A 55,727-nucleotide genomic window follows, 5' to 3' on the forward strand; every position below is an offset into this window, starting at 1 on the left:
GGTGACCCGTCGCCGCGACGATCGCGCGATCGCCGTCTGGACCTACCGCAACCTGCTGCTCGACGCCTACTGCGTGGAGCCGACCGACTGCACGTTGCGGGCCTGGGAGCCGCGTGGCAACGCTCCGTTATGGACCGCCTTCCTGCCCGGCGTACACAGCGGTCTGCTCGCCGACAACCCGGAGCTGCGCGGCACCCGCCGGCTGGACGCGACCCGGATCGACGGCGAGGTGGCCGGGCCGGAGTCGGTCCCGCCGCTGCTGGGTTTCCCGGTCGACGGCCGGGTGCACGTGCTGGACACCGCGACCGGCCGGGTGCTCCAGAACGTCGAGCCCGGCCGCGACGAGCGGCTGTCCGTGGTCGGCGGCCGGCTGCTCCGGATCGCGGCGACCTCCCGCGACGGGAGCTGCTACTTCGTCATCACCGCCGTCGACCCGGCCACCGGCCAGCAGGTGTGGCGGCGGGCCGGGATCAACCTGCGCACCGCGGACTCCGCCGGCTGCGTGCAGCGGGAGGATCCGCAGGGCGCCCGCAATGTGCTCATCGGGGTGGCCCCGGACGGCCGCGAGGCGGTGCTCGACGGGTACGACGGACGGCCGCTCCAGGTCGGCGCGGAGGGTGAGAAGCTGCTCGCCGTCGACGACAGGTACGCGGTGGTGCGCGGCGCCGGCAAGGATTCGCTGCTCGGCCGTGAGCTGTCGGCCGACCGGACCCGGTGGACCCGTCCGGCGGGCAGCAGGAGTGGCGCGGCGCTCACCCCGTACGCGGTGGTGATCAGCGACGAGAAGCCGTCCCGGCTGGTCGCGGTCGAGCCCCGCGAGGGCCGGGTGCTGGTCGAGCTGCGTACCTCGGCGAACGCTCTGGCGGTCGGCCCGAACGGCATGATCATCGGCGAGGGGCGGGAGATCGGGTACGTCCGCTGGGGCGCCGCTGCCGCCGGGGTGTCCCGGCCGGACCAGGGCCCGGTGCCGGCGCCCGACCCGGCCGACACCGGTCGTCCCCCCAGCGACCAGGGCAGTTGCGGGCCGAAGCGGGAGCTCTGCGCCGACGGGAAGTGACGCGCGGTGAGATGGGCGTCCCACGACCCACCGGCGGGTGTCACCGATCGATCGCTCTGCCCTAGGCTTTTCGGTCATGAGCAGTGCCACCGCCTTCTCGTACGCGCCCCTGCTGCCGACCGGTCCGGACCAGACGGAATACCGCCTGGTCACCGACGAGGGCGTGGACGTCGTCAACGGCCCGGGTGGCCGCCGGTTCCTCACCGTCGAACCGGCCGCGCTCACCGCGTTGACCGCCGAGGCCATGCACGACATCGCCCACTTCCTGCGCCCGGCCCACCTGGCCCAGCTCCGGTCGATCATCGACGATCCGGCGGCCTCGCCGAATGACCGGTTCGTCGCGCTCGACCTGCTGCGTAACGCCAACATCGCGGCCGGCGGCGTGCTGCCGATGTGCCAGGACACCGGCACCGCGATCGTGATGGGCAAGCGCGGTCGGCACGTGCTCACCGACGGCGCCGACGCGGAGGCGATCTCGCGCGGCGTCTACCAGGCGTACACCCGGCTCAACCTGCGCTACTCCCAACTCGCGCCGTTGACCATGTGGGACGAGCGGAACACCGGCAGCAACCTGCCGGCGCAGGTGGAGCTGTACGCCGAGGACCCGGACGGGCACCCCGACGCGTACAAGTTCCTCTTCATGGCCAAGGGCGGCGGTTCGGCCAACAAGTCCTACCTCTACCAGGAGACCAAGGCGCTGTTGAATCCGACGCGGATGATGCAGCTCCTGGAGGAGAAGCTGCGGCTGATCGGCACCGCCGCCTGCCCGCCCTACCACCTGGCGATCGTCATCGGCGGCACCTCGGCGGAGTACGCCCTGAAGACCGCCAAGTACGCCTCGGCGAAATATCTGGACGCGCTGCCGACGCGGGGTTCGATGAGCGCGCACGGCTTCCGTGACCTGGAGTTGGAGGCCGAGGTGCTGGAGCTGACCCGCAACTTCGGCATCGGCGCGCAGTTCGGCGGTCGCTACTTCTGCCACGACGTGCGGGTGGTCCGGCTGCCCCGGCACGGCGCCTCCTGCCCGGTCGCCATCGCGGTCTCGTGTTCTGCCGACCGTCAGGCGGTTGCCAAGATCACCCCGTCGGGTGTGTGGCTGGAGCGACTCGAAACCGACCCGGCGCGCTTCCTGCCCGACGTCACCGACGAGACACTGGACACCGAGACCGTCGTCCGCGTCGACCTGAACCGGCCGATGGCCGAGATCCGGGCCGAGTTGTCGCAATACCCGGTGAAGACGCGCCTGTCGCTCACCGGCCCGCTCGTCGTCGCCCGTGACATCGCCCACGCGAAGATCGCCGAGCGGCTGGACGCCGGCGAGCCGATGCCGCACTATCTGCGCGACCACGCGGTCTACTACGCCGGCCCGGCCAAGACCCCGGAGGGCTACGCCTCCGGGTCGTTCGGACCCACCACGGCCGGCCGGATGGACGCCTATGTGGAGAGGTTCCAGGCGGCCGGCGGTTCGATGGTGATGCTGGCCAAGGGCAACCGGTCCGCTCAGGTGACCCGCTCCTGCCACGCCCACGGTGGGTTCTACCTCGGCTCGATCGGCGGTCCGGCCGCCCGGCTCGCCCAGGACTGCATCAAGCACGTCGAGGTGCTCGAATATGCCGAGCTGGGCATGGAGGCGGTCTGGAAGATCGAGGTGGAGGACTTCCCCGCCTTCATCATCGTGGACGACAAGGGCAACGACTTCTTCGCCGATGTGATGAGTCCTAAGAGTGTCCTTCGGATCGGTTCTCGACCCTGACAGGGCAGTCCGCCACGCAGACTTTCTAATATCGCTGGATGTTCCGACCGACGTACCCGATTCGTACTGCGCGGCTCACCTTGCGCCCGGTCACGCTGAATGATCTCGATGATGTGTATTCGTGGCAGCGCCGACCGGACGTCTTCCGCTGGATGCTCGGCGAGCCGCGTACTCGCGAGGAGTCGCGATCGTCGGTGATCGCCATGGCGGGTGAGGACGCGCTACGGGCTGAGGGCGATTGCTTGACGTTGGCCGTATCCACCGACGCCGGGGTCATCGGGACGGTGGAGCTGGTCTGGGGCAGCCAGACCGACCGCACGGCTGAACTCGGGTACGTCTTCCATCCGGATCATGGGGGTCGCGGACTGGCTACGGAAGCCGCTGCGGCATTGCTGCATTGGGGGTTCACCGAGTTCGGATTGCACCGGATCTACGCCCGGTGTCACGGCCGCAATGCTGCGTCTGCCCGCCTGATGGCCCGGCTCGGCATGCGTCAGGAGGCGCACCACGTCGAAAGCTACGTGTTCAATGGGGAGTGGGCCGACCAGCTCGTCTACGCCATCCTGGCCAGCGAGTGGAGCCGACGCCCGCTACGGGGCTATTGAAACTCCTGGTCACTTCTTCGCCGAGGTCACCAAGCCGGTGCTCACCGTCGGCCGCCGCTGACTTCGCCGCCGTACGCGAGGGGCGCCCGGGCCAGGCCCGCGCGCCCCTCGGCGCGTCCGCCGTGCATCGACATCGGTGCGCCTGACCAGCCTCGCGGCCGGGCAGGCGCACCGCCCCCGTCGGATGCCGTCACCGACAACCGGATTGAGTCTGGGCGCAGGCGCTGTCGATCCGCTATCACATCACTATCGCCTCCACGCGGCGTTCGGTGATCGTCGGGCTACGCTGCTGGAAGGTGCAACCGGGCGTACGGGGGTCGCAGATGCGGTTCGGGATCCTGGGCCCGCTGCGGGTGGGCGGCGGCGAAGCCACCGTCACCGCAGGTCGGGACCGGATCGTGCTCGCCATGCTGCTGTTGCGCGCCGGTCGGGTGGTGCCGACCGAGGAGCTTGTCGACGCCATCTGGGAGGAACGCCCGCCGGCCACCGCCCGCGCCCAGCTCCAGATCTGCGTGTCGCGACTGCGGCACCGGTTCGTGGTGCTGGGCCTGCCCGCCGACACCATCGTCACCGACCCCGCTGGTTACGGGATCCGGGTCGGGCCGGACGATCTGGACGCCGAGGTGTTCGCCCGCATCGTGGAGACCGCCCGCGCGGCGGTGAGCGCCGGTCGGGCGACCGAGGCGCGTGAGCACTACCGGGCCGCGCTGGCGCTGTGGCGCGGCCCCGCGCTGGCCGGCATTCCCGCCCGGAGCGTACGGCGGCGGGCGCAGACGCTCGACGAGCAGCGGCTCGCGATCCTGGAGGAGTGCGTCGACGTCGAGCTGCGGCTGCGCCGGGCGGCCGACCTGGTCGACGAGCTGGCCGAGAACGTCGAGCGACACCCGCTGCGGGAACGGCTGCGCGGGCAGTTGATGCAGGCGCTGTCCGCGCTGGGCCGGCAGGCGGACGCGCTCGCCGTCTACCGGGAGGGGCGACGGATCTACGCCGAGGAGTTGGGCATCGAACCCGGCTCGGCGCTCCAGGCGCTGCACCAGCGGCTGCTGGCCGGTGACGACGCCGGGAGCGGGCCGGCGGTCGCGCCCCGGGCCGTTCCGGTGCGCGCCCTGCCCCGGGCCATCAGCGACTTCACCGGGCGGCAGCAGACCATGGCCCGGCTGGTGAAGGAGATCGTGGCCGAGGGCGCCCGCCTGCACCTGATCGACGGGATGGCCGGGAGCGGTAAGACCACCCTCGCCGTGCAGGTCGCGACCGCCGTGCGGGAGCAGTTCCCGGACGCGCAGCTCTTCATCGACCTGCACGGTTACAGCGAGCGCACCCCGTTGACCGCCGCCGCCGCGGCCGGGACGTTGCTCCGGCAGCTCGGGGTGCCCCCCGAGCGGGTGCCGGTCGACCCGGAGGACCGGCTGGCCATGTGGCGCTCCGAACTCGCCGACCGGCGGGCCGCGGTGGTGCTCGACAATGCGGCGAGCGCCCGCCAGGCCGCCGCGTTGCTGCCCAGCGGCCCGGACAATCTGGTGCTGGTGACGAGCCGCCGCCGGCTGGTCGGTCTCGACGACGGGCGTCCCCACTCGCTGCCAGTCCTGGACCCGGACGAGGCGCTGGAACTGCTCGGCCGGGTGGTCGGCGTCGACCGGATCGGCGCGGAGCCGGCGGCGGCGGCCGAGGTGGTCAGGCGGTGCGGCTACCTGCCACTCGCCATCCGGCTGGCCGGCGCCCGCCTGGCGCACCGTCCGCTCTGGCGGGTCGCCGACCTGGCGCAGCGGCTGACCGAGGCACAGGATCCGCTGGCCGAGCTGGCGGCCGGCGAGCGTTCGGTGGGTCATGCCTTCGCCCTGTCGTACGCCCAGGTCTCGGCGCCGGCCCGGCGGTTGTTCCGGCTGCTCGGGCTGCACCCGGGGGTGCGGTTCGACAACCGGGTGGCGGCAGCGCTCATCGAGCTGCCGCTGCCCGAGACACAGGACCTGCTCGACGAGCTTGTCGACGCGCATCTGGCCGAGGAGGTGGAGCCGGGCCGTTACCGCCTCCACGACCTGCTGCGGGAGTACGCCCGCCGGCTGTTGGCCGAGTCCGAGCATGCGGAGGAACGACGGGCCGGTGTCGACCGGCTGATCGAATACCACCTTCAGGTGGCGGCAGCTCTCGCGATCCTCGCCGAGGCCAAGCCGAGCGGCATGGCGAACGTCGTGCTCCCACCGCCGCGTCGTCCCGACCTGGTGCTCACCCAGGAACGGCGGGGCCTGTCCTGGTTCGACGAGAACCGGGCCACGCTCACCGCGTTGGTTCGCCTCGCCGAGTCGGAGGGCCTGCTCGACCACTGCTGGCAGCTCACCCGGGCGTTCTGGTGGTCCAACTTCGTCGGTGGCCACCTCGACGAGCTGGTCGAGACGCACGACGTGGCCCTCCGGGCGGCGACCGTGTCGGGCAACGACGAGGCGGTGGCCATCACCATGAACTACCTCGCCTCGGCGAAGTTCCGGCTCGGCCGTTACGCCGAGTCGGTCCGGCTGATGGAGGCGGTCGTCGACCGCTACCGCCGGCTCGGCCTGCGTCAGGAACGGGTGCAGGCGCTCGGCAACCTCGCCGCCGCGTGTTTCGGCGGCGACGAGTACGAACGCTGCCTGGAGTGCTTGGACGAGGCCCACCGGACCGCCCGCTACCCGGAGGACGCCGGGCTGATGGCGACCCTGTTCAACATGCTCTCGATCGTGCTGCTCTTCCGGGGCCGGTACGACCTGGCCCTCCGGGCGGCCCGCCAGCACGTCCTGCTGGCCCGGGAGGGCGGTGAGTTCCGGCACACCGGGAACGCGATCGGCCACCTCGGCATGATCCGGCACCGCATGGGCGACCTGGGGCCGGCCCGCCGGCTGCTCCGGGCGGCGCTGCGGGTCAAGCGGTCCAGCGCCAACCGGTTCGGCGAGGGGGAGATCCTCAACGAGATCGGCCTGATGGAGCAGGAGGCGGGGCGTCCGGCCGAGGCCGAGGCCCGGCACCGCGCCGCGCTGCTGGCGATGACCGACGCCGGCGACCGGGTCGGGCAGTGCGCGTCCCGCAACCTGCTGGCGCGCGCCCTGCGCGCGCTCGGTGACGTGGACACCGCGCTCGACCTGCACCGGCGGGTGATGACCGACGCCACCCGGCTCGGCCTCCGCTACGAGCAGGGGCGGGCCCTCGACGGGCTGGCCCGCTGCCTGCGCGACACCGACCCGGCGCAGGCCCGCCGGTACGCCGCCCGGGCGCTTGTGCTGTTCCGCCAGGTCGAGTCGCCGGACCGGCGGGCGACCGAGGAGTTGCTGGCCGAGCTGGGTTGAGGGCGGCCCGCTTTCCCTGCACGTCGGCGGGTGGCGGGGCAGGATGGTACGGGTGACGACTCCAGAGGCGACCGGTTACCGGATCGAACGCGACTCGATGGGCGAGGTGGAGGTGCCCGCCGAGGCGCTGTGGCGGGCACAGACGCAGCGCGCGGTGCAGAACTTCCCGATCTCGGGGCGCGGGCTCGAACCGGCCCAGATCAAGGCGCTGGCGCAGATCAAGGGCGCGGCTGCCCAGGTCAACGGCGAGCTGGGGGTGATCGACGCGGACGTGGCCGAGGCCATCGCCACCGCCGCCGCCCATGTGGTCGCCGGCGGTTACGACGACCAGTTCCCGGTGGACGTGTTCCAGACCGGTTCCGGCACCTCGTCCAACATGAACACGAACGAGGTGATCGCGTCGCTGGCGAGCCGCGAGCTGGGCCGGGACGTCCACCCGAACGACCACGTCAACGCGTCGCAGTCCAGCAACGACGTGTTCCCCACCTCGATCCACCTGGCCGCCACCCAGTTCGTGGTGGAGGATCTGCTTCCCTCGTTGACCCAGCTCGCCATGGCGTTGGAGGCGAAGGCGGCCGAGTTCGAGACCGTGGTCAAGGCCGGCCGTACCCACCTGATGGACGCCACCCCGGTCACCCTGGGGCAGGAGTTCGGTGGGTACGCCGCACAGGTCCGCTACGGCGTCGAGCGGCTGGAGATGGCGCTGCCCCGGCTGGCCGAGCTGCCGCTCGGCGGCACCGCCGTGGGCACCGGCATCAACACCCCGCTGGGTTTCGCGGGCAAGGTGATCGGGCGCCTGCGGGACTCGACCGGCCTGCCGCTGTCCGAGGCGCGCAACCACTTCGAGGCGCAGGGCGCCCGGGACGCCCTGGTGGAGACGTCGGGCCAGCTCCGCACCGTCGCGGTCAGCCTCTACAAGATCGCCAACGACGTACGCTGGATGGGGTCCGGCCCTCGCGCCGGTCTGCGTGAGCTGCGCATCCCCGATCTCCAACCCGGATCGTCGATCATGCCCGGCAAGGTCAACCCGGTGGTGGCCGAGGCGATGCGCCAGGTCTGCGCCCAGGTGGTCGGCAACGACGCGGCGGTGGCGTTCGCCGGTTCGCAGGGCGACTTCGAGCTGAACGTGATGCTCCCGGTGATGGGCCGGAACCTCCTGGAGTCGATCAAGCTGATCGCCGCGTCGAGTCGACTCTTCGCGGAGCGCCTGGTGGCCGGCCTGGTCGCGGACGCCGAGGTCTGCCTGGCGTACGCGGAAGGGTCGCCGTCGATCGTCACCCCGCTCAACCGCCACCTCGGGTACGACGAGGCCGCCTCGATCGCCAAGGAGGCGCTGGCCAAGCAGGTCTCCATCCGCGAGGTGGTGATCTCGCGCGGCCACGTCGACTCGGGCAAGCTCACCGAGACCCAGCTCGACGAGGCGCTGGACCTGCTCCGGATGACCCACCCCTGATCAGGGCATCGCCCGACGGCGGGCCCAGCCGAGGAAGCGGTGGAACAGGACGGCCGGGTCGAGCCGGTCGTCCGGGTGCACCCGGTGCAGGTCGGCGGTCGCCTCGTAGAGCACGCCGCAGAGATACACGCTGAGCCCGACCGGGTCGGCGGCGTACTCGACGACCAGGGTGAGGCGTGCGGTGGCGCACGGCCAGGGCGTGCCGCAGGAGCGGCACAGCCAGAGCGGGCGCAGGGGCAGGTGCGGCAGGTCGGACGTGGGCATGCGCGGTCCCTTTCGAGCTGAGTCGGTGGTGACATCGCCGCCCCCGGCCGTGGTGGGACCGCCCGGCCGGGGGAGCGGGCGGTCCCACCGCGACGCCCTGCTCGGGGGAATTGAGCACGGGCGTCGCCTTCACAGTCTGCTGACAGGGCGACTACGCTCGGAAGACTTTGTGCGCGCTGCGCGAGGCATGCTGCGGCGGGTCGCCCAGCCGCTGGCGTGGCGTCGGAGTCGATCAGCGCGGCGCTGGAGGGCGGCTGGATGGCGGACGGGCAGATGACGGCGGCGGCCTTCCTGGTCGCCGAGCTGCGCCGGGCCCGGGTCCGACGTGGCTGGAGTCAGGAGGAGCTGGCCAAGGCGGTCAACTACTCGGCGTCTATGGTCAGCGCGGTGGAGCTGGGTCACCAGCCGCCCACCGCGAAGTACGTGGAGCTGGTCGACCAGGCGCTCGACACCGGCGGTCTCTTCGGTCGCATGCTCACCGGGCTGGTCAGCCTGGACCGCGCCCAGCCCTGGCTGCGTGGATGGCGGGCGATTCTGGCGGAGTCGTGGGCCATGCGGTGGTTCGACCCCCTGCATGTCCCGGGGCTGCTTCAGACCGAGGCATACGCTCGTGCGGTGTTCGAGTCCGACCCCTTGCTCGATCCGGACGAAGTGGAGCGCCGGCTCAGCGACCGGATGGACAGTCAGCAAGTGCTCTATGGCGTGCGTCCGCCCCGACTCATGGCTGTGGTCGATGAGGCCGTGCTGCTTCGGCGGGTCGGTGGACGCAAGGTGATGAGCGATCAGGCGCTACACCTCGCCCGTATCACATCCGAGCATCCGCACGTCCGGGTGCAGCTCGTGCCCAAAACGGCCGAGGAGTACCCGGGTTTGAACGGGCCCTTCATTCTTGCCAGCATCTCCAACGGCAGCGAGCTGGCATTTCTCGGGGGCCAGGTGGGCGGGCAGGAGCTGGATCGGCCCTCTGATCTGATGCGATTGCAGCGGACCTGGGAAGCTACCCTCGCCGTGGCGCTGCCGCCACCGGAGTCGCTGGAACGCTTGAGGGAATTGGCGGAGTCATGGAGTTGAGCCTGGCCTGCTGGCGTAAGAGTCGCCGGAGTGGTTCCAATGATCAGTGTGTTGAGGTCGCATTGAACCTTCCGGGCGCGGTCGGGGTGCGGGACAGCAAGGACCCGGCCGGACCGGTGCTCACCTTCGACCCGTACCCCTGGCGGGTTTTCGTCGCCGCGCCGCCGCGGCGGTAAATGCCTCGCTCGGCTGCCGGGGGTGGCGGGATGATCCGGCCGTGGGTGACGACGGGGTGCTGCTGGAGACCGCGCGGCTGACGCTGCGGCGGTTCACCGTGGACGACGTGGACCGGCTGGTCGCGCTGGACGCGGATCCGGAGGTCATGCGGTTCCTGACCAACGGCGTGCCGACACCGGCCGCGACGATTCGCGACGAGGTGCTGCCCCGGCTGCTGGCGCAGTACGACAGTCGTCCCGGCCTCGGCCGCTGGGCCGCGCTCGACCGGTTCACCGGTGAGTTCCTCGGCTGGTTGGCGCTCGACCCGTCCGACGACGGCGGCGAGGGGGAGCTGGGTTACCGGCTGCGCCGCGCCGCGTGGGGGCACGGGCTGGCCACCGAGGGCGCGCGGGCGCTGGTGCGGCACGGGTTCGACACGGTCGGCCTCCGCCGGGTGTGGGCGCAGACGATGGCGGTCAACGACCGGTCCCGCGCGGTGCTGGCCCGCGCGGGGTTGCGCTACGTCCGCACGTTCCACCTGACGTTCGACGATCCGATTCCGGGTACGGAGCACGGCGAGGTGGAGTACGAGCTGCGCCGGGAGGACTGGCCCGGGGCGCGTCAGGAGTGGGACGCCTTGCGCGCCCGGTAGGCGCTGACCGCGGCCCGGTTGCCGCAGCCGGCGTCGCAGAACCGGCGGGACCTGTTCTTCGACAGGTCGACGAGCACGTTGTCGCAGTCGGGGTGGTCGCACCGGCGCAGCCGGCTCAGCTCGCCCGCCCGAACCAGGTCGGCCAGGGCCATCGCGGCCTCGACCGCCATCCGGGTCGCCAGCGGCGCGTCGCGGGGCACGGCGTGCAGATGGTACGGCTCGCCGTCGTGCCGGATGAGCTGCGGCAGGGCGCGGGACTCGCGGAGCAGCAGGTTGACGATCTCCACCACCTCGTCGGTGTCGGCGTACCAGATCCGGCGCAGCCGGGGTCGTAGCGCGCGGACCTGGCGCAGCTCGGCGTCGGTGTGCTCGTGCCGGCCGCTCCACCCGTGCGCGGTGAAGAACTCGTCGAGCGCGGCCACGTCGGGCAGGCCCTCCCGGCCCGGGCCGGTGGTGTTCACAAGCGCGGCGGCGGCGGCCAACCCGCATTCGGTGTCATGAGCAAAAAGCAACTTGACTCCTGTCGTGGACCACCCCTAGCGTCATCAGCGTAGCGCTTTTCACTCATGACCAGGAGCTGCCGATGCGTGAACGGTCCGGTGCCGGGCTCGGCCTGGCCCTGCTCTCCGCGGTCACGTTCGCCACCTCGGGCACGTTCGCCCGCCCGCTGGTCACCGGCGAGTGGTCGGCGGTGGCCGTGGTGATCGCCCGGGTCGGCATCGCCGCGCTGGTGCTGGCCGTGCCCGCCCTGCTGGCGCTGCGCGGCCGGTGGCCGGTGCTACGCCGAACCGGGTTGACCGTGGTGCTGTTCGGGCTGCTCGGCGTGGCCATGGCCCAGGCGTGCTTCTTCAACGCGGTCCGCTACCTCCCGGTCGGTGTGGCGCTCCTGCTGGAATACCTCGGCATCGTGCTCGTGGTCGGGTGGATGTGGCTGGTCCACGGGCAGCGTCCCCGGCTGCTGACCGTGGCCGGATCGCTCACCGCCCTGGCCGGGCTGGTGCTGGTCCTCGACCTCACCGGCGCCGGCCGCCTCGACCCGGTGGGCGTGCTCTGGGGGCTCGGCGCCGGGATCGGGCTGGCCGGATACTTCGTCATCGCCGGTCGCATCGACGCCGACCTGCCCTCGGTGGTGATGGCGAGCGGCGGCATGGCCGTCGGCGCGGTGGCGCTGCTGCTGCTCGGCGCGGTCGGGATCCTCCCGCTGGCCGCCGGCACCGCCGAGGTCAGCTTCGCTGGGCACCGGATGAGCTGGCTGGTGCCGATCGCCGGGCTGTCGCTGATCGCCGCCGTGGTCGCGTACCTGACCGGGGTCGCCGCGGCGCGGCTGCTCGGTGCCCGCCTCGCCTCCTTCGTGGGGCTGACCGAGGTGATGTTCGCGGTGCTGATCGCCTGGCTGGTGCTGAACGAGCTGCCGAGCGCGATCCAGTTGGTCGGCGGCGTACTCATCGTCGGCGGCGTCGCCCTGGTGCGGGTGGACGAGCTGCGGGCCGGCCCCGGGACGGCGGCACCGGTCACGGCCGAGCCCGCGCTGGCCGGCGAGCGGTAGCGGCCCGACGTGTCGCACGCTCTTCCTGAGGGGGACCGGGGCACCGGACGCCGAGGTGTCCACGTCGGTCGACCTGCCCGACGTGGTGACTGCGTTGACGAGCGCGAATGCCTGATTGCGGACTATTACGGACGTGCATCTGGCGAAACCCGCGTCCATGTTGTGGGATGACTGCCACGTCCCTCAACGAGAGGATCTGATGTGGTGAGCAAGCGCTTCACCGCCGGCGCGGTCGCGGTCGCGGCCTCGCTGGCACTCACGGTGACCGGCCTGGGTGTCCCGGCGACCGCCGCGCCGTCCAGCACCCGGACCTTCACCGTGCTGGCGGAGAGCGGTGTGTCCACCGACGCCGCGATTGCCGCGATCAAGGCGGCCGGCGGCACGGTCGTCTCCCGCACCGACGACGTCGGTCTCTTCCAGGTCACCAGCGACCGGGCTGACTTCGCGAGCCGGGCCACCGCCGCCGGCGCGCTGCTCGGCGCCGCCGAGGAGAAGGCGATCGGCCGTAAGCCGAAGCTGGACCGGGTCGAGCAGGAACACCTGACGACCCCCGGCGCGCGCAAGGGCAAGGCCGCCAAGGGCAAGGCCAAGAAGATGGACCCGCTCGACGACAAGCTTTGGGGTCTGGACATGATCCAGGCCGACAAGGCCCGCAAGATCGAGCCCGGTGACCGCCGGGTGACCGTCGGCGTCCTGGACACCGGCCTCGACGCCAGCCAGCCCGACCTGGCACCCAACTTCAACTGGGCGCTGTCGCGCAACTTCGCGCCGGACATGCCCGACGTCGACGGACCGTGCGAGGTGGCGAGCTGCCTCGACCCGGTCGGCACCGACGACGGCGGGCACGGCACGCACGTGGCCGGCACCATCGGCGCCGCCGCCAACGGCTTCGGCCTCTCCGGCGTGGCCCCGAAGGTCTCCCTGGTCGAGCTGAAGGGTGGCCAGGACAGCGGCTACTTCTTCCTCAACCCGGTGGTCAACGCGCTGGTCCACGCCGGCCGTTCCGGGCTGGACGTGGTCAACATGTCCTTCTACGTCGACCCGTGGCTCTACAACTGCGCCGCCAACCCGGCCGACTCGCCGGAGGCGCAGGCCGAGCAGCGGACCATCATCGAGGCCATGAAGCGGGCGCTGACCTTCGCCCACCGCAAGGGCGTCACGCTCGTCGGCGCGCTCGGCAACAACCACGAGGACCTGGGCGCCCCCCGCACCGACGTGAGCAGCCCGGACTACGGCTCCGACCCGTACCCGCGGCCGATCGACAACGCGAGCTGCTGGGACCTGCCCACCGAGGGCCCGCACGTGATCAGCGTGTCGGCGGTCGGCCCGTCCGGTAAGAAGTCCGACTACTCGAACTACGGCACCGAGCAGACCGCGGTGGCGGCCCCGGGCGGCTGGTTCCGGGACGGCTTCGGCACCGACAGCTACCTCACCGACGCCAACATGATCCTCTCCACGTACCCGAAGAAGGTGCTGCAGGAGGAGGGGTCGGTCGACGAGAACGGCAACATCGTGGCCGGCTTCGAGGAGTCGGTGTTCAAGCAGTGCACCGCCAAGGGCGAGTGTGGCTACTACACCTACCTCCAGGGCACCTCGATGGCGTCGCCGCACGCCGCGGGCGTGGCCGCGCTGATCGTCAGCCGGTTCGGCAAGAAGCAGGGCCGGGACGGCTTCGGCATGGCGCCGGACCAGGTCGAACAGCACCTCTACCGGACGGCGGCCGAGCACGCCTGCCCGGAGCCGCGGCTGCAGACCTACACCAACGAGGGCCGCAGCGCCGAGTTCGACGCGTACTGCGCGGGATCGCTGAACTTCAACGGCTTCTACGGCTACGGCATCGTCGACGCCTACGCCGCGGTGAAGACCCCGCTGAAGCCCAACGCGCGGCCGTAACAGCAATCGGGTACGGAGGAGCCCGGGCGGCGCTGGCCGCCCGGGCTCCTCCGTGCCGTGCCGCCGAACGCGCACGATGGCCCTCCACCGGTGGCCGCCCGGCGTGAAGTTTGTGCAGCCGCCCGCAGCTCCCGGCGACAGCGGACGGGCCCGGTCCATCACACCCGTCACGGACGCCAACCCCGAGCCACGAGGGCGGCGCGAATCTCACGGACCAGGGGCGGAAACTCGCTACGCAGGCGGCGGCCGGTCACGTGCAGCACCAGCCAACCGGCCTCGACGAGCTGGTTGAGTCGGCGGCGGTCCCGGTGCATCCGGTCGGCATCGAGGTGCCACCTACCGTTGTACTCCACGGCCACCCGGAACTCCGGCCAGGCCAGATCGGGATGCAGGACGACGCCTGTCGACACGCGCACCGGATGCTGCGCCACCGGCTGCGGCAGGCCGGCGAACATCAGGCGCACCCGCAGATGAGACTCGGGTGGCGACTGGGCGCACCCGTCGGTCAGGCTGAACACCCAGGACGCCCGGCGGCCACCCGGCCGGCCCGTGTTCCGGGCCGCCTCGGTGGCCAACCCGGACTGACTGACCGCGCCGAGCCGCAACAGCCCGTCGATGATGCCGACCGCCCGCACGGGGTCGGCCCAGACCGCCGTCTCCCAGGCGCAGACCGCGGGCGCGGTGCGGGGCGGGGGACCGTTCGGGTCTGGCGGCTTGGTTCGGTCTGGTGGTCCGCTCTGGTTTGGTGGCTTGGTTCGGTCTGGTGGTCCGCTCTGGTTTTGTCGCCTGATCCGGTCCGTGGGCCTGTTTCGGTCCGGTGGCGTGGCCTGGATCGGTGGCATGGTCGGGTCCGGTGGCCGGTCACGGGGCAGGCCGCGACCGGTTGGCGCGGCGCCGGCGGGGACCAACAGGCCGCTGCATGTGCTGATCATCGGGGCGTGGTGCACCCGGACGCCCGGATGAGAATCGGCCCGGACCATGGCCGGCAGGAGGACGTGCACGTCGTCAGTGAAATCGGCGGCATGTTCGACGCCGTGCAGGTAGGCCGCCGACGGGCCGGCGATCAGGGTGCCGGGCGGCATGCGGAGCAGGACGGCCCGGCAGGCCAGGGCGTGGTCGCGGTCCAGGCGGGCATCGGCGTAGACGTCCTGCCGGAGCCGGACCCAGGACGCGCCCCGGAGATGGTGGCGGGACAGCAGCCCGCGCCGGACCGCGTCCGAGCCTCGGAAGACCTGCCATGCCAACTGCGGCGGTCTATGTGGATGAGGTGGCATGCGACAAGCGTGAGGGCGGGCCGGCACCCACCGACACCCCTGTGGACAAACGCGCCTCGCCTCGGTCGCCGCCCCTGTGGACAACCCACCAACCGGCCGCTGAATGTGCTAGGGCTCCGCGCCCCGCCCGCGTCGTCATTGGAAGATCGACTCCATTTCGCCGAGGTGGCGTGATCGGGCTGCTTTCGACAGCGCCACTTCGCCGAGCTGGCGGGTGGTGGTCGGTCCGCAGGTCGTCCCGTGAGCCGGATGACCTACGGAGGAGGACACGGGCGTGTGAGCGAGCAAACGTGGCGTCGCCTCGCGTGCTCGGGTGGTTCGCTGCCCGGCGCTGCCCGGCGCTGCCCGGCGCTGCCCGGCGCTGCCCGGCGCTGCCCGGCGCTGCCCGGCGCTGCCCGGCGCTGCCCGGCATGGCAATGCGGGCACTGCCCGGCGCGGCACTGCCTTGCACTGCACTGCACTGCAAGGCACTGCACTGCACTGCAAGGCACTGCACTGCTCGGCACTGCACTGCACTCCACTGCTCGGCTCGGCTCGGCTCGGCTCGGCTCGGCTCGGCTCGGCACGGCGCTGCGCGGCCGGCACGGCCTGGCCGGAGCAGGGCGACGGCGATGATCAACTCCATTTCGCCGAGGTGGGGCCATCCGACCGTGCGGATGCCGCCACTTCGCCGATGTGGTGCCGGACCCGTCGGATCGGTCGGGTCGGTCGGGTCGGTCGGGTTGGTTGGGTCGGTCGGGTTGGATGGGTGCGGGGGGGCACTGGCTCGGATGGATCGGGGCGGCCTGACGCAAAGCCTGCCGAACGGGGTGCATCGAGATGATCAACTCCATCTCGCCGAGGTGGCGGTATCCACCCGGCCCCGATAGCGCCACTTCACCGAGCTGGCGCCCGAGTACCCGAGTGCGGAAGTGCCCGAGTGCTGGAGTACTGGAGTGCTGAAGTGCTGGAGTGCTGAAGTGCCCGAGTGTGGGAGCGGGACCTCGCGGCCGTGGTGGCTGGGCGGCGGGCAGCAAATGACTCTCGCGCCTCCGCGGGCGAGGTCAGGAGAGGGCGGCGGCGACCGCCTCGGCGGCGGCCGTGACCTGGGCGCCGACCTCGGTCACGTCCAGCGGGGTCAGCGACACCACGCCGACGCTGCCCTCCAGCCCGGGCACCCCCAGCACCGGCGCGGCCACCCCGTACGCCCCGGACTGGAGCTCCCCACTGGTGCTGACCGGCCCGGGGTCGCCGGCCCGGCCGGCCAGCACCGCCCGACCTGCCGCGCCCCGCTCCAGCGGGTGCCGGGAGCCGGTCCGGTACGCCACGTGGAACGCGGTCCAGCTCGGCTCGACCACGGCCAGCGCGACCCCTTCGCCGCCCTCGACCACGGTCAGGTGCGCGGTGGCTCCGGTCCGCTCGGCGAGCCGGCGCAGCGCGGGCAACGCCCCCTCGGCGAGCAGAGGCTGGGCGCGTCGAGCCAGGTGCAGCACGCCGACACCCAGCCGGAGCCGGCCCGCGCCGTCGCGCCGGAGCATGCCGTGCCCGGTCAGCGCGCCGACCAGCCGGTAGACCGCCGCCCGCCCGATGCCCAGCCGGTGCGCCGCCTCGGTGACGGTCAGCCCGCCCGGTGCGTCCGCGACGAGGTGCAGCAGCCGCAGACCCCGGTCCAGGGTCTGTGCGGTCTCTCCCGGGCGTGCCTGCGCGTCCACAGCACGCAGCGTACGACCCGGCTCCGGCCAACCGGGAAATGTGCGGACGGCTACCCTTGTGAGGTGACGCTACGCCTGTATGACACCGCCACCCGATCGGTGCGGGACTTCGTCCCGCGGGAAGCCGGCAAGGTGGGGGTCTACCTGTGTGGTCTCACGCTCCAGGCGCCTCCGCACATCGGCCACCTTCGCTCCGGCGTCAACTACGACGTGCTGCGTCGCTGGCTGCTGAGCACGGGTTTCGAGGTCACCTTCATCCGCAACGTGACCGACATCGACGACAAGGTCCTGGCCAAGGCCATGGAGCAGGACCGGCCGTTCTGGTCCATCGCGTACGCGAACGAGCAGATCCTCACCGCCTCCTACCGGGCGCTGAACGTGCTCCCGCCGACGTACGAGCCGCGGGCCACCGGGCACATCCCGGAGATGCACGAGCTGATCGCCCGCCTGATCGACACCGGGCACGCCTACCCGGCCACCGACGGCTCCGGCGACGTCTACTTCGACGTGGCCTCCTGGCCGGCGTACGGCTCGCTGTCCGGGCAGTCCCCGGCGGACATGCAGCCCGCCGGGGACGCCCCCGACCGGGGCAAGCGGGACCCGCGTGACTTCGCGCTCTGGAAGGGCGTCAAGCCGGGCGAACCGGCCGACGCCGCCTGGCCGTCCCCGTGGGGTCGCGGCCGGCCCGGCTGGCACATCGAGTGCTCGGCGATGTGCTGGCGCTACCTGGGCGCCGAGTTCGACATCCACGGCGGCGGGCTCGACCTCACGTTCCCGCACCACGAGAACGAGATCGCCCAGTCGCAGGCCGCCGACCTGCCGTTCGCCCGCTACTGGGTGCACCACGGTCTGCTCGGCATCGGCGGCACCAAGATGGGCAAGTCGCTCGGCAACACGCTCGACCTCGACTACGTGGCGTCGCTCGGGGTGCGCCCGGTGGAGCTGCGCTACTACTACGCCGCCGCGCACTACCGGTCCCGCATCGACTACTCCGAGGACGCGCTGCGGGAGGCCGCGGTCGCGTACCGGCGGATCGAAGGTTTCGTGCAGCGGGCGGCCGAACGGGTCGGCGCGGGCCGACCCGGTGGGCTGCCGGCGGGTTTCGTGGTGGCGATGGACGACGACCTCAACACCTCGGCGGCGCTCGCCGTGCTGCACGAGGTGGTCCGGGACGGCAACACGGCGTTGAGTGGCGGCGACGATGTGACCGTCCGCACCACGCTGGCCGCCACCCGGGCGATGCTGGATATCCTCGGCGTCGACCCCCTGGATCCGGCCTGGACCGGCGGCGACCGCGCGGGTGACCTGCGCGGTGTGGTGGACTCGCTTGTCGCGCTGGCCCTGGAACAGCGCGCCCAGGCCCGCGACCGCAAGGACTGGGCCGCCGCCGACGCCGTCCGCGACCAGCTCAAGCAGGCCGGCGTGGCGGTCGAGGACACCCCCCAGGGCCCGCGTTGGACTATTGGAGAGCAGGACTGATGGCCGGCAACTCACAGCGCCGTGGCCGGCGACTGACGCCGAAGGCAGGCGCCCCGAAGGGCACCGGTGGCAAGAACAAGGACGCCCTCGCCGGCCGGGGTCGCACCCTGCCGGCCGACGAGCGGCCCTGGCACAAGGCCTACTCCGGCACCGAGAAGCTGCCCCAGCGCACCGCCTGGAAGCAGGACAAGGAGCGCCGTGCCGCCGCCGAGGAAGGGCGCGCGCCCAAGATCGGCCAACCCGGCAGCAAGGACACCACCTGGGGCAAGGGCGGCGGTCGGGGCGTACCCACCGTCAAGGGCCGCAGCGGCGGCGGGAAGCCCGCCGGTCGGTCCGGTGGGCCCCGGGTCGCCCCGGGCCGCAAGTCGAACCCGGCGAAGGACAGCCCGGAGTTGCTCGTCGGGCGCAACCCGGTGCTGGAGTCGCTGCGCACCCAGGTGCCGGCGACCGCGCTCTACACCGCGCAGGGCATCGACGTCGACGACCGGGTCAAGGAGATCGTCCGCACCGCCGCCGACCGGGGCATCGCGATCCTCGAGGTCGGCCGCGCCGAGCTGGACCGGATGACCGGTGGGGTGCTGCACCAGGGCGTCGGCCTCCAGGTGCCGCCGTTCGCCTACGAGCCGTTCGACGACCTGGTCGCCGCCGCGCTGGAGCAGGCCGCCCCGCTGCTCGTCGCGCTGGACGGCGTCACCGACCCGCGCAACCTCGGCGCGGTGATCCGGTCGGCCGCCGCGTTCGGCGCGCAGGGTGTCTTCGTACCCGAGCGACGTGCCGCCGGGATCACCGCGACCGCCTGGCGGACCAGCGCCGGCGCGGCCGCGCGCGTGCCGGTCGCCCAGGTCACCAACCTGACCCGGTCGCTCAAGGCGTGCAAGGAGGCCGGCTTCGTCGTGGTCGGCCTCGACGCCGACGGGCAGACCGACCTCTACGACCTGGAGGCCGCGGCCGGCCCGCTCGTCGTCGTGGTCGGCTCGGAGGGGCGCGGGCTGTCCCGCCTGGTCGGCGAGACCTGCGACCTGACCGTCAGCATCCCGATGGTCTCCGACGTCGAGTCGCTCAACGCCAGCGTCGCCGCCGCGGTCACCCTCGCCGAGGTCGCCCGCCGCCGGGCCGCCGAAGCCTGACACCGCAGACGAAAAGGGGCGGTCCGCCGTGACGGACCGCCCCTTTTTTCGCGTACGTCAGATCCGCTTGCCGGTGGCGGCGTTGAAGACGTGGTTGCGGCCGGCACGCGGCTTGACGAACACGGTGTCGCCCATGTTCGGCATGCTGCGCCGGTCGGTGCGGACCACGAACCGCTCGTTGTGGCCCTCGAGCGCGGCGTGGCCGTAGATGTTGGCGTCGGAGCCCAGGTCCTCGACCAGCTCGACCACGACCGGCATGCCGCCCTCGGACGGGCTGACCAGGTCGCAGTCCTCCGGCCGGAAGCCGACGGTGACCTTGCCGTCGCCGCCCTCGGCGCGGGCCGCCGCGATCTGCTCGCGGCTCAGCGGAATGGTCATCTCGGCGAACGCGCCGCCCTGCTCGGTCAGCGGCACCGTCTTGATGTTCATGGCCGGGGAGCCCATGAAACCGGCGACGAAGACGTTGGCCGGGGTGTCGTAGAGCGCCCGCGGCGTGTCCACCTGCTGGAGCACACCGTCAAGCATGACCGCCACCCGGTGGCCCATGGTCATGGCCTCGACCTGGTCGTGGGTGACGTAGACCGTGGTGACGCCGAGCTTCGCCTGGAGCGAGGCGATCTGCGTACGGGTCTGCACCCGGAGCTTGGCGTCGAGGTTCGACAGCGGCTCGTCCATGAGGAAGACCTGCGGCTCGCGGACGATCGCGCGGCCCATGGCGACACGCTGGCGCTGACCGCCGGAGAGTGCCTTCGGCTTGCGGCTGAGGAACTCCTCCAACTGGAGGAGGTTGGCCGCCTCCTTGACCCGCCGGTCGATCTCCGCCTTCGAGGTCTTGCGCAGCTTCAGGGCGAACGCCATGTTCTCGTACACCGTCATGTGCGGGTAGAGGGCGTAGTTCTGGAAGACCATCGCGATGTCGCGGGCCTTCGGCGGGAGGTGGGTGACGTCCCGGTCGTCGATGTAGATCGCGCCGTCGTCGACGTCCTCCAGACCGGCGAGCATCCGCAGGCTGGTGGACTTTCCGCAGCCGGACGGGCCGACCAGGACGAGGAATTCCCCGTCACCGATCTGGAGGTCGAGCTGGTTGACGGCGGGGCGCTCGGTGCCCGGATAGATCCGGGACGCCTTCGCGTAGGTGACCGTAGCCATGATGGAGCGCTTCCTTTCACCGGCAGGAACGTGCCGGACGATCCGAGTGGAAGGAGCGACCGGCACCCAGGGTGCCGGCCCGACGGCGCGTCACCCGGGCAGCCGGAGCCGGCCCGGAGTGTCGTCCGTGTCACTGCACCGTAAACGGCTTTCGCGTTTGTGCCAAGGCGAGGAGCAGCGGGTGGGACAGCAGGGACGGACATTTCGGTCAGCGAGGCACGGCGAGGCATCAATCTCCCGGTTTTCGAAGCGATTCGACGACGATCCATCGGCCGATCCCGGTCGGGAAGGTGACGTTTTCCGTGGTCGGGAGCACTGCCGGGCGGGATTTCCGGTGGCCAGTCGCTATGCTGAGCCCGTCACACGCGCCCCTGTAGCTCAGCTGGCCAGAGCACTCGCCTTGTAAGCGAGATGTCGCCGGTTCGATCCCGGCCGGGGGCTCCAATTCCACAAGGCGTTCCCGGCCGATGGCCGTCGACGGTCAGACGGCCGTGTCCTGGGCGGCGCGGTCGTCGGCGGCGACGCCTGCGGTGACCGGCGCGGGCCGGAGACCCTTGACGAGCAGATAGACGCCGAGCGAGAACTCCCACACCGCGATGGGCAGGGCCGCGACCGCGGTCACCGGCGACAGCCGGTCCCACAGGTCGAACAGGACGCCGAGGTCGGCGGCCACGAGCAGGGGCGCCCCGGCGAGTCCGAGCAGCGGAAGAATGCGCGGGACCAGGCGCGACTTGTACAGCAGGGAACCCAGCAACAACGCGTTCACGGCCGGGATGAGGCTCTGGCTGAGCAGGAACATCGAGTCGTAGAGCGCGACCAGCGCCTGCCCGGTGACAAGCGCGTCCGCGCCGGCTCCGGCCCGCCGCAGGGCCACCACCGTGAGGAGGCTCGCGACGCCGACGAAGATGCCGGCGGCCTCCAGCACCCGAGCGGCGACGAAGCCCAGCGCCCGGGCCTCGCCGTACCGTTTGAGCACCGGGAACAGCGCGACGGCGGTGCCGATACAGGCGAGCGCGACGATCGTCTCGAGCAGGCCGCCGAGGGCGACCGGGGTCTCCGACCCGCTGCCGAGGAGGTAGTCCGCTTCGCGTACCGGGGCGTACAGCGTGAGGGTCGGTATCGAGACGAAGGTGAGCACGTAGCTTCCGCCCGCCACCAGCGAGGTCTTCCGCAGCGAGTCCATCCGGGCTCCTCCCGTGACTGTCGATCAATCGACGGTGATGATGCGGTTACCCTCCTGCGCATCGGGGTGTCGGCGAATCGGCCGCTCGGACAGTCCTCGGCGACGACGGCACCGGGCAGAACTGGGAGGCGTGACGTGGGCGCGCGAGGTGACGGGGTGTTAAACGGGGGCCCTTCCTATACCGAATGCGTTAACAAGGGCCCCCTCCTTACATGAGTCGGGGGGTGGAGGAGTCGAACCGGGCCATGTTGCGGGCCCGGGACGCGATGGACCGGGCGTACGCGCACCCGCTGGACATTCCGGCGCTGGCCCGGATCGCGCACGTGTCGCAGGCGCACTTCATCCGGACCTTCCGGGCCACGTTCGGCGAGACCCCGCACCGCTACCTGCAACGCCGTCGGGTCGAGCGGGCCATGTCGATGCTGCTGGAGACCGACCGGGACGTCACAGACATCTGCCTCGCCGTGGGCTTCGCCAGCCTCGGCACGTTCAGCCGGACGTTCCGGCAGGTCGTCGGCGAGTCGCCGAGCGACTTCCGGCGGCACCGGTCCGCCGCGGCGAACGTGCCGAGCTGCTTCGCGAAATCCTGGACCAGACCGAGCAGTTTTGGATAAGCAGCAGGTCAGGGGCTTGCTCTAGCGTTCGTGGCATGACGATGACTTCGATTTCCCGCTCCCAGATCTACGTGCTCGACCAGGACGAGGCGCTCGACTTCTATGTCGGCAAGCTGGGCATGGAGGTGAACACCGACCAGGATCTCGGCTTCATGCGCTGGTTGACGGTGAACGTGCCGGGCGACCCCGCGCGGGAGATCCTGCTGGAGAAGCCCGGCCCGCCGGCGCTGGACCCGAAGACCGCCGAGCAGGTGCGGGAGCTGCTCACCAAGGGCGCCGCCGGCGGCTTCCTGTTCCTCACCACCGACGACGCGCACAAGGCGTACGCGGATCTGGTCGCCAAGGGCGTGGACGTGACCGACGAGCCGACCGACCGGCCGTACGGGATCGACTTCGGCATCCGCGACCCGTTCGGCAACCGGATCCGGATCGGCCAGATGCACCCGCGGGAGCAGTGGGCGAACGGCTGACCGCGGGGCAGCGGGCATCGGGAGGGGCGACTAGGGTCGGCCCTCCCGATCCATGGTGAGGTGACAGATGCCCAGCCGGCTGCTGTTCCTGGCCCGACACGGCGAGCAGGACGGGGCCGAGGTGGAGGGGAACACCGGCCTCTCCGCGCGGGGCCGGCGGCAGGCGGCCCTCCTCGGCGAGCGGCTGAGCGGGGCGCGGATCGACGCGGTGCACCACGGGCCGCTGCTGCGGGCCGCGGAGACCGCCGAGTTGGTCGTCGCCGCGCTTCCCGGCGTACCCGTGCACTGCTCCGACAGCGTGGGTGACCACCTGCCCCACGACACGGATCCGGCCGGCCTGCCGGCGGCGTACGCCCGGATGTTGGCCGGCTACGACGCGGCCGAGCGGGCCGACGGGCCGCGCCGGACGGCGGAGGCCGTGGCGCGTTTCGCGGCCGTGCCGGCCGAGGGTGACGTACGCGAGCTGGTGGTGACGCACAGCTTCCTGATCGCCTGGTTGGTGCGGCACGCCCTGGACGCGCCGGAGCGGCGTTGGCTCGGCCTGGGCCTGCACAACGCGGGGTTGACCGTGATCCGCTTCAGTGCCGGCGGCCCACCGAACCTGATCGCGGTCAACGACGTCGCGCACCTGCCGCCGGAGCTGCGCGGCACCGGCATGCCGCCGGACTTCGTCTTCTAGCCGGTCGCGCGGGTGAGCAGGCCGACCACCTCGGCGGTGGCGGCCGGCGGGGTGGCCTGCGGCGGGCAGTCCACGTACGAACTCGTGGTCGAGCCGATGGTGAGCCGGTAGTTGAAAGCGTCGGCGCACATGGTCGCCGGCACGGTGACGGCGGCCTCGGCGGTCAGCCGGGGGTCGGCGGTGAGCTGCCGCAGCCGGTCGAGTTCGGCCTCGGTGAGTTGGCCGTCGCGGGCGGTGCCGGACCGGTCGGTCCTGGTCCAGCTCCCGTCGGGCCGCACGGTGATGGTGTCGGTGAGCCCGACGATGCCACCGGATTTCACGAGCGTCACGTTGACGCCGGGCGCGGGGGCGGGCGTGGCGACCGGGCCGACGGGCGCCGGTGTGTCGGCACGGGCGCAGCCGGCGAGCGGGGTGAGGATGACGGCGACGGCGGCCGCCATGGCGGGGGCTGCTCTCATACCGATCGGACGCGCGACGGGGCCACCTGGTTCCCACCCACCGCGCCTCCCTCATCCGTTCGGTCAGTGTCTCGGACGGGAAACCGCCGATCTCTTTCACGCCCTTCGATGTCTCAGCTATATCTACATCAGTGACTACCCCCGTCACAACTTCCTTCCAGGAGGGCCCGTGAAAAGAACCGTCGCCGCCGCCAGCGCAGCGCTGCTCACCAGCAGCGTGCTGGCCTGCGTCACCACCACGGCGCACGCGGCAGCACCTAGCGCCGCAAACCCCGAGCCCGCCGCCGCGGCCCGGGCCGACAGCCTGCTCCGTGCCAACCCCGGTGCCGTCCAGGGCGCCAGCGGGGAGGCGTACCAGGCCGTCCGCACCAAGGTCGACCCCTCCGGGGCGGCCCACACCCGATACTCCCGCACCTACCACGGCCTGCGGGTCTACGGCGGTGACTTCGTCGTCCACACCGCCCCGAACGGCACCATGGCCGGCACCTCGGTCGGCCTGTCCGCCCCGCTCACCCTGGGCACCACCGCAAAGGTCGGCGCGGCGGCGGCCAAGGCCAGCGCACGCAAGGCGTTCACCGGCAGCCTCACCTCCGTCGGCGCGCCCGAACTCTTCGTCGACGCCACGAGCGGCAAGGGCCGGCTGGCCTGGGAAACCGTCGCCACCGGGTGGAAGGCGGACAAGCAGACGCCGTCGAAGCTGCACGTCGTCACCGACGCCACCACCGGCAAGGTCATCGGCTCGTACGACGAGATCGAGTCGGTGCTCGGCAGCGGCCAGGGCATCTACACCGGCTCGGTGAGCATCGACACGACGCTCTCCGGCAGCACCTACCAGATGATCGACCCGTCGCACGGCAACGGCCGCACCTGCGACATGAACAACGGCACCTCGAGCTGCACCACGTTCACCGACGCCGACAACGTGTGGGGCAACGGCGCCAACTCCAACCGGCAGTCCGCCGCCGTGGACGCCCACTTCGGCGCCGCGAAGACGTTCGACTACTTCAAGAACGTCCACGGGCGCAACGGCATCTTCGGCAACGGCCAGGGCGTGCCGAGCCGGGTGCACTACGGCAACAACTACGTCAACGCGTTCTGGGACGGCGCCCAGATGACCTACGGCGACGGGTCGGGCAACTCCCGCCCGCTGGTCTCGCTCGACGTGGCCGGGCACGAGATGAGCCACGGCGTCACCGAGGCGCTGTCCGGCCTGAACTACTCCGGTGAGGCCGGTGGCCTCAACGAGTCGACGAGCGACATCTTCGGCAACATGATGGAGTTCTACGCCGCCGCGCCGAGCGACCCGGGCGACTACCAGGTCGGCGAGAAGATCAACATCAACGGCAACGGTACGCCGCTGCGCTACATGTACAACCCGTCGCTGGACGGCTCGTCCGACTCCTGCTGGTCCACCAGCACGAAGAACAAGGACGTGCACTACTCCTCCGGCGTCGGCAACCACTTCTACTTCAACCTGGCCGAGGGCACCGGCTCGACCGCGTACGGCACGTCGCCGGTCTGCGGTTCGGCACCGGCGGTCACCGGGATCGGCCGCGCCAAGGCGGAGAAGATCTGGTACCGGGCGCTCGACGTGTACTTCACCTCGAACACCACGTACGTGAACAACACCACCCCGTCGAACACCGCCCGCGCGTACACCCTGCGGGCGGCGACCGACCTGTACGGCAACTGCTCCACCGAGTACAAGACCGTGCAGGCGGCGTGGACCGCGGTGAACGTCGCCGGCAGCGACGCGCCGTGCAGCTCCACCGGCAACGACTTCTCCGTCTCGCTCTCCCCGACCGCCGGGTCGGTGACCGCGGGCGGTTCCGTCTCCGCCACCGTCGCCACGGCCACCACCAGCGGGTCCGCGCAGACCGTGACGTTCTCCGCGTCCGGCCTGCCGAGCGGCGCCACCGCGTCGTTCAGCCCCGCCTCGGTGACCTCCGGCGGCTCGTCCACCCTCACCATCGCCACCAGCTCGGGCACCCCGTCCGGCACCTACTCGGTGACGGTCACCGGCAGCGCCACGTCGGGCACGAAGACCGCCACGTACTCGCTCACCGTCAGCGGCGGCAGCGGCGGCTGCACCGGCGCGGGCCAGAAGCTCGGCAACCCGGGCTTCGAGACCGGCACCAGCCCGTGGACCGGCACCACCGGCACGATCGGCTCCTACAGCGGTCAGTCGGCGCACAGCGGCACCCGGTTCTCCTGGCTGAACGGCTACGGCTACCGCAGCAACGAGAACATCGCGCAGTCGGTGAGCCTGCCGTCGGGCTGCTCGACCTATAACTTCAGCTTCTGGCTGCACGTCGACTCGGCGGAGAGCACGACGAGCGTGCAGTACGACAAGCTGACCGTGCAGGTGCTCAGCTCCTCCGGCTCCGTGCTGGCGACGCTGGCGACCTACTCGAACCTGAACAAGGCCACCGGCTACAGCCAGAAGTCCTTCTCCCTGGCCTCCTACGCCGGGCAGACGGTCACGCTGAAGTTCACCGGCACCGAGGACGTCTCGCTGCAAACCTCGTTCGTCATCGACGACACCGCGGTCGACGTCTCCTGACCTGACCGCCCGACCCCGGGGCCCGGCAGCCACCCCACGCGGATGGTCGCCGGGCCCCGCCCGTTACGGTCGGAGTCATGTCCGACGCGGAGCTGACCGTCACCGTGACCGGCCCGGTGGCGACCGTGGTGATCCGCAACCCGGCCCGCCGCAACGCCATGACCCCGGCCATGTGGCGGCACCTCCCGGTGCTGCTCGACGGCCTGGAGGCCGACCCGACGGTACGGGCGCTCGTGCTCACCGGCGCGGACGGCACGTTCTGCGCCGGTGCCGACCTCGGTGACCTGGACGAGCTGCTGGACGCCGGTGACGGCAGCATCGCGGTGGCCGCCGAGGAACGGCTCGCCGCGTTCGGCCGCCCCACCGTGGCCGCGATCGAGGGCGCCTGCGTCGGCGGCGGCTGCCAGCTCGCCGTCGCCTGCGACCTGCGCCTCGCCGCGGCGGACGCCCGCTTCGGCGTACCCCCGGCCCGGCTCGGCCTGGTCTATCCCGCGCCGACCACCCGCCGGCTGGCCGGCCTGGTCGGGCCGGCCGCGGCCAAGCACCTGCTCTTCACCGGCGACCTGGTCGACGCCGAGCGGGCGCTGCGGATCGGCCTGGTCGACGAGGTGCTGCCGGCCGGCGCGCTCGCCGGCCGGGTGGCGGCGTTGACCGCCACCATCGCCGGGCGGTCCCGGCTCACCGTGACCGCCGCGAAGGAGATCGTCGACGGCCGCGCCGACGCCGACCGGATCGCCTGGTGGCACGCCCAGGTGCGGGCCAGCGGCGAGGCCCGCGAGGGGGTGGCGGCGGCAAACGAGCGCCGCCCCCCGCGCTTCCGCTGGACCCCGCCGGGTTGATCGTCGCCCGCCCCCGGACGCCCGCCCGGCCGGGCCGTAGCGGTGGGTGGAACGGCATGGACGTCAAATGCCTGCCGGTCCGTCGTCGTCATCGGGCCCGCCTTGTCGAGCCGAGATCGTGGCATCCGAGCTTCGGGGGGAGTGCGCGGCACGGCTCTCGCTGACGTGTGACAGCAACTCGTCGACCGACCACTGGTCGTAGGCGTGCTCGCCGTGTTTCACGGCGAGCACCCGGCCGTCGGGGGCGATCAGGAAGTCGGCCGGCAGCCCGAGTCGCCCGCCGTGCGGTGTGCGGGACGGCAGGCGCTCCCGGCCACGCAGGACGTGCCAGGTGCCGCTCGCCACGGCGCGCAGGATCGCTGCCCAGGCGCGTGGGTCGAGCAGCGATCGTCGCGCGGACTCCACCCCGAACTCCCGGTAGAGCCGTCGGTCGGGGTCCGCCACCACGGCGAACGGCAGGTCGGCGACGTGCTCGCGCAACTCGTCGGCGGGGGAGTGAAAGAGCACCACCTCGCGTACGCCGGCCGCCTCGATCTCGGCGTGCCGGCGCGCGATCGACCGCAGGTGGAGGTTGCAGACCGGACAGCCGGCGAAGCGGCGGAACTGGAGATGGACCAGGCGGTCGGCGTCCGGCAGGGCGATCTCCTCGCCGGTGACGCTGGTCAGGTGGCGTGCGGTGACGACGTCCATGCGCGCTCCCGTTGTAGGCGTACGACGTACTCCTACAACCGTAGGCGTATCTTGTACGCTGTCAAGGCCATGCCCCGTCCTCGTTCGCTGACCCCGGTCCAACTCGCCGACGCGGCGCTCGCGGTGCTCGACCGGGACGGTCTCGCCGGCCTCACCATGCGGGCGGTCGGCGCGCAGCTCGGCACTAGCACGATGGGTCTCTACCGCTACGTCGCCGACCGCGACGAGCTGGAGGCGCTGGTCGTCGAGCGGATCCTCGACCGGGTCGACATGCGCCCACCGGTCGACGTTCCGTGGCCGGACGGCATCCGGGATCTGGTCGACCGGGTGCGCTCCGCGGTCGGGGCCCACCCGGCCGTCGTGCCGTTGCTCCCCGCCCACCGGCACCACTCGCCCGGGATCCTGCGCTGGGGCGAGGCGGTGCTCGCGGTGCTGACCCGGGCCGGCCTCGCCGGCACCCGCCGGGTGGTCGCGTTCCGGGCCCTGCTCGGCTATGTGATCGGGGCGATCCAGATGGAGCACCTCGGCGCACTGGCCGGCCCCGCCACGGCGGTCATCGCGGCGCTGCCCCGTGACGAGTTCCCCCTGCTGGCCGAAACCGCGCGCGCGGCCGGCGCGGTCGGCCCGGACGACGAATTCGGCGGCGGGCTGGACCTCCTGCTCGACGGGATCGCCCGCCACCTCGACCGGTGACGGGCGCCGCGCCGAGGCGCGGAGGGTGAGGGCCGGCGGGCGCCGCGCCGGAGGCGTACCCCCGGCACCGCCCCCTGTGCCCGCCGGCCGTCCGTCACCGCGCCAGCGCGACCCAACTCGGGGTCGCCGGCTCCCGCCGCAGCGGCATGCCCGCCTCGGCTGGGGTCCGGTCGCCCTTGCGCTGGTTGCACGGGTAGCAGGCGGCGGTGGTGTTCCCCCAGGTGTTCCGGCCACCGCGCGAGCGGGGCAGGACGTGGTCGATCGTGGTGGCCGGGCCGTCGCAGAAGGCGCACCGGCGGCCGTCCCGGGCCAGCACCCCGGCGCGGGACCAGGCCGGGCCGGCGCGGAACCGCCAGCGGGTCACCACGTACCGGACGAGGCGGACCACCCGGGGCAGCGGGAAGACGCCGATCAGCCGGTCCGGCTCGGCCTCGTGGATCTCGGCGACCCGGCGGCAGAGCATCCGGATGGCGTGCTTGACGGTGACCCGGTGCAGCGGGCCGAGGTCGGCATTGATGACGAGGACGGCGTCCACCGGGCACTCCCTTCCCGATCGGTGGTACGAAAAAGCCGCCCGGTCCATGGGGACCGGGCGGCGACGACGTGGGCGCGTGACGCGCGTCAGTCGAGCCTTCCGGACCATGAGCAGCCGGAGCTGAACAGCCACGACGGCATCGTGGTGGCGTATCGCAGCGCCATGGACGGCTCCCGGAACGGTGGTTGACCTTGCGCGCTCACGGTAGATCGACGCCGGAGACGCCTGCAACGTATTTCGATTCGCGGTCGGAGGGTGGCTGCCGTCCGACCCGACGCGCGGCGGTGCTCACCGTTCGACGTCGCCGCCTACCGACGAATCATCGGGAACGGCCGGCCAGCAGGCCACGCGGGCGGACCGAGCGGACCGGTTCGGCCGCCGCCCCCTCGGCGCGCAGGATGTGGTTCGCCGCGATGATCCCGGTCGCCGCCGAACGCTCCATCAACGCGCTCGGGAACTCGGTGCGGATCCCGTCCCCGGCCAGATACAGCCCCGCCGCGTCGGTGCGTACCCCCGGACGGCCGGCGTGGCTACCAGGCGTGAACGCCGGCGCCTGCGCCTCGACCCGGGCGCGCAGTTCGCGTACCCGCAGGTCGGCCACCTCCGGCCAGAGCCCGGTCAGCTCCCGCAGCATCCGCGCGGCCAGCTCGTCGGTGGGCACGTCCGGCTCGCAGGCGTACGCGTGCAACTCCACCACCGAGCCGCCGGTGCGCTCCGCCCAGCGGCGCGGCTCCGCCTCCAACCGGTGGTAGAGCGTCACCGAGTCCAGTGTCGGCTGACGCGACACGCCGCTGAACACCGCCCGGTCCGCGCGGACGTCTCCGTCCATCCAGTAGCGCGCCACCGCGTACGGCGGGCCGGGCCGACCGAACGCGGGCATCCGCGCCACCAGCTCGGGTGCCGCCGCGCCCAGGCCGGGGGAGGCCGCGACAAGCGCGGCGAGCGCCGGCGGGTCGACCGCGAGCACCACGTGCCCGGCCATCCAGGAGTCACCGTCCGCGCCGGTCACCCGCCAGCCGTCCGGGGTACGGTCCAGCCGGGCGGCCGGCGAGCCGGTCAGCACCCGGCCGCCGTGCTGCTCCACGTGCCGGGTCAACGGCCCCCAGATCGCCGTCAAGTAGTCCTCGTCCGGGCAGTCGAAGGCCAGCCCTTCCGGGTTGCCGAGCAGATAGAAGTGGAACTGGGCGATCATCTCGGCGGCCGACATCTCCGCCTCGTGGTTGAAGAACGAGTGCGAGAAGACCTCGAACAGCATCGCCCGGGCCCGGTCCGGCAGCCGCAGCGAGGCGAGCAACTCGTCCGCGGTCCGCTCGTCGAACTCCGCGTAGGTGCGCACCGGGTCGTAGGTGAGCAGCGGGAGCGCCGCGTCCCGGTCCATCGCGCGCAGGTCCGCCAGGCGCACGCTCGGGCTGCGCAGCAGCAGCGCCAGCAGGTTGGCCGGCGGGGCGGGAGGCAGCTTGCCGAACTCCTCCGTCGGCCACCGCGCCGACAGGATCGGATAGCCCTTCACCGGCTTGAGGAACCCCAACGTCGGATCGACCCGGCGCAGGATCGACCGCCAGTTCCAGTACTGCCGGAAGAACGCGTGGAACCCGTGCTCGTTGCGCTGCACGCCGTCCGGCAGCGCCTCCGGCCAGGCCCCGAGCCGGCCGCCGAGGTGCGGCGCGGCCTCCAGCACGGTCACCGCCACCCCGCGCTCGGCCAGCACCACCGCCGCCGACATGCCGGCGATGCCACCACCCACCACGAGCGCCGACACCGGTCGCGGCACCCGGGCCGCGCCACCGCCGCCCGGGTCCACCACATGCTCACGTACGCCGATGAGCCGGCCGACCTGTTGCGACAGCCCCACGCCCCACCCTCCGCTCCCCAGGCCCCCATCCTGCCCCCGCCTTTCACGGGAGGCAGGGGCGGGGGCGGTCGGAGGGGGGCCAGACGTAGTCCAGGTCGGGTGGGGTGTCGGGAGGGAAGAGCGGGGTGTAGTGGATGGGGTCCTTGCGCAGCAGGGACGAACGGTGGCTGCGGTGCAGGTCGTCACGGCCCAGCCAGGGCGGAAGGTCACCGGCGGCGGCCAGCTCGTCCTGGGTCCGGATCGTCGTGACGCCGCAGGCGGCGGCGAGATCGGTGGCGAGCGTGCCGGCGCAGGTGTCGGCCCGGCCCGGCTCGCACCACACCGCGCACATGTCCAGCCCGTAGCGGGTCAGCGCCTCCTCGTACCCGGCCCACATCTTCACGGCGGGATGGTTGCGCCAGCCGTAGTCCGGCCGGGTCAGCCCGCGCAGCACCTGGATGGCCTCCACCCGCTGCTTGCCCAGCCGCTTCTGGTCCAGCGTCCGGGCGCTGGCCAGGAAGTCCGGATACGGCAGGAACGTCTGCATGGCGCTGCTCTACCCGCGCCCGGCCGTGACATGCGTTCAAGATCGGGGGCTGCGCCGGCCGCGAGCGGCTGGCTACGATCCGGGCATGGCCGAGCCCCTGCGCGACCGCGCGCGCCGCGCGACCGGGTGGCGGTTCCGGCCGAACGGGGACGAGCTGCCGCACTACGTGGTCTGCGGCTCCGACCCGCTTGCCTACTGGGTGGTGCGGGCGCTGCTCGCCACCGATCCGACCGCCGGTCAGGTCCGGGTCACGCTCGTGGTGCCGGAACGCCGCCGCTCCGACGGCCCCGACGGGCGGGATGTGCCGGGGGTACGCGTGGTGACGGCGGACCGGCTGGACGAGGCCACGTTCCGGCGGGCCGGGCTGGCCGACGCGGACGGGCTGGCCCTGCTGTACCAGGACGACGTGGGCAACATGCACGCCGCGCTCTGCGCCCAGGCGGTCGAGCCCCGGCTGCGCCTGGTGGTGCGGATGTACAACACCAATCTGGCCGACGGGCTGCGTCAGCTCTTTCCCGATTCGGCGGTCATCTCCGACGCCTCGATGGCCGCTCCCGCATTCGTCGCCGCCGCGCTCGGCGAGTTGGCGCCGACCCACTTCCGGCACGCCGGTCGCACGCTCTACGTGGCCCGTCGCGCCGACGTACGCCCGCAGGACGTGGTCTGCGGCCTGGCCGTCACGACCGACCCGGAGCTGGTCCGGGTGTTGCCGGCCGACGAGGTCGCGGCCGACGTGGTGCTGGCCGAGGCGACCGGCCGCCCGGCGGGCACCGAGCTGGCCGCCCGCCGGCTGGTGCGGGCCCGGCGGCGCCGCCAGCCGGTGGCGGTGGTGCTCCGGGCGGCCCGCAGCTTCGCCACCCGCAAGATCGGCATCGCGGTGCTGGTGCTGCTGGGGGTGATCGCGGTACTCGGCTGGTTGAACGCCCGGGCGGCGGGCGTCACCTGGGGCGAGGCGCTCTACCTCACGCTGGTCACCACGCTCAGCGGCCAGGATCCGGACGTCACCAAGCCGGCCGCCGCCCAGGTGATGCAGGTGGTTCTCAACCTGGCCGGGCTGGCGCTGATCCCGCTGATCACCGCCGCCGTGGTCGACGGCATCGTCAACGCCCGGCTGGCCCTGCACTCCGGCCGGATCCAACCCGACCGCTCCGGGCACGTGGTGGTGGTCGGGTTGGGCAACATCGGCACCCGGGTGATGGCCCAGCTGCACGACTTCGGCGTCGAGGTGGTGGCGATCGACAAGGACCCCGACGCGCGGGGCGCCGCGCTTGCGCACCGGCTGGGGGTGCCGGTGATCGTCGCCGACGCCGGCCTGGAGGAGACGCTCCGCGCCGCCTCGGTCGACACCAGCCAGGCGCTCGTGGTGGTCTCCACCGACGACGGGGCGAACCTGCGTGCCGCGCTCATCGCCCGTTCCCTCGACCCGGATCTGCGGGTGGTGCTGCGGTTGTTCGACGGCGACTTCGCCGAGCGGATCCAGCAGGCGTTCGGGATCGGCATCTCGCGCAGCGTGTCCTACCTGGCCGCGCCGTCGTTCGCGGCGGCCCTGCTGGATCGCGCGGTGATCGCCACCATCCCGGTCGACCGGCACGCGCTGCTGGTCACCGAGGTGCCGGTGGTGGCCGACTCGCCGCTTGACGGTCGTCCGCTCGGCGCGGTCGCCCGTCCGGGCGAGGTGCGCCTGCTCGCGCACACCCGCACCGGGCAGAAGGCCGACTGGTCGGTCGACCCGCGGGTGGTGCTGCGCGCCGGCGACCGGTTGACGGTGGTGGCCCGCCGGGCCGGGCTGACCGCCCTGCTGCGGGAGACCACACCCGGACCGCTCGCCGCGCCGTTTCCCCGCCAACCTGATGAGTAACCTACGGCGCTAGTTCCAAGGTAGTGTGGAAGTCATGGGTGCGGTCTATGAAGAGCTTCCCTTCAGCGAATTCCTCCATCATCCGGCCGCCACGGCGGACCGGCTGGAGAAGGTGCGCGCCCTGCGGTTGCGCCGTCGGGGTGCCGGTGACCTGGCGTTGACCCGCGCCGACCAGTTGGAACGGGACGCGGTCGTCGTCGATTTCACCGCCCGACTACTGGCCGGCATGGTTCGTACCGGGCCGTTGGCGGCCGTCCGTCGAGTGTTGGGCGAGGCCCTGCCCTGGGTCGCCTTCCTGCCCGACGAGGACGTCGACCAGTTGCTCGCTGAGCTGACCACGGTCGCGCAGGGCGCCGCCTCACTGGAGAATCTGTCGCCCGTCGCGGTCCTGCTGACCCAGTGGCGGCACACTGCCGAGGTGCACGCCGATCCCGTCCTGCTCGAGCACGTCGGCGGGGAGCCCAGCGGAGACTTCGGTCCGGTGCCTGCGCCGGACGCGCAGCCGTGAGCCCGAAACGGGGCGATCGGGCGGCGCCGCCGGCCGTCGCGGGCGAGTACGAACTGCGCTTCGCCGACTCGGCCGCTGCAGAGGGCTGGGAGCATCTGGCCCGCCAGGTGCCGACGAACCTGCGCCGGGCGTTCGAAGCGCTGCGGGCGGACCCGCGATCCATGGCGAACCCCGACCGTCATCACCGACTCAAGGGCTTGTTGGCGACCAGCCACTGGAAGGGCCAGGCCCTGGAACGCTGGCAGTACGAGGTGACCGGCGGCGGCCGGATCTGGTATCTGATCGACGACGAGCGCCGCACGGTCTGGCTCACCTATGCGGGCACCGGCCATCCACGCGCGACCGAGTGAGCAGGGTCAGGTCGCGCGGGCGGTGTGGCGGACGGCGTACCAGGCGGCGCCGAGGGCGAGCACGCCGAAGCCGGCGAGGACGCTTGGCAGCGGCAGGCTGGCCGCGAGCACCAGGCACCCGACCAGTCCCAGCGCGGCGAGCAGCGACGGGCCGAGCGTCAACGCCGAGGCGTTGGTGATCGCGTAGTAGACGAGCACGGTGAAACTGGAGAAGCCGATCGCGCCCCGGACGTCGGCAAGCGCCACCACGACGATCACCACGGCGGCCACGGCCAGCTCGGCGCGGTGCGGCACCCGGTGGCGCGGGTGCACGGCGGCCAGCGCGCCCGGCAGGTCCCGGCGGCGGGCCATCGCCAGCGTGGTTCGCCCGATGCCGGCGAGCAGGGAGAGCAGCACCCCGGTCACCGCGACCGTAGCCCCGGCCCGCACCAGCCAGGCCAGTCCGGGCCGGCCGGCCGCGGTCACCACGTCGACGAGCGGGGCCGTCGAGGCGGCGAGCCGGCCGGGGCCGAGCACGCCGAGCGCGACCACGGCGAGCGTCAGGTAGATCGCCAGCACCGCGCCGAGCGCCAGCGGCACCGCGCGTCCGATGGTGCGTTCCGGGTCGCGGACCTCCTCGCCGAGCGTGGCGATCCGCGCGTAGCCGGCGAAGGCGAAGAAGAGCAGGCCGGCGGCGGTGAGCACGCCGTGCGTCCCGACGTCGGCGACGCCGGTGAGCCGGTCGGTCGCGACCTGCGGCGCGCCGGTCACCGCCACCACGGACAGCACGGTGAGCACCACCGCGACGAGCACCCGGGTGGCGGTCGCGGTCTTGCCGATGCCGCGCAGGTTCACCGCGGTCACCGCCACGACCGCGCCGACCGCGACCAGCCGGGCCTGGCCGGGCCAGAGGTACGCGCCGACGGTCAGCGCCATCGCCGCGCAGCTCGCCGTCTTGCCGACCACGAACCCCCATCCGGCGACGAAACCGGCGAACGGGTGCAGCCGCTCCCGGCCGTAGACGTAGGTGCCGCCGGACTCCGGGTAACGGGCGGCGAGCCGCGCCGAGCTGATGGCGTTGCAGAACGCGATGAAGCCGGCGAGCGCGAGCGCGACAAGCAGGCCGGCGCCGCCGGCCGCCGAGGCGGCCGGAGCGAAGACCACGAAGACGCCCGCGCCGAGCATCGAGCCCAGACCGATGACCACCGCATCGGGTACGCCGAGCCGCCGCGCCAGCCGTTCCACAGAGGCAGCCTAGGGGCGCGCGGTGAACAGCGGGTGCCGTCCTCGGTCGGCGGACCGATCCGAGCCGGTCGGCCGCCTTACGAAGTCGGCGCGGACGAGCCGGTCGGCCGCCTTACGAGCCGGGGCGGCGCCGGGTCGGTCGGCCGCTGCTCAGTCCGGGGCGGACCAGACCACCGGCCGCGCCCACTCGCCGAGCCGCCGGGGCAGCGGCAGATCGTCCCAGGGCACCCGGCGCAGCAGCCGGTCCAGCAGCAGCCCGAGCAGCAGCCCGGCGACCGAGTCGGTGAGCCAGTGCCAGCCCAGGTAGACGGTGGTGCAGAAGACGATCGCCGGGGGCGCCACCCGGACCACGGTGATCAGCCGGGGCGGGACGGCGCGGCCGACCGTGCGCAGCAGCGGGGCCAGCAGCAGGGCGAGCACGCCGTACCAGACGATCGCGTTGGCCACGTGCCCGGACGGGTACGACTGGGCGAAGCGCACCGGCAGTTCGTGCTGGAACAGCGGCAGCGTCTGCTCGGGTGGCAGGAACGGCTCCTTCACGCTGGCGCTCGGCGCCGGTCGTGCGGTCCACACCTTCAGCGGACCGATCGTGCAGAACGTCAGCACGAACGCCGCCACCGGCGGAAGCACCGCCCGCACCGCCCGCAGCCGCAGCGCCAGCAGCACGCCCAGCCCGGCCGCCAGCAGCGTCAGCGGGGTGCCCTGGCCGAGCAGGTTGAACGCCATCGCGATCCAGCGGGCGACGGTCGGCCGGTGCGCGGCGGACCAGTCGGCGACGGCCCGGTCGAGCCCGAACAGGTGCCCTGCGGCAAGTGTCACGGTCAGCGCCACGAGCGCGGCGAGCAGCAGCCCGTCGCACCACCACCCGGCCGGTCGGACGGGCCGCAGCCGCAGGTCGCGGCGTACCCCTGAGGTCTGACGCACGCGCACACGCTACCGGCCGCCGACGGCGGCCGGGGCAGCGGCGGTTGTGTGCCGAGCCACGAAGGGAGGCGTTCCCCGGCGGTCACCGGTCACACTGGTGGCCGTGCGGATCACTTCGGCCCTCGTCGACCCGGCGCTGCTCGACCTTCCCTGGTCGACCCCGCTGGCCGAGTGGCCTGCCGAGCATCTGGTGGCGCTACCCCAGGGCATCTCCCGGCACATCGTCCGGTTCGTCCGGCTCGGCGGCTTCGTCTACGCGGTGAAGGAGACCGGGGAGCGGGTCGCCGAGCGCGAGTACGACCTGCTGCGGGCGCTTGAGCGGATCGACTTCCCGTCGGTCGAGGCGATCGCGATCGTGGCGGACCGGCAGACCGACGACGGCGAGCCGCTCGACCCGGTGCTGATCACCCGGCACCTCCAGTTCTCCCTGCCCTACCGGGCGCTGTTCTCCAACACGCTGCGCCCGGAGACGATGAACCGGCTGCTGGACGCGCTGGCCGCGCTGATCGTCCGGATGCACCTGACCGGTTTCTTCTGGGGTGACTGCTCGCTGTCGAACACGCTGTTCCGGCGGGACGCGGGCGCGTTCGCCGCCTACCTGGTGGACGCCGAGACCGGGGCGTTGCACCCGTCACTCTCCAACGGCCAGCGCGGGGAGGACCTGGAGATCGCCCGGGTGAACATCTTCGGCGAGGCGCTCGACCTCCAGGCCGCCGGCCTGCTGCACGAGTCGATCGACCCGGAGGTGGTCTGCGAGGAGGTGGTGCGGCGCTACGAGCAGCTCTGGCACGAGATCACCTACGAGCAGCAGGTCGAGCGCGCCGCCCGGCACGACATCGAGGGCCGCATCCGTCGCCTCAACGAGCTGGGCTTCGACGTGGCCGAGGTGGCGCTGTCGACCGTCGACAACGGGCGCTACCTGGTGCGGCCCAAGGTGGTCGACGCCGGCTACCACACCCGGCGGCTGCTGCGGCTGACCGGTCTGGACGCCGAGGAGAACCAGGCCCGCAAGCTCCTCAACGACCTGGACGCCTACCGGGTGGAGAGCGACCTGACCGACGAGCAGCAGGCGGCGCACCGCTGGCTCACCGAGGTGTTCGAGCCGGTGGTCCGGGCGGTGCCCGCGCACCTGCGCCGCAAGCTGGAGCCGCAGGAGCTGTTCGCCCAGATCATCGAGCACAAATGGCTGCTCTCCGAGCAGGCCGGCCGGGACGTGGGGATGCGCCGGGCGGTGCACTCCTATCTGGCCGACGTCCTGGTGCACCGCCCGGACGAGCAGGCCGTGCTCGGCGTCGAGGTGCCCACCGCCTGACTCACTCCACCCACTCGCCGGCGCGCATCACCCGGACCACGTTCAGTTCGTCGTCGAGCACCACCAGGTCGGCGCGCAGGCCGGCCTGGAGCGCGCCCACCCGGTCGCCGAGGCCGAGCGCGCGGGCCGGGGTGGTGGCGGCCATCCGGACGGCGTCGGGCAGCGCGACGCCCGCGCCGACCGCGTGCCGCAGCGCGGCGTCCATGGTGAGCGTGCTGCCGGCGATCGCGCCGTCCCGGCTGAGCCGGGCCTCGCCACCGGCCACGGTGACCGCCTGGCCGCCCAGCTCGTACTCGCCGTCGGGCATGCCGGCGGCGGCCATCGCGTCGGTGACCAGGGCGGCCCGGTCCGGGCCGGCGACCGAGGTGGCGAAGCCGAGCATGCCGTCGTGCAGGTGTACGCCGTCGGCGACCAGCTCGCACACCACGTTCGGGGCCTCCAGCAGCGCCACCACCGGGCCGGGCTCGCGGTGGTGCACCGGACGCATCCCGTTGAACAGGTGGGTGCCGACGCTCGCCCCGGCGGCCACCGCCGCGCGGGTCTGCGCCCAGGTGGCGTCCGTGTGCCCGACGGCCGCCACCACGCCGTTCGCCACCAGCAGCTCGATCGCCGCGGTGGCGCCCGCACGCTCGGGGGCCAGCGTGACCATCCGGACCGCGCCGCCGCCCAGTTCGATCAGCTCGGTCAGCTCGTCGGTGGACGGGTCGCGCAGGAACTCCGGGTTCTGCGCCCCGCAGCGGTCGGCGGACAGGTAGGGGCCCTCGAAGTGGAGGCCGGCGAGCACGCCCGACTCGACGAGCGGCCGGAACGCGGCGGTGGCGTCCCGCATCAGCGCGAACGGGGAGCTGACCAGGCTGGCCAGCAGCGTGGTGGTGCCATGGCCGAGGTGGAACGCGGCGGCCTGCCGGGCGGCAGCCGGGTCGCCGGTGGTGAACGTGTGGCCGCCGCCGCCGTGGGTGTGCATGTCCACGAAGCCGGGCACGATCCAGTGTCCGTCGCGCACCGACGGATAGTCGGCGACCGCGCTGATCCGGCCGTCCCGGATCTCCACGCAGCCCTGCCGGATGACGCCGGTCGGGGTCACCACCTTGCCGGTCACGCGCCGGGTCATCAACTCTCCTTCGCCAGGGTGTCCAGGGCCAGCAGGGCGGCGCCGAGGCAGCCGGCCTCGTCGCCGAGGGCGGCCGCGACCAGGCGCGGCTCGCGGTGGAACGTCAGCCGCTCGCGCAGCGCGTCGCGCAGCGGGTCGAACAGCCGGGGACCGGCCTGGGCCAGCCCGCCGCCGATCACCACGGTAGCCACGTCGTACAGCGCCTGCCCGGTGGCGAGCCCGTCGGCGAGCGCCTCGACCGCCTCCCGCCAGACCGCACCGGCGAGCTGCTCGCCGGCCGCCGCCCGGTCGGCCACCTCGGCGGCGGTCGTCGGCACCCCGGCCAGCTCCGTGTAGCGGCGGCCGATCGCCGAGGCCGAGGCCACCGCCTCCAGGCAGCCGGCCCGGCCGCAGCCGCAGCGCGGGCCGCCGGGGCGTACCAGAATGTGTCCGATCTCCCCGGCGGCGCCGTGCGCGCCGGCGGCGGCCGACCCGTCGACCACGTGCGCGGCGGCGATGCCGGTGCCGATCGCGACGAAGAGCACGTGCCCGGCGTCGCGGCCAGCGCCGAGCCTGGCCTCGGCCAGGCCACCCACCCGCACGTCGTGGCCGAGCGCCGCGGGCAGGCGCAGGCGCGCCCGCGCCAGGTCCCGCAGGGGTACGTCCCGGAAGCCCAGGTTCGCCGACCAGACCGCCACCCCGTGGGCCTCGTCGACCACCCCGGGCACGGCGATGCCGCAGGCCACCGGCGTGAAACCGCCGGCGCGGGCGGTGGCGGCCAAGCCCTCGGCCACGTCGAGGACCGTCCCGACCACGGCCTCCGGCCCGCGCTGGGCGTCGGTGGCGTGCCGTTCGGTGTGCACGGTCGTGCCGTCCGGCCGGACCAGGGCGCACTTTATCCCGGTGCCGCCCACGTCCAGCGCGACGACGACCTCGTCGCGCTCGATCACGCCAGAACCACGGAGCGGGTCAGGTGGCGGGGCGCGTCGGGGTCGAGGCCGCGGCTGGTGGCCAGCGCGACCGCGAAGCGCTGGGCGAGGATCAGGTCGGCCATCGGGTCGACCGGGTTACGGCCGGCCGCCCAGCTCGTCAGCACGGTGTGGCAGCCGTGCGTGCGGCTGTGCACGAACGCCGCGCCGGTGGCCGCCACGTCCTCGGCGAGCCCGTCCGGGATCCCGCCGAACGCCCAGACCAGCCGGCCCGGCGCGCCGATCGAGATGGGACCGTGGCGGTAGTCCATGGCCGGGTACGCCTCGGCCCAGAACGTGGCCGCCTCGCGGCACTTCAGCGCGGCCTCCTGGGCCAGCCCGACGGTCCAGCCGCGACCGAGGAACGTGACCTGCTCGATGCGGGCCGGGTCGATCGGCAGCGGCGCCCGGACGGCCACCTCGGCGTCGGCGGCCAGCCGGCCGAGGTCCTCGCCGAGGTGGGCGCGGAGCAGCGCCAGCGCGGTGGTGGCGAAGCGGGTCTGCACGACGGAGCGCTCGTCCGCGAAGGGCAGCGCGACCGTGGCGTCGGCCAGGTCGACGGCGGGCGAGGCCGGGTCGCCCACCAGGACCGTGGTGGGGATCTGCCCGCGCAGCGCGGCGAGCAGGTCGAGCACCTCGGTGGTGGTGCCGGAGCGGGTGATCGCGATGAGCCGGTCGTAGCGGCGGCCGGTCGGGAACTCGCTGGCCTGGAAGGCGTCGGTCTCGCCCTGGCCGGCGGTTTCGCGCAGCCCGGCGTACGCCTCCGCCATGAACCACGACGTGCCGCAACCGACCACGGCGACCCGCTCACCGGGGCGCGGCAGGCGCTCGGCGACGGTCGGCGCGAGCCGGGCCGCCTCCCGCCAGCAGTCGGGTTGGCTCGCGATCTCCGCGTGCACGTACGCCATCACCACTCCTCGCCACGGGAGACCTTGCGCAATACGGCGCGATCCGGCCTTCTTTCGCGCGTCATTCTGCGCGAAGTGAGGTGGGCGTCGCAACCGTCTCCCCGTTCGCGCAGAACAGGGTTTTGCGCAGACCCAGTTTCGCGCACTACTGTGCACGCAACCGATCACCGTACGTGCACAGGCAGGGGAGGCCCCCGCGGTGGACCGCTACGCGCGTTGGAACGCGCTGCTCGAGATGCTCACCGACAGCGGCCGGGTCAGCGTCGAGGAGGCGGCCGAGCGGCTGGAGGTCTCCCAGGCGACCATCCGGCGGGACTTCGACCAGCTCGCCCAGCAGCAGATGATCACGCGGACCCGGGGCGGCGCGGTCGCCAACGGCGTCTCCTACGACCTGCCGCTGCGTTACAAGACCGCCAAGCACTCGGCGGAGAAGCAGCGGATCGGCGCCGCCGCCGCCGCGCTCGTGTCCCCGGGCACGGTGGTCGGGCTGAACGGCGGCACCACGAGCACCGAGGTGGCCCGCGCCCTGGCGGTCCGGCCGGATCTCAACACGAGCGCCGAGGGGGCCCAGCTCACCGTGGTCACCAACGCGCTGAACATCGCCAACGAGCTGCTGGTGCGCTCGCGGATGAAGGTGGTGGTGGCCGGCGGCGTGGTCCGGCCGAAGTCGTTCGAGCTGGTCGGGCCGCTGGGCGGGGCGTTGCTGCGCGAGGTCACCCTGGACGTCGCGCTGCTCGGCGTGGACGCGATCGACCCGCAGCTCGGCGCCGCCGCGCACCACGAGGGCGAGGCGGCCATGAACAGCCTCATGGTGGCCCGCGCCAAGCGGGTCGTGGTCATCGCCGACTCGTCCAAGCTGGGCGGGCACGCGTTCGCCCGGATCTGCTCGGTGGACCGGGTGGAGACGCTCGTGACCGACTCCGGAGCGTCACCGAGCCTGGTGCAGGCGTTCCGCGAGGCCGGCCTGCACGTCGTCTGCGCCTGAGGGTTAAGGCGGGGGCCCCGCTTAACGCCTCCGGTAGAGGCGGGGCCCCCGCTTAACACGCCGACCCTGCATACCGGGTATTGCCTTCGCGTGCATACCGCGTATGGTGTCGCTGTCGCCTAACTTATCGGGGGAGGTCAGCTGTGTCGGCTGTCCTGGAGATCGAGGGTCTCCGTAAGACGTACCGGAGCCGGAAACGCGGGGTCCGCCACGCGCTCGACGGCTTCGACATGCGGGTCGAGGCCGGCCAGGTGCACGGCTTCCTCGGCCCGAACGGTTCGGGCAAGACCACCACGCTGCGTACGCTGCTCGGGCTGATCCGGCCCAACGGCGGCCGGATGGCGATCCTCGGCCAGGAGCTGCCGCGGGCGCTGCCGGCGGTCGCCGGGCAGGTCGGCGCCATCGTGGAGAGCCCGCAGTTCTTCCCGCACTTCTCCGCGCGGGACACGCTCGGCCTGCTCGCCCAGGCCGGCGAGCTGCCGAAGCAGCGGGTCGACGAGGTGCTGGAGCTGGTCGGGCTGCGCGACCGGGCCGGGGAGCGGGTGAAGACCTACTCGCTCGGCATGAAGCAGCGGCTCGCCGTCGCCTCCGCGCTGCTCAAGGAGCCCAAGCTGCTGATCCTGGACGAGCCGGCCAACGGCCTCGACCCGGGCGGCATCCGGGAGATGCGCGGGCTGATGCGCAACCTCGCCGAATCCGGCATGACCGTGGTGCTCTCCAGCCACATCCTGGGCGAGATCCAGCTCATCTGCGACTCGGTCACCATCATCTCGCTCGGCCGGCGGGTCGCTTTCGGGCCGGTCGAGCAGGTGCTCGCGGCGCACTCCCAGGGCTCCGTGCGGGTACGCCTGGAGGCGGTCACCGACCTGCCCCAGGCCGTGGAGACGCTCACCCGCTCCGGGATCCGCGTCGCCAGCGAGCCCGACCACCTGATGCTGTCCGGCGTGGACAAGCCGGCGGTGGTCAGCCGGCTCCTCGCCGAACAGGGCCTCTACGTCAGCGAGCTCACCCCGGTCGCGGTCGACCTGGAGAGCGTCTTCCTCGAACTGACCGCCACCGCGCCGGTCCCCGGCCAGCACCGTCAGGTCGATCAGTCCGCCAAGGTCGACCAGACCGGCACCGCAGGAGGTTGGGGCGCATGAGCCTGTTCGTCACCGAGCTGCGCCGGCTCGCCAAGCGCCGGCTCACCCGGCTGCTGTTCGTCCTGCTGGTGCTCGGGCTCGCCACCGTGGCCACCGCGTTCAGCTTCTCCAGCCAGAAGCTCTCGCCGGAGACGGTGGCCGCCGCCCAGGCCGAGTCCGACCGCCAGTACCGGCAGTCGGTCCAGGACTGGCAGCGCACCGTGACCGAGTGCGAGGCCGCCCAGGCCCGCGGTGAGCAGACCGAGGACCGGTACGGCCCGAACTGCGGCAAGGACTACCAGCCGCAGCCGGAGATGTTCGACCCGAAGTGGAACCTGCCGTACCAGTTCGACTTCCGGGCCGAGTTCCCCACGTTCATCGCCGTCTTCGCCGGTGCGGTGGCGCTCTTCGCGTTCATCGTCGGCGCCTCCTTCGTGGGCGCCGAGTGGAACACCGGCGGGATGATGAACCTGTTGCTGTGGCGACCGAAACGGCTCGCCGTGCTCGGCACCAAGCTGGCCGCGCTGCTCACCACCATGCTCGGGCTGAGCGTCGTGCTCGGCGCGTTGTGGACCGCCGCGTTCTGGCTGATCGGCACATCCCGCGGCACCACCGCGAAGATGACCGCCGGGGTGTGGCGCTCGATCGGGCTGGACGGCCTGCGGGCGGTGGCGCTGGTGCTCGTCGTCGGCGCGGTCGCGTTCGCGCTGGCCTCGCTGGGTCGGCACACCGCGATGGCGCTCGGGGCGGCGGTGGCGCTCTTCGCGGTCAGCGAGATCGGCATCCGGATCGCGGTCGGCGTGCTGTCGGTGCCGTTCGGCGAGCGCTACGTGCTCTCCACGTACGCCCAGTCGTGGTTCATGAAACAGGCTGAGTTGTTCGACTACGACACCTGCCAGTTCGCCAGGGGCGCCTGCGATCCGGCCAGGTACGTGGTGACCTGGCAGCAGTCGGCGGTGGTGTTCGGCATCGGCGCCGCGGCGGCTCTGGTCGGTGCGTTCTGGACGATGCGCCGGCGGGACATCTCCTGACCCGCGGTCCGCGCCGCCGTAGCTCTGCGACGGCGGCGCGGACCGCGCGGGGCGATGCGGTCGAGGGCGGCCCTGGTTACGCTGGGGTTCCCCTCGGCCGGCGCGTCTCCCGCGCCGGTCCTTCTTCGTCGGAGAGGAGCGCCATGTCCGCCGACGCCACGGACCGGACCGCGGTGGAGCGGCCCGACCCGTCCGGACCGCCGGAGGGTACGCGCCGGACGGCCGTCCCCCCGCCGCGCACCCCGTCCGAGCCTGCCGGCGAGACCCCGTCCGAGCCGGCCGGTGCCTCTTCGCCCGAAGCCGGTGATGACGCGGCCGGTGCGGACGCGGCCGGCGACGACGACGCGACCGGCCCCGCCGAGGCGGACGCGGCCGATGGGCTGACCGAGCGGGAGCGGCGGATTCTCACCTTCGAGTCCCGGTGGTGGAAGCACGCCGGCGCCAAGGAGCAGGCCATCCGGGACACGTTCGGCCTGTCCGCAACCCGCTACTACCAACTGCTCAACGGGTTGCTGGACCATCCGGCCGCGCTGGCCGCCGAGCCGTTGCTGATCGGCCGGCTGCGCCGGTTGCGCTCGTCGCGGGCCCGCAACCGGCGGCGTTGACGGGTCTCACTTCTCGTAGGTGCGCAGCCCGTTGCCGATGGCGAAGAAGGTCGGCGCCCACTCGCCGATGAAGATGCCCCAACGGTCCGCCCGCGCCATGCCGGCACGCTCCAGGCTCTTGGAGAGAAACCAACTGGTGAACGAGAGCCCGATGCTGACGAAGCCGGCGAGGTAGGCGTGCTCCGCGCGGATTCCCGACTCGTGCAACCGCTCCAACATGTCGACCCCCTGTCGTGGTCCGTCCAACCCGAAGCTACCGACTGACCTTTGCCGGTGACGCACAGTTGTCAGAATGCGTCGGCGCTCCTTCCGGCGTGAGCGCCCTCACCCCGGAACGGACCGGTCGGATGACAACGCAGCGTGAGCCGGAACACCCCGGGGGTACGACCGGTCGACCCGCTCCGCCGTACCGGCAATGAGTGCCCAAAGGGGTGGACGCGCGCCGGAGCGGCCGGCAGACTCCGGCTCGTGACGGGTGCGGTACGGCTGGAGCCGGTGGACGAGCGGAACATGGAACCGTTGCTCTCCGTAGCGGCGGCCGAGGCGGAACCGGAGGATGTCATGCCTCCGGTGGACGCCCCGGCCGGCTGGTCGCTGGCCCGCCGGGACGCCTTCCGCGACTTCCACCGGGCCAGCTTCGGCGGGCTGGACGGTCCGACGCGCACGCTGATGTTCGCGATCGTGTCCGGCGGTGAGGTGGTCGGCATGGTGCGGATGACCCGCCGGGACGAGCCGGGGACGGTGGAGACCGGGATGTGGCTCGGCCGGTCGGCGCGAGGTCGGGGCCTGGGCGCCGCCGCGCTGCGGGAGTTGCTGCACGCCGCCGCGGCGGCCGGCATGCACACGGTCGTGGCCGACACGACGCCGGACAACGCCGGGGCCATTTCCGTGCTTCGTAAATGTGGCGCGGAACTGCGGGAAGAGGGCGGGAAAATGCACGCCCGAATGTGTCTTGATTCCGCCCTGCCGACCCGCTGACACCACCCGTCACTTCTCGCCTTTCCCCTGTTCACATCTGCTGCGTCGCGACGTTTCGCCCCGGCTGTGGCGTGTTTCGGGCATGCTCTGACGGGTACTGCCGGCCGGGTCCGCTGATGCGGGGTACACGGTCGCAGGCCGCCTTTGCTGATCCCTGGCAATTTCGTTCCGGGCCTGCTCCGGCGCACGAGGTGTCTCTTCCGCCGGGGAGCGAAGGAGAGCTGATGAAGAGCGGAGCTCGGATCGCCCTGGCGGTCGGTTTCGGATATGTGCTCGGTCGGCGCAGGAAGCTGCGTACGGCGCTCACCCTGGCCGCCGCGGTCGCCGCCGGCCGGGCCAGCCAGAACCCCGCCGGCCTGAAGCAGATGGCCACCGGCCTACTCGGGTCGAACCCCCAGCTGAGTAACCTCGGCAAGCTCGGTGCGCCGCTGGTCACCGCCGGTCGGGCCGCGGCGACCGCCGCCGCCGGCAGCGGAATCGACGCGGTGAGTGGTCGGCTACGGGGCGGCGCGGACGCGCTGCGCCGCCGGTCCGGCGGCCAGTCCGCCGACGGTTCGCTCGGGCCGCGGTCGGCTCCGGACGAGGAACCGGAGCTCGACGAGCAGCCGGACGCCGGTTATGACGAGACCAACGATCAGATCGACGACGAGGACCGGGACGAGCAGCCGGCCCCCGTACGCCGTTGGCGGGGGCGGTGACCATGTCCACGAGCGACCTCGTCGGGCGCGCCCGCGACCAGATCGGCGGCGAGCTGCGCAATCTCGTCTCCGCGATCGGTGAACGTGCCGTGCAGGTAGTCACCGAGCGGGTCACCGGCGTGACCGGTCGGCTCAGCGAGTACGCGAAGCAGGGCGGTGGACCGGGCCTGGTCGCCGCGGCCACCGGCGCGCAGAAGCTCGCCGACGGCCACTCCCCGCTGACGGCCGTGTTGCATGCCGGCGTGGCCGGCGGTAAGGAGAAGCTGATGTCGGCGTTCGGCGGCGGCAAGGGTGGCAAGGGCGGCGGCAAGAAGCTCAAGGTCACCAACATCGTCGAGACCATCGAGGTCGGCGTGCCGGTCCGGGTGGCCTACAACCAGTGGACCACCTTCGGCGACTTCCCGAGCTTCATGAAGAAGGTCGAGCAGGCCGACTGCGACGAAGACGAGAAGATGACCTGGAAGGCGCAGGTCCTGTGGTCGCACCGGACCTGGGAGTCGACGATCGTCCGGCAGATCCCGGACCGGCTGATCCACTGGCGGTCCACGGGCGACAAGGGCTCGGTCGACGGCACGGTCAGCTTCCACGAGGTCGGCCCGGAGCTGACCCGGATCCTGGTGGTGCTTGAGTACCACCCGCAGGGCCTCTTCGAGCACACCGGCAACCTGTGGCGGGCGCAGGGCCGTCGGGTCCGGCTGGAGCTGAAGCACTTCGTCCGGCACGTGATGACCGAGACCGTGCTCGACCCGGACTCGGTCGAGGGTTGGCGGGGCGAGATCCGGGACTCCCAGGTGGTCAAGGACCACGAGACCGCGCACCGCGAGGATCAGGAGCGGGGCGGTGGTGGGGAGCCCGCCGGGCGTGGCCGCCGCCGGCCGTCGCAGCGCCGCCGTCCGGTCGAGGAGCAGGAGTACGACGAGTACGACGCGGGCGAGGACTTCGACGACGAGGAGTATGACGAGGAGCCGGAGGAGCTGCCGCCGCCGCGCCGCCGGCAGCCCGAGCGGACTCGTCGACCGCAGCGCGACGAGCGGCCGGCCCGCGAGGAGCGGGCCCGTCGTGCCCCCGAGGCGCCCCGCCGGCCGGTGGTCAGGCGTCGCCGGGAGGAGCGCGACGAGTGAGGGTGGCGACGGCGGGCGGTCCGGCTCGCCGTCGCCCTCGTCAGTGGGGGTCGAGGTTCTCCAGCAGTGACGGGTCGCGCCGGATCATCTCGGCGAGCCGGGCCGCCGGGTCGGTACCGACCGGGTCGTGTCCGGGGTCGACCACCGTCTTCACCGACATCGGCCAGGCCGGCGGCGGCTTCGGCGCGGGCACCGGACCCACCGTGACCGTCGGTCCGGCCCAGGAGACCCGTAACGGGTACGCCTGGTTGCCCCGCTCCACCCGGACCGTCACGGCGAGCCCCGGGTGATCGGCGACGACCCGCCGGAGCGCCTCGGCGACCTCCTCGACCGGGTCCCGCCGGGGCGGCGGTGGCGTCTCCCCGCCGCGCAGCCGGTACGCGCCGTGCCCGGCCCGAGGGTCGGTCGGTTCGACCATGTCCGGCCCGGTGGCGTAGGGCTCGGCGAGGTCGGGCCCGGCGCCGTAGGGCTCGGCGAGGTCAGGCCCGGTGGCGTAGGGCCCGACCAGGTCAGGCCCGGTGAGGTCGGGTCCGGCAAGGTCCGGCCCGGTGAGGGCCACGCCCCGGTTTGCCCCCTCGGCCGGCTCCCCGGGCAGCGGGGCCCGGCGGCGCTGCGCCTCCTCGCGCCGGGCCAGCCGGGCCAGTGTCTCGTCCAGATCACCTCTCATCGCGTCCACCCCTTCGATGACCACGGACCGAACCGACGGATGGTTCAGCGTTCCCGGGACCGGGTCGCCCGGTCAAGCGCCCGGTCCAGGACGACCAGCAGGGCGTCCCGTACGGAGAGCCGGTCCCGGGCGTCGAACTGCACGAGCGGCACGTGCTCGGCGATCGCCAGCGCCCACCGGATCGACGGCAGGTCCAGGGCCAACCGCCCGTCGAACGCGTTGACGCCAACGGCGAACGGCAGCCCGGCCCGTTCGAAGAAGTCGATCGCCGGATAGCAGTCGTCGAGCCGGGCGCTGTCCACCACCACAAGCGCGCCGAGCGCGCCCCGGGCCAGGTCGTCCCACATGAAACCGAACCGGGCCTGACCTGGCGTACCGAAGAGGTAGAGCTTCAGGCTGCGGTCGATGGTCACGGAGCCGAAGTCCATGGCGACCGTGGTGGTGGTCTTGCCGGCCACTCCGCCCGGATCGTCGACGCCGATCCCGGCGGTGGTCATCTCCGCCTCGGTGGTCAGCGGAGCGATCTCGGAGATCGCGCCGACCGTGGTGGTCTTGCCGACCCCGAAGCCGCCCGCGATGAGGATCTTCACCGGGATCGGCGGGCGGGGCGCGGGTACCCGGCTGACGATCGGGGCCGGTTCCCCGGGCGTGCCCGGCGGCCGGTAGGGCAGTGGTGGTCCGGCCGGTGGGGGCGGTGTGGCCCGGCCGATCAGTGGGGCAGGGTTGCCGTAGCGGGCGGGGGCGCTGTTCGCGGCCGGCCCGCCCTGGGCGGCCGCCCGCCAGTCAGGAGATCGCACGAAGTCCATCAATCACTCGCAGGATGAGGTCGGGATCGAGGGCGTCGTCGCCGTCCGCGACGTGCACGTCGAGGTGGCCGGCGGCGCGTAGGTCACCGACCAGCACCCGGGTCACCCCGAACTGCATCCGGGTCCGGGCGGAGATCTCGGCCACCGACACCGGCTCGACGCAGATCGCGACGATCGCGGCCAGTTCCGGGGCCAGTCGGGCGGTCACCGCCCACGAGACGCTGCCGGGCCGGGCGGTCACCTGGGTCTCCAGGCTGATCGCCGGGTCGCCGTCCACCCGGCCGGCGGTGAGCACGAACGGCCGTAGGCCGGACGGCTCCCCGTCGTCGGCGTCCGTGCTCGGCGTCGGCCGGGTGGACGCACGCAGGAAGGGGCGGATCCGGACGCCGTGTTCCGGCTCCGGATCCTCGTCGGCGGCCCCCGGGATCATTGCTGAACGGCGTTCTTCAGCTCGGCGATCAGGCGGGGGCTCAGCGCACCGCCGGCACGGCCGGCGAAGAGCGTCATCTCGTACGCCACGGTGCCCAGGTTGGCGGTCCGGTCGGCGACCACGCCGAGGACCGAGCCGCTGCTGATCGCGCTGATCAGCAGGTAGCCCTCGGCCATGTCGACGATGACCCGGTTGAGCCCGCCCAGCGCGTACCAGCTGGCGGCGCCGCCGGCGAGGCTGGTCATACCGGAGACCACGGCGGCGAGCCGCTCCGCGTTGGACCGGTCCTTGATCGCGGACATGGCCATCAGGAGTCCGTCCGAGGAGACCGCGATCGCCTCCATCACCCCCGCCGTGCTGGAGGTGAACGAGTCGAGCAACCAGTTGAAGGTGCGCGCCTCGGGGCTGAGGTCGCCGTTGATGCTCTGTTCGACGTTGTCGTGCAGGAACGGGCTGGTCACCGTGATGGATCCTCTTCGTAGCGTCGGTCGGGACTCACTTCGCGCAGAGCACGGGCGACGCCCGCCTCGAATTCGGTGATGAGGTTTCGGACCTCGACGGGGTCGCCGGGGTCGGAGCTGGCCGGGGGCGGGGGCGCCACCGCCGAGACGGACAGGTTCGCGCCGGGTACCCGCCGGCTGAGCCGGGGTCGCTCCGGTGTCGCTTCGGCCGGCGTGATGTCGTCCTCGGCCCGGCGTACCCCGTCCTGGAACGCCTCCACCAGGGCGCGGACCGTGGCCGGGTCGTCCGGGACGCCGATCAGCGGCCCGATCACCGGCCCGGCCGGTGCGGCCGGCGGGCCGGCCGGCAGGTTCGCGCCGGGGACCCGTTTCCGGATCGGTCGGGTCCCGGGCGGCCCGGCCGGACCCGCCGCGCTCGACGGCCGCGCGGCGGACGGCCGTTCGGCCGGCGGGACCGGTGATCCGCCCGGCGGGAATCCGGCGGGCGGCGGCGACGTCGGCCGGGCCGGGCCGGCGGGTGCCGTCGGGCGGGCCGGGCCGGCGGACGGCGTCGTGAAGGCGGGGCCGGCGGGCGGGGGCGTGAAGGCGGGGCCGGCGGGCGGGGGCGCGAAGGCGGGGCCGGCGGGCGGGGGCGCGAAGGCGGGACCGGCGGGCGGCGGCGCGAAGGCGGGGCCGGTCGTCGGCCCGGCGGCCGGGGGAGCGGCCGGGGTCGGGCCGACGACCGGTGTCGGCGGAGTGGTGCCCGCGGGGAGCGCGGCCGGGCCGGCGGGCAGCGTGGTGGGTGGCGCGGTCGCCGCGGTGCCGAGCGGGCCGGTCGTTTCCGGATCGTCGGCGGGCTCGCCGAAGGCGTTCCACGAGTCGCCGCTGGTGATGCTGCGGGTGGCCCGGCTCAGCAGCTCCGCGTCGAAGCCGACCAGGTCGGCGGACGCCGGCGGGACGCCGGCCGCGCGACCCGTGCGAGCGGGTTGCGGACGCCGCTCGCCGGCCGGCACGACGGCCCGGGCCACGGCCGCGTCTGCCGGCTCCGGCCGGCGGACCACGAGCGAGGCGGCCGGGATCTCCACGCCGGCCGTGACGCCGCCGCCAAGCGTCGCCGTCAGCCGTACGTTCCAGCCGTGCCGGCGGGCCAACCGGCCCACCACGAAGAGCCCCAACACCTCGGTCGGCGCGAGGTCGAGCCGTTCCCGCCGGGTGAGCCGGGCGTTCTCCTCGACGAGCCGTTCCTCGGTGAGGCCGATGCCGTGGTCCACCACGAGCAGCCGGGCGCCTACACCGGTCAGCTCGCCGGAGACCACGACGCGGGTGTGCGGGGGTGAGAAGGCGGTCGCGTTCTCCATCAGCTCGGCCAGCGCCAGCACCAGGTCGCCGGCGATCGCGGGCGCCGCGGAGACACCGGGCGGCACCTGCACGTCGACCCGGGTGTAGTCCTCGATCTCGCCGAGCGCGAGCCGGACCACGTCGGCCAGTGGAACCGGCGCCACGTGATCGTCCGAGCCGGTGGCGCCGGAGAGCACCACCAGGCTGCCCGCGTTGCGGCGCAGCCGGCTGGAGATGTGGTCCAGCCGGTAGAGGTGCTCCAGCCGGCCCGGGTCGGCCTCCTGCCGTTCCAGCCGGTCGATGAGCGCGATCTGGCGGCCGACCAGGTTCTGCGTACGCCGGCCGACGTGGCCGAACATCTGCGCCACGTTGCGCCGGCCGGCAACCTGCCGCTCGACCAGCCGGGCGGCGGTGTGCTGCACCCGGTCGAACGCGCGGGCCAGGTCGCCGATCTCGTCCCGGGCGTCGACGTCCACCGGGTCTAGGCGCACCGGCGGCACCGACTCGGTCTCGTCGTCGGCGACCCGGGTCAGCTCCGCCTCGGCGACCCGGGCGACGCGCTCGGCGGACTTGGTGAGCCGGCTCAGCGGCCGGGACACGGTCCGGGCGACGGTCATGCTCAGCAGCACCACCAGGAGAAGGATCACGGCCGCCGCCACGGCGACCAGCCAGGCCGCGGTCAGCGCCTCCCGCTCCTCGGTACGGGTCTCCGCGATCACGTCCGCGACGATCTTCTTCTCCACGAACTGGCCCAGTGTGATCATCGAGCGGACCGAGGGGAAGAGCGTGTCCAGCGGCACCCGTGCGATCGAAAGGACCGGATCCTGCGCGCTGTCCTGCAGGAAGGTCTGGTTGGTCCGGGCGGCCACCGCCGCGTCGTCGAGCAGCGCCAGCTGCAACTGCTCCGGCGTGATCAGTTTGCGGAACCGCTCGTTGTCCACGTTGAGCGTCGCGACGCAGGCGATGTAGGAGGCGGAAATCGTCGGGTCACCGTTCGCGCGGACCAGGACGATCTGGGTGGCGCACGAGCTCAGCGCCTCGTCGGTGTGCAGCAGCGCGTCCAGTGCGAGCACCTGCCGCCCGGCCGACGTGTCGGTGTCCACCCGGAACGGCAGCCGAAGCGACTCGATCAGCGCCAGGTCGACCCGGGAGAAGGTGTTCAAGATCTGTGCCGGGATGGCCCGTCCGTCGAGCGTTGCGGCACGGACGTCGGCGAGCTCGCGTACCCCCTCGATCGCCTCGCTGACCGGCGTCGGCAGCGGTTCGGCGCGCAGGTCGGCGACCCGGTCGTCGACGGTGGCGGACTTCTGGAGCAGCTCGGTGCGGCTGACCCGACCGAGCAGCAGCCCGATCGAGAGCAGTCGTTCCTGCTGGAGGTCCTGGACCAGGCTGCCGATCCGGCTGGCGACGCGTACGGTCTCGGCGGTGTCTGCCGCCCGCTGCGCGGCGGCCACCCGATCGACCACCACCGGCACGGCCAGCCCGACCATGCTCAGCAGCGGAATGATCACCAGCAGGGCGAGCTTGCCCCGGATCCGCAGCCTAGTGAGCAGCATCGAAGGGCCTCCACCGCTCGGCCTCGGGAGCCGTACCGGCCCGGACGGGCAGGCGGTCGGCGTCCCGGACAGGTAGGCGGTCGGCGTCCCGCGCGGGGGCCGGTGGGTCCGGGCGGACCGCCGGGGGCCGCGCGGCCTCGGCATGCGTCGGGCGCTTCTCGGCGGGGCGGCGCCGGAACAGCGTCACGGCCAGCCCCACCAGCAGCGCGGTCGCCACCCCGGCCGCGACCCGGGCCAGCAGCCGGTCCCGGTCGAGTGCGTCCAGCCGCTTCGTCAGCAGCGCGTCGAGCTGGTCGAGGATGACGGTGCGGAGCTGCTTGGCGGCGGCCTGGGCGCTGATCCCGGCGGCGGTGAGCTGCTGGGGATTCGGCGCGGCCTGCCCGCCGCCCGCCGCGGTGAACGCTTCGAGGGACCGCTGATAGGTGTCCAACGGGGTGAGCACGTTGGCACCCAGGTCGGCGCTCTCCGTACTGTCCACCGCCGCGCGGAGGTCGGCGACCAGGTCGTTGGCCGGGCCGAACGCGGCCACCCGGAGTTCGGCCAGCTCGATGCCGGTCTTCGTCCGCTCGGCTGCGGGTCGGGTGGCGGCCAGCCGGACCAGGTCGGCGAGCCGGCCGGCGAGCACCGTCGCGGTGGGCAGCGCTCCGCCGATGCCGTCCTGGAGGAAGAACGTGTCCGACTGCGGGTCGCGGATCAGGCCGGAGCTTTCCCGTACCTTCCGGTAGAGGGCGAGCAGCAGGTCGGCGGCCTCGCCGTACGCCTGGTAGGCCGCCTCCGGATCGGTGAGTTCGCGCTCCGGCATCCCGTCCAGCTTCGCCCGCAGCCCGGCCCAGCGGTCGTGGGTGCGCAGCTCGTCGCCGACGGCGTCGTCCACGCTCGCCACCTCTTCGATGGCGGCGCTGAGCGCGGCGCGGGAGGCCGGCGCCTGGGCGACGGCCGTGGACTGGACCTCCACCAGCGAGTCGGTGAGCGGCCCGAGGGCGCGCAGGTAGCGGACGCCGAGTCGTTCCCGGGTGGCCAGGTCGTGGTCGTCCGCGGTGTTCCCCTCGGCGAGCGCGAAGAGCAGGCCGAGCGGGGCGACCAGCACCAGCGCCAGCAGCAGGGGCAGGACGCGGCCCGGCACGGAGGGCCGCCGACGGACCCGCGGCGCGGGGACGGTCATGGTGTCTCTCCTCCGGCGACGGCGACGGCGGGGCGATCGGTGCCGCGGGAGGTCGCCGTGAGCAGTCCCGTGCACCGGACCGGAAAATTAGTCGAACCGGGCGTGGCTGGAACCGTGGTCACGGAGTCGGCTTCACGTCAGTTCGTCCTCGGGTGACCGATAGTAAATTGTGGCCACACGCAGCGTCGGATCGGGCCGCCGAGACGTGGCATCGACGATGGTTTGCAACCGTAGATGTGATTTCACGGGATGCGAATACATCCCGCTGGGATGCTCTGGACCTTCTGCGGACGACGTCCGGTACGCACCGAACGGCGCAGCTGAATGGACGTACGGCGGATCTCAGGGAACGCTCAGCGGACGGCCCGTACCGTGTGCCACATGAGATCACCGCTGCCCGGCGCGCGGGCCCGGCGTGCCCTGTCCGGCCACCCGCGCCGGCTCGTCGCCGCCGTGGTGGTGGTAGTCCTGGTCGCCGCCGCGCTGGTCTGGGTGGCCCGGCCGCAGGGCCCGGACTTCCGGACCGAGCCGGCCCTGGTGACCGTCCGCTCGGGCCCGGACGGGGACGAGCCGGTCGACCTGGACACCACGCTCTACCTGCCCGACGACGCCTCCGGCGACAACCGGGTGCCGGCGGTGCTGCTGGCGCACGGCTTCGGCGGCACCAAGGAGTCGGTTCGCTCGGACGCGGAGGACCTGGTCGCCCGCGGCTACGCCGTGCTCACCTGGACCGCTCGCGGCTTCGGCCGCAGCGGCGGCCAGATTCACCTGGACAGCCCGGACTACGAGGTGCGGGACGCGCAGCGGCTGCTGGACCGGCTCGCCGCCCGTCCGGAGATCCGCCTCGACTCGGCCGGCGACCCTCGGGTGGGCGTGGTCGGCGGCTCCTACGGCGGCGGCCTGGCCCTGCTGCTGGCCGCGCAGGACCGCCGCGTCGACGCGATCGTCCCGATGATCACCTGGAACGACCTGTCCCGGGCGTTCCTGCCGGAGAACACCGGCAAACCGCCCACCGAGGGCGTGTTCAAGAAGGGCTGGGCCGGCATCTTCTTCGGCGGCGGCGGCAACGCCGGCTCGGGCCCGGCCGGGCTGTCCGGCGCCACCGCCGCCGCGCCGGAGGGCGCACCCGCCTCGGCCGGGCCGGCGAGCCCGCAGCCGGGCGCCGGACCGGGCAGCGGCTCCGGCCGGGCGCCTGGTGGCGCCGCCGACCCGTCCTGCGGCCGGTTCGCCGCCGACGTCTGCGCCGCGTACCTGCGCATCGCCACCACCGGCCAGGCCGACGCCGCCGCGGTCGAGCTGCTGCGCCGCTCGTCGCCGGCCCCGGCGCTGAACCGGATCAAGGCCCCCACCCTGCTGGTGCAGGGCGAGGCGGACACGCTCTTCCCGCTCACCGAGGCGGACGCCAACGCGCGCGGCATCGCCGCGGCCGGCACCCCGGTCCGGGTCGCCTGGTTCACCGGCGGCCACGACGGCGGCGCCGGGCCGACCTCCGACTCCGACCGGGTGAAGTTCCTGACCGCGCAGTGGCTCGACCACTACGTCAAGGGCGAGGGGGCGGCACCGGGCGACTCCTTCACGTTCTCCCGGATCGCCGGGTTCGACGCGCTCGACCGGGGTCTGGTGGCCACCGGCTACCGCACCGACGACTACCCGGGCGTGACCGGGCAGGAGCGTCGCGACGTGGCGCTCACCGGCCCGGCCCAGCCGGTCGCCGTACCGCCGAACGGCAACCCGGCGGCCATCTCCACGATCCCGTTCGCCGGCGCGCTCGGCTCGCTGCTGGACGGCGTGGCCGGCGACATCCCCGGCCAGCACGCGCGCTTCGAGTCGGCGCCGCTCGACGACCCGGTCGACGTGGTGGGCGCACCGACCGTACGGATCCGGGCCGCCTCGGCGACCGGCGAGGCGGTGCTCTTCGTCAAGCTCTACGACGTCGACCCGCAGGGCGCGGCCGCGCTCCCCGACGGCCTGGTCGCGCCGGTGCGGCTGACCGGCCTGCCGGCCAGCCTCGACGCCGCGACGCCGGTGACGGTCACGCTGCCGGCGATCGTCCGCCGGGTCGAG

Annotated in this window: 53 protein-coding genes and 1 tRNA gene (2 of these 54 running past the window's edge); 31 read left to right on the forward strand and 23 right to left on the reverse strand. The window is 72.9% G+C overall.

Annotation, left to right across the window (positions count from 1 at the left end; all coding sequences use genetic code 11):
• The 5 genes from O7602_RS00820 to O7602_RS00840 all read left to right on the forward strand — a co-directional run.
• On the forward strand, positions 1–1,057 hold the 3' portion of the coding sequence (locus O7602_RS00820; RefSeq protein ID WP_281590045.1) for a PQQ-binding-like beta-propeller repeat protein. The gene continues 341 nt to the left of window position 1, outside the view; 1,057 of the gene's 1,398 nt are visible here — the last part of the coding sequence; its start codon lies beyond the left edge, outside the window; the stop codon is at positions 1,055–1,057.
• A gap of 76 nt (positions 1,058–1,133) precedes the next feature.
• Positions 1,134–2,810 carry a fumarate hydratase gene (locus tag O7602_RS00825; RefSeq protein ID WP_281586336.1) on the forward strand — a complete coding sequence of 559 codons (1,677 nt, stop codon included), beginning with the start codon at positions 1,134–1,136 and terminating at the stop codon, positions 2,808–2,810.
• Between the two features lie 38 nt (positions 2,811–2,848).
• On the forward strand, positions 2,849–3,415 hold the full coding sequence (locus O7602_RS00830; RefSeq protein ID WP_281586337.1) for a GNAT family N-acetyltransferase: 567 nt from the start codon (positions 2,849–2,851) through the stop codon (positions 3,413–3,415).
• 323 nt (positions 3,416–3,738) lie between these two features.
• A complete protein-coding gene (locus tag O7602_RS00835; RefSeq protein ID WP_281586338.1) occupies positions 3,739–6,726 on the forward strand; it encodes an AfsR/SARP family transcriptional regulator in 2,988 nt (995 codons plus the stop codon).
• Between the two features lie 43 nt (positions 6,727–6,769).
• Positions 6,770–8,179, forward strand: coding sequence for a class II fumarate hydratase (locus tag O7602_RS00840; RefSeq protein WP_281586339.1), 1,410 nt, complete (start codon positions 6,770–6,772; stop codon positions 8,177–8,179).
• On the opposite strand, the gene O7602_RS00845 is transcribed toward O7602_RS00840, so the two are convergent.
• Positions 8,180–8,443 (reverse strand): hypothetical protein, encoded by a 264-nt coding sequence (locus O7602_RS00845; protein ID WP_281586340.1) that lies wholly within the window; start codon positions 8,441–8,443, stop codon positions 8,180–8,182.
• A 258-nt stretch (positions 8,444–8,701) separates the two neighbouring features.
• Here O7602_RS00845 and O7602_RS00850 point away from each other — a divergent pair, with 258 nt between their 5' ends.
• Genes O7602_RS00850 through O7602_RS00860 form a run of 3 tightly spaced genes read left to right on the forward strand, consistent with a single transcriptional unit; the run spans position 8,702 to position 10,322 of the window.
• Positions 8,702–9,514 (forward strand): helix-turn-helix transcriptional regulator, encoded by an 813-nt coding sequence (locus O7602_RS00850; RefSeq protein WP_281590047.1) that lies wholly within the window; start codon positions 8,702–8,704, stop codon positions 9,512–9,514.
• Positions 9,505–9,690 (forward strand): DUF397 domain-containing protein, encoded by a 186-nt coding sequence (locus O7602_RS00855; RefSeq protein WP_281586341.1) that lies wholly within the window; start codon positions 9,505–9,507, stop codon positions 9,688–9,690. The genes O7602_RS00850 and O7602_RS00855 overlap by 10 nt, the downstream gene beginning before the upstream one ends.
• Positions 9,691–9,731: 41 nt before the next feature.
• Complete coding sequence (locus tag O7602_RS00860; RefSeq protein WP_281586342.1) at positions 9,732–10,322, forward strand: GNAT family N-acetyltransferase; 591 nt, start codon at positions 9,732–9,734, stop codon at positions 10,320–10,322.
• Here O7602_RS00860 and O7602_RS00865 read toward each other — a convergent pair.
• The gene (locus tag O7602_RS00865) at positions 10,292–10,834 is read right to left on the reverse strand and encodes a CGNR zinc finger domain-containing protein (RefSeq protein WP_281586343.1); all 543 of its coding nucleotides are present in this window, start codon (positions 10,832–10,834) and stop codon (positions 10,292–10,294) included. The two genes, O7602_RS00860 and O7602_RS00865, sit on opposite strands and share 31 nt — an antisense overlap.
• A 71-nt stretch (positions 10,835–10,905) precedes the next feature.
• On the opposite strand from O7602_RS00865, the gene O7602_RS00870 reads away from it, so the two are divergent.
• Entirely contained in the window at positions 10,906–11,868 is a 963-nt protein-coding gene (locus tag O7602_RS00870; RefSeq protein WP_281586344.1) for an EamA family transporter, read from the forward strand.
• Positions 11,869–12,072: 204 nt separating this feature from the next.
• Entirely contained in the window at positions 12,073–13,761 is a 1,689-nt protein-coding gene (locus O7602_RS00875; RefSeq protein ID WP_281586345.1) for a S8 family serine peptidase, read from the forward strand.
• A 167-nt stretch (positions 13,762–13,928) separates the two neighbouring features.
• Here the strand turns inward: O7602_RS00875 and O7602_RS00880 are convergent, their stop codons facing one another.
• Both O7602_RS00880 and O7602_RS00885 read right to left on the reverse strand, forming a co-directional pair.
• Entirely contained in the window at positions 13,929–15,005 is a 1,077-nt protein-coding gene (locus O7602_RS00880; RefSeq protein WP_281586346.1) for a hypothetical protein, read from the reverse strand.
• A 1,073-nt stretch (positions 15,006–16,078) separates the two neighbouring features.
• Complete coding sequence (locus O7602_RS00885) at positions 16,079–16,726, reverse strand: helix-turn-helix domain-containing protein (protein ID WP_281586347.1); 648 nt, start codon at positions 16,724–16,726, stop codon at positions 16,079–16,081.
• Between the two features lie 63 nt (positions 16,727–16,789).
• Between O7602_RS00885 and cysS the strand changes: the two genes are divergently transcribed.
• Positions 16,790–18,205 (forward strand): cysteine--tRNA ligase, encoded by a 1,416-nt coding sequence (gene cysS, locus O7602_RS00890; protein WP_281586348.1) that lies wholly within the window; start codon positions 16,790–16,792, stop codon positions 18,203–18,205.
• Positions 18,205–19,332: a 23S rRNA (guanosine(2251)-2'-O)-methyltransferase RlmB gene (rlmB, locus tag O7602_RS00895; RefSeq protein ID WP_281586349.1), complete on the forward strand. Its 1,128-nt coding sequence runs from the start codon at positions 18,205–18,207 to the stop codon at positions 19,330–19,332. Before cysS ends, rlmB begins: the two co-directional genes overlap by 1 nt.
• Before the next feature lie 57 nt (positions 19,333–19,389).
• Here the strand turns inward: rlmB and ugpC are convergent, their stop codons facing one another.
• Entirely contained in the window at positions 19,390–20,481 is a 1,092-nt protein-coding gene (gene ugpC / locus O7602_RS00900; RefSeq protein ID WP_281586350.1) for a sn-glycerol-3-phosphate ABC transporter ATP-binding protein UgpC, read from the reverse strand.
• A gap of 367 nt (positions 20,482–20,848) precedes the next feature.
• Between ugpC and O7602_RS00905 the strand changes: the two genes are divergently transcribed.
• Positions 20,849–20,925, forward strand: a tRNA-Thr gene (locus O7602_RS00905).
• A 37-nt stretch (positions 20,926–20,962) separates the two neighbouring features.
• Here the strand turns inward: O7602_RS00905 and O7602_RS00910 are convergent.
• Complete coding sequence (locus O7602_RS00910) at positions 20,963–21,664, reverse strand: DUF4386 domain-containing protein (RefSeq protein WP_281586351.1); 702 nt, start codon at positions 21,662–21,664, stop codon at positions 20,963–20,965.
• A 212-nt stretch (positions 21,665–21,876) separates the two neighbouring features.
• Here O7602_RS00910 and O7602_RS00915 point away from each other — a divergent pair, with 212 nt between their 5' ends.
• The 3 genes from O7602_RS00915 to O7602_RS00925 all read left to right on the forward strand — a co-directional run bounded on the left by O7602_RS00915 (position 21,877) and on the right by O7602_RS00925 (position 23,427).
• The gene (locus O7602_RS00915; RefSeq protein WP_281586352.1) at positions 21,877–22,278 is read left to right on the forward strand and encodes an AraC family transcriptional regulator; all 402 of its coding nucleotides are present in this window, start codon (positions 21,877–21,879) and stop codon (positions 22,276–22,278) included.
• 35 nt (positions 22,279–22,313) lie between these two features.
• Positions 22,314–22,748: a VOC family protein gene (locus tag O7602_RS00920; protein WP_281586353.1), complete on the forward strand. Its 435-nt coding sequence runs from the start codon at positions 22,314–22,316 to the stop codon at positions 22,746–22,748.
• Between the two features lie 67 nt (positions 22,749–22,815).
• Positions 22,816–23,427 (forward strand): histidine phosphatase family protein, encoded by a 612-nt coding sequence (locus O7602_RS00925; RefSeq protein WP_281586354.1) that lies wholly within the window; start codon positions 22,816–22,818, stop codon positions 23,425–23,427.
• Here the strand turns inward: O7602_RS00925 and O7602_RS00930 are convergent.
• Positions 23,424–23,867: a hypothetical protein gene (locus O7602_RS00930; protein WP_281586355.1), complete on the reverse strand. Its 444-nt coding sequence runs from the start codon at positions 23,865–23,867 to the stop codon at positions 23,424–23,426. The genes O7602_RS00925 and O7602_RS00930 overlap by 4 nt on opposite strands.
• 187 nt (positions 23,868–24,054) lie before the next feature.
• Between O7602_RS00930 and O7602_RS00935 the strand changes: the two genes are divergently transcribed.
• Both O7602_RS00935 and O7602_RS00940 read left to right on the forward strand, forming a co-directional pair.
• Positions 24,055–26,448 carry a M4 family metallopeptidase gene (locus O7602_RS00935; RefSeq protein WP_281586356.1) on the forward strand — a complete coding sequence of 798 codons (2,394 nt, stop codon included), beginning with the start codon at positions 24,055–24,057 and terminating at the stop codon, positions 26,446–26,448.
• 77 nt (positions 26,449–26,525) lie between these two features.
• On the forward strand, positions 26,526–27,287 hold the full coding sequence (locus O7602_RS00940; RefSeq protein ID WP_281586357.1) for an enoyl-CoA hydratase/isomerase family protein: 762 nt from the start codon (positions 26,526–26,528) through the stop codon (positions 27,285–27,287).
• Positions 27,288–27,350: 63 nt separating this feature from the next.
• Here the strand turns inward: O7602_RS00940 and O7602_RS00945 are convergent, their stop codons facing one another.
• Positions 27,351–27,977: a peroxiredoxin-like family protein gene (locus tag O7602_RS00945; RefSeq protein WP_281586358.1), complete on the reverse strand. Its 627-nt coding sequence runs from the start codon at positions 27,975–27,977 to the stop codon at positions 27,351–27,353.
• A 69-nt stretch (positions 27,978–28,046) separates the two neighbouring features.
• Here O7602_RS00945 and O7602_RS00950 point away from each other — a divergent pair, with 69 nt between their 5' ends.
• Positions 28,047–28,670, forward strand: coding sequence for a TetR/AcrR family transcriptional regulator C-terminal domain-containing protein (locus O7602_RS00950; RefSeq protein ID WP_281586359.1), 624 nt, complete (start codon positions 28,047–28,049; stop codon positions 28,668–28,670).
• 94 nt (positions 28,671–28,764) lie between these two features.
• On the opposite strand, the gene O7602_RS00955 is transcribed toward O7602_RS00950, so the two are convergent.
• The 3 genes from O7602_RS00955 to O7602_RS00965 all read right to left on the reverse strand — a co-directional run bounded on the left by O7602_RS00955 (position 28,765) and on the right by O7602_RS00965 (position 31,583).
• Entirely contained in the window at positions 28,765–29,205 is a 441-nt protein-coding gene (locus O7602_RS00955) for an HNH endonuclease (protein ID WP_281586360.1), read from the reverse strand.
• A 319-nt stretch (positions 29,206–29,524) separates the two neighbouring features.
• A complete protein-coding gene (locus tag O7602_RS00960; RefSeq protein ID WP_281586361.1) occupies positions 29,525–31,057 on the reverse strand; it encodes an FAD-dependent oxidoreductase in 1,533 nt (510 codons plus the stop codon).
• A gap of 43 nt (positions 31,058–31,100) precedes the next feature.
• Positions 31,101–31,583, reverse strand: a complete 483-nt coding sequence (locus O7602_RS00965; protein WP_281586362.1) for an MSMEG_6728 family protein — start codon at positions 31,581–31,583, stop codon at positions 31,101–31,103.
• Positions 31,584–31,668: 85 nt separating this feature from the next.
• On the opposite strand from O7602_RS00965, the gene O7602_RS00970 reads away from it, so the two are divergent.
• Genes O7602_RS00970 through O7602_RS00980 form a run of 3 tightly spaced genes read left to right on the forward strand, consistent with a single transcriptional unit; the run spans position 31,669 to position 34,299 of the window.
• On the forward strand, positions 31,669–33,441 hold the full coding sequence (locus O7602_RS00970; RefSeq protein WP_281586363.1) for an NAD-binding protein: 1,773 nt from the start codon (positions 31,669–31,671) through the stop codon (positions 33,439–33,441).
• Between the two features lie 34 nt (positions 33,442–33,475).
• Positions 33,476–33,949: a hypothetical protein gene (locus O7602_RS00975; RefSeq protein WP_281586364.1), complete on the forward strand. Its 474-nt coding sequence runs from the start codon at positions 33,476–33,478 to the stop codon at positions 33,947–33,949.
• The gene (locus tag O7602_RS00980; RefSeq protein ID WP_281586365.1) at positions 33,946–34,299 is read left to right on the forward strand and encodes a hypothetical protein; all 354 of its coding nucleotides are present in this window, start codon (positions 33,946–33,948) and stop codon (positions 34,297–34,299) included. The genes O7602_RS00975 and O7602_RS00980 overlap by 4 nt, the downstream gene beginning before the upstream one ends.
• A gap of 6 nt (positions 34,300–34,305) precedes the next feature.
• Here O7602_RS00980 and O7602_RS00985 read toward each other — a convergent pair whose 3' ends face one another.
• Positions 34,306–35,523 (reverse strand): APC family permease, encoded by a 1,218-nt coding sequence (locus tag O7602_RS00985; RefSeq protein ID WP_281586366.1) that lies wholly within the window; start codon positions 35,521–35,523, stop codon positions 34,306–34,308.
• 150 nt (positions 35,524–35,673) lie between these two features.
• On the reverse strand, positions 35,674–36,447 hold the full coding sequence (locus O7602_RS00990; protein WP_281586367.1) for a phosphatase PAP2 family protein: 774 nt from the start codon (positions 36,445–36,447) through the stop codon (positions 35,674–35,676).
• 103 nt (positions 36,448–36,550) lie between these two features.
• Between O7602_RS00990 and O7602_RS00995 the strand changes: the two genes are divergently transcribed.
• The gene (locus O7602_RS00995) at positions 36,551–37,759 is read left to right on the forward strand and encodes a DUF4032 domain-containing protein (RefSeq protein ID WP_281586368.1); all 1,209 of its coding nucleotides are present in this window, start codon (positions 36,551–36,553) and stop codon (positions 37,757–37,759) included.
• A 1-nt stretch (position 37,760) separates the two neighbouring features.
• On the opposite strand, the gene nagA is transcribed toward O7602_RS00995, so the two are convergent.
• The 3 genes from nagA to O7602_RS01010 are packed head-to-tail and all read right to left on the reverse strand — an operon-like array spanning position 37,761 to position 40,725.
• Positions 37,761–38,870, reverse strand: coding sequence for an N-acetylglucosamine-6-phosphate deacetylase (gene nagA, locus O7602_RS01000; RefSeq protein ID WP_281586369.1), 1,110 nt, complete (start codon positions 38,868–38,870; stop codon positions 37,761–37,763).
• A complete protein-coding gene (locus tag O7602_RS01005) occupies positions 38,870–39,799 on the reverse strand; it encodes an ROK family protein (protein ID WP_281586370.1) in 930 nt (309 codons plus the stop codon). Before O7602_RS01005 ends, nagA begins: the two co-directional genes overlap by 1 nt.
• Positions 39,796–40,725 (reverse strand): sugar isomerase, encoded by a 930-nt coding sequence (locus tag O7602_RS01010; RefSeq protein ID WP_281586371.1) that lies wholly within the window; start codon positions 40,723–40,725, stop codon positions 39,796–39,798. Before O7602_RS01010 ends, O7602_RS01005 begins: the two co-directional genes overlap by 4 nt.
• Before the next feature lie 199 nt (positions 40,726–40,924).
• Here O7602_RS01010 and O7602_RS01015 point away from each other — a divergent pair, with 199 nt between their 5' ends.
• The 4 genes from O7602_RS01015 (at position 40,925) to O7602_RS01030 (ending at position 44,467) form a co-directional block, all read left to right on the forward strand.
• Positions 40,925–41,710 carry a DeoR/GlpR family DNA-binding transcription regulator gene (locus O7602_RS01015; RefSeq protein WP_281586372.1) on the forward strand — a complete coding sequence of 262 codons (786 nt, stop codon included), beginning with the start codon at positions 40,925–40,927 and terminating at the stop codon, positions 41,708–41,710.
• 230 nt (positions 41,711–41,940) lie between these two features.
• Positions 41,941–42,852, forward strand: coding sequence for an ATP-binding cassette domain-containing protein (locus O7602_RS01020; protein WP_281590049.1), 912 nt, complete (start codon positions 41,941–41,943; stop codon positions 42,850–42,852).
• Entirely contained in the window at positions 42,849–43,862 is a 1,014-nt protein-coding gene (locus tag O7602_RS01025) for an ABC transporter permease subunit (RefSeq protein ID WP_281586373.1), read from the forward strand. Before O7602_RS01020 ends, O7602_RS01025 begins: the two co-directional genes overlap by 4 nt.
• A gap of 143 nt (positions 43,863–44,005) precedes the next feature.
• The gene (locus tag O7602_RS01030; RefSeq protein WP_281586374.1) at positions 44,006–44,467 is read left to right on the forward strand and encodes a DUF3263 domain-containing protein; all 462 of its coding nucleotides are present in this window, start codon (positions 44,006–44,008) and stop codon (positions 44,465–44,467) included.
• 6 nt (positions 44,468–44,473) lie between these two features.
• Here O7602_RS01030 and O7602_RS01035 read toward each other — a convergent pair whose 3' ends face one another.
• The gene (locus tag O7602_RS01035; protein ID WP_281586375.1) at positions 44,474–44,686 is read right to left on the reverse strand and encodes a hypothetical protein; all 213 of its coding nucleotides are present in this window, start codon (positions 44,684–44,686) and stop codon (positions 44,474–44,476) included.
• A 249-nt stretch (positions 44,687–44,935) separates the two neighbouring features.
• On the opposite strand from O7602_RS01035, the gene O7602_RS01040 reads away from it, so the two are divergent.
• The 3 genes from O7602_RS01040 (at position 44,936) to O7602_RS01050 (ending at position 47,264) form a co-directional block, all read left to right on the forward strand.
• Positions 44,936–45,445 carry a GNAT family N-acetyltransferase gene (locus O7602_RS01040; protein ID WP_281586376.1) on the forward strand — a complete coding sequence of 170 codons (510 nt, stop codon included), beginning with the start codon at positions 44,936–44,938 and terminating at the stop codon, positions 45,443–45,445.
• Between the two features lie 224 nt (positions 45,446–45,669).
• Complete coding sequence (locus tag O7602_RS01045; protein WP_281586377.1) at positions 45,670–46,143, forward strand: hypothetical protein; 474 nt, start codon at positions 45,670–45,672, stop codon at positions 46,141–46,143.
• A gap of 2 nt (positions 46,144–46,145) precedes the next feature.
• A complete protein-coding gene (locus O7602_RS01050; RefSeq protein WP_281586378.1) occupies positions 46,146–47,264 on the forward strand; it encodes an SRPBCC family protein in 1,119 nt (372 codons plus the stop codon).
• A 40-nt stretch (positions 47,265–47,304) separates the two neighbouring features.
• Here O7602_RS01050 and O7602_RS01055 read toward each other — a convergent pair whose 3' ends face one another.
• Genes O7602_RS01055 through O7602_RS01080 form a run of 6 tightly spaced genes read right to left on the reverse strand, consistent with a single transcriptional unit; the run spans position 47,305 to position 53,663 of the window.
• Positions 47,305–47,931, reverse strand: coding sequence for a hypothetical protein (locus O7602_RS01055; protein WP_281586379.1), 627 nt, complete (start codon positions 47,929–47,931; stop codon positions 47,305–47,307).
• 44 nt (positions 47,932–47,975) lie between these two features.
• A complete protein-coding gene (locus O7602_RS01060; protein ID WP_281586380.1) occupies positions 47,976–48,737 on the reverse strand; it encodes an ATP/GTP-binding protein in 762 nt (253 codons plus the stop codon).
• Entirely contained in the window at positions 48,715–49,167 is a 453-nt protein-coding gene (locus O7602_RS01065) for a DUF742 domain-containing protein (protein ID WP_281586381.1), read from the reverse strand. Before O7602_RS01065 ends, O7602_RS01060 begins: the two co-directional genes overlap by 23 nt.
• Positions 49,164–49,628: a roadblock/LC7 domain-containing protein gene (locus tag O7602_RS01070; RefSeq protein WP_281586382.1), complete on the reverse strand. Its 465-nt coding sequence runs from the start codon at positions 49,626–49,628 to the stop codon at positions 49,164–49,166. The genes O7602_RS01065 and O7602_RS01070 overlap by 4 nt, the downstream gene beginning before the upstream one ends.
• The gene (locus O7602_RS01075) at positions 49,625–52,501 is read right to left on the reverse strand and encodes a nitrate- and nitrite sensing domain-containing protein (protein ID WP_281586383.1); all 2,877 of its coding nucleotides are present in this window, start codon (positions 52,499–52,501) and stop codon (positions 49,625–49,627) included. Before O7602_RS01075 ends, O7602_RS01070 begins: the two co-directional genes overlap by 4 nt.
• Positions 52,488–53,663 (reverse strand): hypothetical protein, encoded by a 1,176-nt coding sequence (locus tag O7602_RS01080; RefSeq protein ID WP_281586384.1) that lies wholly within the window; start codon positions 53,661–53,663, stop codon positions 52,488–52,490. Before O7602_RS01080 ends, O7602_RS01075 begins: the two co-directional genes overlap by 14 nt.
• A 381-nt stretch (positions 53,664–54,044) precedes the next feature.
• On the opposite strand from O7602_RS01080, the gene O7602_RS01085 reads away from it, so the two are divergent.
• Positions 54,045–55,727, forward strand: the 5' portion of a protein-coding gene (locus tag O7602_RS01085; RefSeq protein ID WP_281586385.1) for an alpha/beta fold hydrolase. 1,188 nt of this gene lie beyond the right edge of the window; only the first 1,683 of its 2,871 coding nucleotides appear in the window; the start codon lies at positions 54,045–54,047; its stop codon lies beyond the right edge, outside the window.

It is taken from the genome of Micromonospora sp. WMMD1128 (assembly GCF_027497235.1).
GTDB lineage: Bacteria > Actinomycetota > Actinomycetes > Mycobacteriales > Micromonosporaceae > Micromonospora.

Excerpts from the sequence above, each read along its gene's own strand:
- O7602_RS01010 (WP_281586371.1), bottom strand. The coding sequence starts at position 40,725 with ATGGCGTACGTGCACGCGGAGATCGCGAGCCAACCCGACTGCTGGCGG.
- O7602_RS01080 (WP_281586384.1), bottom strand. The coding sequence starts at position 53,663 with ATGACCGTCCCCGCGCCGCGGGTCCGTCGGCGGCCCTCCGTGCCGGGC.
- O7602_RS01030 (WP_281586374.1), top strand. The coding sequence starts at position 44,006 with ATGTCCGCCGACGCCACGGACCGGACCGCGGTGGAGCGGCCCGACCCG.
- O7602_RS01045 (WP_281586377.1), top strand. The coding sequence starts at position 45,670 with ATGAAGAGCGGAGCTCGGATCGCCCTGGCGGTCGGTTTCGGATATGTG.
- O7602_RS01035 (WP_281586375.1), bottom strand. The coding sequence starts at position 44,686 with ATGTTGGAGCGGTTGCACGAGTCGGGAATCCGCGCGGAGCACGCCTAC.
- O7602_RS00940 (WP_281586357.1), top strand. The coding sequence starts at position 26,526 with ATGTCCGACGCGGAGCTGACCGTCACCGTGACCGGCCCGGTGGCGACC.
- O7602_RS00965 (WP_281586362.1), bottom strand. The coding sequence starts at position 31,583 with ATGCAGACGTTCCTGCCGTATCCGGACTTCCTGGCCAGCGCCCGGACG.
- O7602_RS00830 (WP_281586337.1), top strand. The coding sequence starts at position 2,849 with ATGTTCCGACCGACGTACCCGATTCGTACTGCGCGGCTCACCTTGCGC.
- O7602_RS01055 (WP_281586379.1), bottom strand. The coding sequence starts at position 47,931 with ATGAGAGGTGATCTGGACGAGACACTGGCCCGGCTGGCCCGGCGCGAG.
- O7602_RS00870 (WP_281586344.1), top strand. The coding sequence starts at position 10,906 with ATGCGTGAACGGTCCGGTGCCGGGCTCGGCCTGGCCCTGCTCTCCGCG.
- O7602_RS00850 (WP_281590047.1), top strand. The coding sequence starts at position 8,702 with ATGGCGGACGGGCAGATGACGGCGGCGGCCTTCCTGGTCGCCGAGCTG.
- ugpC (WP_281586350.1), bottom strand. The coding sequence starts at position 20,481 with ATGGCTACGGTCACCTACGCGAAGGCGTCCCGGATCTATCCGGGCACC.
- O7602_RS01050 (WP_281586378.1), top strand. The coding sequence starts at position 46,146 with ATGTCCACGAGCGACCTCGTCGGGCGCGCCCGCGACCAGATCGGCGGC.
- O7602_RS00840 (WP_281586339.1), top strand. The coding sequence starts at position 6,770 with ATGGTACGGGTGACGACTCCAGAGGCGACCGGTTACCGGATCGAACGC.
- O7602_RS00950 (WP_281586359.1), top strand. The coding sequence starts at position 28,047 with ATGCCCCGTCCTCGTTCGCTGACCCCGGTCCAACTCGCCGACGCGGCG.
- O7602_RS00845 (WP_281586340.1), bottom strand. The coding sequence starts at position 8,443 with ATGCCCACGTCCGACCTGCCGCACCTGCCCCTGCGCCCGCTCTGGCTG.
- O7602_RS00855 (WP_281586341.1), top strand. The coding sequence starts at position 9,505 with ATGGAGTTGAGCCTGGCCTGCTGGCGTAAGAGTCGCCGGAGTGGTTCC.
- nagA (WP_281586369.1), bottom strand. The coding sequence starts at position 38,870 with ATGACCCGGCGCGTGACCGGCAAGGTGGTGACCCCGACCGGCGTCATC.
- O7602_RS01075 (WP_281586383.1), bottom strand. The coding sequence starts at position 52,501 with ATGCTGCTCACTAGGCTGCGGATCCGGGGCAAGCTCGCCCTGCTGGTG.
- rlmB (WP_281586349.1), top strand. The coding sequence starts at position 18,205 with ATGGCCGGCAACTCACAGCGCCGTGGCCGGCGACTGACGCCGAAGGCA.
- O7602_RS00975 (WP_281586364.1), top strand. The coding sequence starts at position 33,476 with ATGGGTGCGGTCTATGAAGAGCTTCCCTTCAGCGAATTCCTCCATCAT.
- O7602_RS01065 (WP_281586381.1), bottom strand. The coding sequence starts at position 49,167 with ATGATCCCGGGGGCCGCCGACGAGGATCCGGAGCCGGAACACGGCGTC.
- O7602_RS00915 (WP_281586352.1), top strand. The coding sequence starts at position 21,877 with ATGAGTCGGGGGGTGGAGGAGTCGAACCGGGCCATGTTGCGGGCCCGG.
- O7602_RS00930 (WP_281586355.1), bottom strand. The coding sequence starts at position 23,867 with ATGGCGGCCGCCGTCGCCGTCATCCTCACCCCGCTCGCCGGCTGCGCC.
- O7602_RS00970 (WP_281586363.1), top strand. The coding sequence starts at position 31,669 with ATGGCCGAGCCCCTGCGCGACCGCGCGCGCCGCGCGACCGGGTGGCGG.
- O7602_RS00945 (WP_281586358.1), bottom strand. The coding sequence starts at position 27,977 with ATGGACGTCGTCACCGCACGCCACCTGACCAGCGTCACCGGCGAGGAG.
- O7602_RS00920 (WP_281586353.1), top strand. The coding sequence starts at position 22,314 with ATGACGATGACTTCGATTTCCCGCTCCCAGATCTACGTGCTCGACCAG.
- O7602_RS01025 (WP_281586373.1), top strand. The coding sequence starts at position 42,849 with ATGAGCCTGTTCGTCACCGAGCTGCGCCGGCTCGCCAAGCGCCGGCTC.
- O7602_RS00835 (WP_281586338.1), top strand. The coding sequence starts at position 3,739 with ATGCGGTTCGGGATCCTGGGCCCGCTGCGGGTGGGCGGCGGCGAAGCC.
- O7602_RS00910 (WP_281586351.1), bottom strand. The coding sequence starts at position 21,664 with ATGGACTCGCTGCGGAAGACCTCGCTGGTGGCGGGCGGAAGCTACGTG.
- O7602_RS00825 (WP_281586336.1), top strand. The coding sequence starts at position 1,134 with ATGAGCAGTGCCACCGCCTTCTCGTACGCGCCCCTGCTGCCGACCGGT.
- O7602_RS00925 (WP_281586354.1), top strand. The coding sequence starts at position 22,816 with ATGCCCAGCCGGCTGCTGTTCCTGGCCCGACACGGCGAGCAGGACGGG.
- O7602_RS01060 (WP_281586380.1), bottom strand. The coding sequence starts at position 48,737 with ATGGACTTCGTGCGATCTCCTGACTGGCGGGCGGCCGCCCAGGGCGGG.
- O7602_RS01020 (WP_281590049.1), top strand. The coding sequence starts at position 41,941 with ATGCGGGTCGAGGCCGGCCAGGTGCACGGCTTCCTCGGCCCGAACGGT.